Genomic DNA, 55,656 nt, shown 5'->3' with positions numbered 1-55,656 from the left:
GAGAGCAAAAGACGCTGGGCCCTCGCGTTCGCAAGGGTAGCGTTTGCAAGGGCGACGGGGTGGGAAACCGGGGTTAGTCTGAATCCGGCTTCAGCGGGTTGCCGTCACTGTCCATCTGCAGTTCATCGGGAATGGGCAGGGTGTTGGGCAGCGGCACCGGGCGGCCACTGCGGCCCTTCTGGAACTGTTTCAACTGGAACACGTAAGCCAGAATCTGTGCCACCGCGGTGAACAGACCATCGGGGATCTGCTTATTCAGTTTGGTGGAGTAGTACACCGCCCGCGCCAGTTGCGGCGAACTGATCACCGGCACCTCGTATTCGCGGGCAATCTCCCGAATCTTCAGGGCCACTTCGTCGGTGCCCTTGGCCACCACCAGCGGTGCCCGGGCCTTGGCCTTGTCGTACTTCAGTGCCACCGAGTAGTGGGTCGGGTTAACCACCACCACGTCGGCCTGGGGCACTTCGCTCATCATCCGCCGCTGGGACATCTCCCGCTGCAACTGGCGAATCCGGCCTTTGACCTCGGGTTTACCCTCGCTGTCTTTGTGTTCGTCCTTGATCTCCTGCTTGGTCATCTTCAGCTGCTTGGTGTGATTCCAGACCTGGTACGGTGCGTCGATGATCACAATCAGCATCAGCGAGCAACAGAGGATGATAAACAGCTTATTGAGCAGAGCCACCGATCCGGCAATGGCGCCAAAGGTGGTGCCGGTGGACAAGGCCATGATCTCGTCGAAATAGATGGTCAGCAGCATCCAGGCCACCACCGCCACCACCGCAAACTTGGCGACCGCCTTCACCAGTTCGACCACGGCCTGAACCCCGAACATCCGCTTAAAGCCGTTGATGGGGTTAAATTTGCTCATCTTGGGGGCCGCCGCTTTCCAGCTGAAGGTCATCCCCCCCAGCAGGGTGTTGCCCACAAACGCGGCCACGGTCAGAAACACCACGAACCCCAGGACCGGCAACCCTACAGCCATCACAATCTCGCCAAAGACCCGGGTCATCTCTGACACATCAAACACCTGGGCCCGATTGCGGCTGAACAGCGACGTTGCCAGCGAGATCATGCTCTGGGCGATGGCCTGACCGAAAATCATCATGGCGATGGCGGCGCCCATCAATACAAAGGCGGTGCCCATCTCCTTGGATCGGGGCACCTGGCCCTTCTCCCGGGCCTGCTGGAGTCGTTTGGGTGTGGGGTCTTCGGTTTTTTCCTGGTCGCTGCTGTTTTCGGCCATCAGCGCACCTCACACTGCAGCTTCAGAATGTCACACAGGGTGGTCTGGCCGTGCTGCCAGGCCGCTTCGAAGTGCGGCATGAACCCGGACAGGGACAGCCACAAAATCAGCAGTCCCGACAACATGGTAATGGGAAAACCGATGGCAAAGATGTTCAGCTGCGGCGCAGCCCGGGTCATCACCCCGAAGGAGAAGTTAATCAGCAGCAACGCGGTGGCCGCCGACAGGGCCAGAGTCAGGGCGCCGGCAAACATCAGGCCTCCCCAGTTGGCCAGATCGAGAAAGTTCTGCGGCACCATCCCTTCACCGATGGGCAGGGTTTCGAAGCTGGCCACCAGCATGCGAATCATCATCAGGTGGCCATCCACCAGGAAGAAGATCAGGGTCGACAGCAACAGAAACAGCTGACCGACCAGGGGCACCTGCTGACCGTTACTGGGATCCACCATGGAGGCGAAGCCCAGCGAGGTCTGCATGCCGATGATCTGGCCGGCAAGAATGAAGGTATTGAGTACCAGCATCGACACGAAACCGACACTGATGCCAATCAGCAGTTCCTGAGCGGTGATCAGAATCGCCTCGGCGGACAACAGGTCGATTCGGGGGGGCGTGGGCAGAATCGGCGCTACGGCGGCGGTGATCACCACCGCCAACGCCATTCGAATCCGGGCCGGTACCGAACTTCCGCCGATGGTAACCATCACCATCAGCATGGCGCTGATGCGAAACAGGGGCCATAACAACCCCCTGAGCCAGTCGAAGATCACCTCCAACGGCAACTCCATCAGCCGATCACCGCGGGTATCCGTTCCACCAGCTCAAAGGTGAACTCCATCAGGGTTCGAATCAGCCAGTGACCGAGAAACGCCAGAGTCAGCAGAGTGACCAGCAGGCGGGGAAGAAACGACAGTGTCTGTTCGTTAATGGAGGTGGCCGCCTGAAACACCGCCACCACCAGACCGATAAGCAGGCCGGGAACGATGATGGCCGACACCATGATCAAGATGGTGTACAGGGCGTGGCGGAACAGATCGACGTAGGCTTCTGGGGTCACGGCTACACCCCGAAACTGTTGGCCAGGGTGCCCATTACCAGGCTCCAGCCATCCACCAATACAAACAGCATGATCTTAAACGGCAGCGACACGATCATCGGTGACAACATCATCATCCCCATGGCCATCAGTACCGAGGCCACCACCAGGTCGATCACCAGGAACGGCAGGAACAGCATAAAGCCGATCTGGAAGGCGGTCTTGAGCTCAGAGGTCACAAAGGCCGGGATCAACACCCGCATCGGCGTCTGTTCCGGCGAGGTCAGGCCGGTAGTGCCGCTGATCTCGATAAAGGTGTTGAGGTCGGATACGCGAGTCTGGGACAGCATAAAGGCCTTGATGGGCACCGAGGCCCGATCCAGTGCGTCCCGGGCCGTCACCTGCTCCTCCATATAGGGCACCACGGCATCATCGTAGACCCGATCCATCACCGGCGTCATGATAAACAGTGACATAAACATCGCCATCCCCAGCAGTACCTGGTTTGACGGCGTCTGCTGCAGGCCCAGGGCCTGGCGCAGAATCGCCAGCACCACAATGATGCGGGTGAAGCTGGACATCAGCACCACCATGGCCGGCAGGAAGGTCAACAGGGTCATCAGGCCGAGAATCTGCAGAGAAACGGTGTAGTCCTGGCTGCCATCGGCATTGGTGGTCACGGTAACCGCAGGAATGCCCACCTCGGCCAGGGCCAGTGACGGCATCAACAGGGGCAGCAGCAGGGCCAGCCAGGGAAGCCAACGATTCACGATTTCTGCCCCTTGCTGACCTTGGCAAACACCTTGGCAAATTCCGGTGGCTGCGGCGACTCGATGGGCGTCTCCAATTTGTCCAGCAGCTGAATGCCGCCGGAGCTGACCCCGATCAGATACTGTTGCTCGCCCACTTCGATTACGGCGACCTTCTCCTTGGTGCCCAGCGACATACTGGCAATAAGACGGATTTTGCCCACCATTTTGGTGGGCAGATTCATTTTGCGGGCCATCAGGGCCAGCACCACGATCAGGGCTACCACCCCAAACAGGGTGGCGATGGTGGTCGCCAGCTGGTCACCGGCAGACACCGGCTCGGCGGCGGCAGAGAAGCTGGCCGCCGACAGCAACAGAAGAGTTCGCATGGTTATTTCAGCTTTTTGATTCGCTCAGTCTGGCTGATGACGTCGGTCAGACGGATACCAAACTTCTCGTTCACCACCACCACCTCGCCATGGGCGATCAAGGTGCCGTTGACCATCACGTCCAGCGGCTCACCCGCGACCCGATCCAGCTCCACCACCGAGCCCTGGTTCAGTTGCAGCAGGTTACGGATGCTGATGTTGCTGCGACCCACCTCCATGGAGATGGTCACCGGAATGTCGAGAATCGAATCCAGCTTCTTGCGTTCACTTTCGCTGAAGCTGCGCCCGGCTGGCTGGTCGAACGACTCCAGTTCTACCGGTTCAGGCTCGGCCTGCTCCGCCAGCGCCGACGCCCATTCGTCCGCCAGTCCGTCTTGGTTAAACAGGTCGTCGTCATTACTCATCTTTTGGGCTCTCTTTCAGCTGTTCTAACATGTTTTCAGTGACATCACCCACCCCCTGGAGGCGGCTCTGTACCATCTGCAATTCGGTCTTGAAGCTCTCGGGCCGAGGAATGCGTTCGGTGATCTGTATCGCCTTGCTGTCGCCGCTGCGACCGAGTCGACCGCGGAACGTCGGCAACTCCTCCACCCGCACCAACATATTTTCCGGCATCTCCACCGGAATGATGTCGCCACTCTTCATCTCCATGATGTCGTTCAGAGTCACCTGGGTCTCGAGCAGGGTGCCGGAGAACTCCACCGGCACATCCAGGATCTCCTCCTGCAGGGCGCGGGCCCAGCGCTGGTCGGTATCCTGCTTGTCCGACTGAACCCCGGCATCCAGCAGTTCACGGATCGGCTCAATCATGGAGTAAGGCAAGGTGATGTGGAAATCGCCGCCGCCGCCATCGAGCTCGATGTGGAACGACGACACCACCACCACTTCGGTGGGGCTGACGATGTTGGCCATGGCCGGGTTCACTTCGGAGTCGAGGTACTCGAACTCCACATCCATGACCGGTGACCAGGCTTCTTTGTAGTCTTCAAATACCGTCTTGAGCAGCAACTGAATGATGCGCCGCTCGGTGGGGGTAAACTCCCGGCCTTCAATCTTGGCCTGAAAGCGGCCATCGCCGCCAAAGAAGTTATCCACCAGAATAAACACCAACCGGGCTTCCATGGTGATAAGGCCGGTGCCTTTCAGCGGCCGGAACCGAACCATGTTGAGGCTGGTAGGAACAAACAGGGTATGGACGTATTCGCCAAACTTGATCATCTGCACGCCGTTGATGGAGATCTCGGCGGAGCGGCGCATCAAGTTAAACAAGCTGATCCGCAGGTGACGGGCAAAACGTTCATTGACCAGCTCCAGGGTCGGCATTCGCCCCCGGACAATGCGATCCTGAGACGAAAAATCATAGGTAGTGGCTGTGCCACTACTGTCATCTATGACCTCGTCTTCGACCTCATCCACACCGTGCAGGAGGGCATCAATTTCGTCTTGGCTAAGCAGATCGCTCATTCAGTGTCTCTTATTGCATTACAAATCCGGTGAACAACACACGTTCCACCAGAGGTTTGCCGGTAACCCCTTGCAGGGTCGTTTGTACGTTCATCAGCGCCTGGGTGCGCAACTCCTCTTTGCCTTCACGGCTGGCGAGTTGCTGGGCGTTGGAGCCGCTGAAAGTGGTCAGCAGCGAATCTTCAATCAACGGAATGTGCTTTTTCACCAGATCCTGAGCGGCACCGCCGCGAACCTGAATCTGCACCTTGATCTGCACCAGGTAGCTGCGCTTGTCACCGGGCAGATTAAACAGGAATGGTCTTGGCATGCCAACATAGAGCGCATCGCCCGGGGTCAATGGCGTATTCAGTTCTACCTGCTCACGCTCGCCATCCGAGCCATCGTCACTCATCACCATCACCACAATGGCCACCACCACCGCGAGCAGGACACCGGCTGCCGCAATCAGGGCAGGCATCATCCATTTGGGCCGCTTTCCAGCCGGTTTAACTTCCAATTGCAGCGACTCTTCCGCCATCGTTACCTTTCCATCCTTCGTCAATCCCCATCAGGGTAACACACCGCGCTTTACGCGTAATAATCGATACCGCCGTCGGCATTTCGGCCGGTCATTTGCTGCACAGTCGCCAGCGTGTCATCACTGGCCTCCACCATGCCCTCACCGAAGCCTTGCTGACCACCCTGGCCCTGGCCGTTTCCGGCCTCATTACCGGTCTGGCCGCCACCACCGTGGCTGATGTGCGTATCTGCCAGGGTGATGCCCTGTTGTGCCAGCATCTCCCGCAATCGAGGCAATGCCTGTTCGACCAGCTCCCGGGTTTGGGCCTGGGCCGCGTGCATCTGAACCTGGGCCTGATCGCCGTTCATCTGAATCTTAACCTGCAGGGCGCCGAGTTCCGGCGGGTCGAGACGAATCTCGGCCTGGCTGGTGCGGCTGTTGATCATCATCATCATCCGCTCGCGCAACTCCGGTGCCATTCGCTCGGCCGCGACCGGCTGGCGTAATGCCGCAGCGGGATCCTGCTGCAGCTGTTGATGAGCCTGAACCCGGGCCTCCGGGGTCCGCGCCTGGTGTAACCGGAGTTGGGGATCCAGCTCCAGTTCGGCCGCCTCGGCCGCTTCCACGGCGGCCGCCGAGTTTGCCAGCATCGACTCGGGCGTCGGCACCGCCGCCTCTGAGGTCAGGGTGGCGGCAGTACGTCCGCCAGACACGCTGCCATCGGTTTTGACCATCTCATTGACCCACTTCGACAACGGGTCGGCCTCGGCGTCAGTGGCGGTCGGTTGAGGCGGAGTTGCTGTGGAGGTCGTGCCGCCCTCGGCGGCAGGAGTTAAGGCGGTCATTCGGCCTTTGGGGGCCGAACTCAATTTATCCTGAGCCTGTTTCAGCCCCTGAAGCTGGGCCAGCAGTTCGCCGTTGGCCTTGTCGCCGCTGACCGGAGCCGGAGCCGGGGCATCGCCCTCGCCATGACCTGCGCTCTGCCCCTTGGCCTGTGGGGCGGCGGCACTGTCGACACCGGAGGCGGCCTGGGCCGATACTGCGGCGGCAGCCTTGGTGGCCTGGGCCGGGCGCCCCGTCAGGGGCTGCGCTGCCGTCGCGGTGCTGTGTGGCTCACCGGTTTTGGCAGTGCTCATCGCCGCCTGGAGTTGGGGCCCATCCCCGGCCTCCGCCTCCTGGGGTGAAGCTGGCTGGCCCGCAGGCTCTGCCTGGGCCAGCCCGGCAAACGGCGACGGGGTGCCCTTGGAATCGCCGCCGCTGCCGACGACTTGCGCCCCGGGTCCTGGTTGGCTTAGAACCACATCGACTTTGGTGGCAGAGGTGGAAGCGGTATCGGCCTCAGCCCCGGTCGCGCGGGCGGACGACTCGATTGCCACTGCGGCCACCGCCGCCGTCTCCTTAGCCCCCTGACCGCCGGTCGCGGTGGGCTGGGCCTCTGGCACTGACGGCTGGGCCGCCGCTTTGGCGGCCGGCGTCACCAGAACATCGACAGCACGAGCACCGTCACTGGCCGCGGTATTTTCGGCGGCGCCGTCGGCGCTTTTTGAGTCGGCGGCAGCCCGTTGTGAGGGCTGGCTTTGTCCGGACGCCGGCAGGTCGTCTTTACGGTCGTCGCCGCTGACATGGGTGTCTTTCGCCACGGCCGGCTCATCGTCATCAACCCTGGCGTGGATCTCCTTCGCCCCGGTCGAGGCAGGTTGTTGCCGCCCCGGTTGAAGCGGATTTGCCGCGATAAACGATTCCTTGCCGCTTTGGGTCGAGGCCTGCTCTTCTGCCACCTTAGCCAGGTTGCCGTTATCGCTGTCGTCCGATGCTTCCGGGGCGGTGTCGTCCGCCTTGGCCACAGAGGCATCGACAGGGGGTTGGGCTTTGGGTTCGCCGGGTTGTGACGGAGATTTGACGCCGGACTCAGTCGGCGAGGACTCAGTGACGACGGGGGCTTGGGATGGGGCTGCGCTGTCGCCGCTCTGCTGTTGAGAGGCCGAAGTCAGGGCGGCGCCAAACCCCTCCCCCTGCGCCTCACCAGCCGGCGTCGATGCCGGCCCGAGCACGGAGGGGGAGGTGTTTACATTCAGGCGTGCGTCCATAAGCGAAAAGGATCCATCGGGTAAGCCAAAATCATTGCTGAGTTAACTGCAAACTCTATGCCATTCGTTGGGCGCGACTTCGCAAATATTGCTGAATGGCAAACTCGTCCAACTCAGACTGCTCGCGCTTCTCGGCCCGAGCCGCGCGGCGCTGATGCTCTTTGTCGATAAGCAGCGCCAACGCCTTCTGCTTCTGCTGAATCAATTGCCAATGCTGCTGAAACTGCACCACCGCTTCATCGGCGGCATGAATCTGGGTGTGCTGATCGTTAATGGCACCGTCCAGCTTGGCGATGAAGTGGTAATACTGCTGATAGTGGTTGGCTGCCACCAGGTTGCCGGCCTTTTCATCGGCCTGCTTAACGTAATCAAACCGGTAGGCCTGCAGTTGCTTTAACTGCTCGCGCAGGGCGTCAGCCTGGGAGCGGGCACTGCGCAGCTGCAACTGTGCCTTTTCCAGCTCCTTGTCCGCCAGTTCCAGTACCTTGGCCAGCTGTTTAGGATCCGCCATCAGTTAACCTCAGACCTTGCAGTTGGCCGCCAGGCGGGCCAACTGCTCCAGGCTTTCGGTGTAGGACGCCGAACGCTTCATCTCCTGACGCAGGAAGGCGTTGAACGCCGGCTGCATGGCAATGGCCTTATCGACTTTCGGATCGGAGCCTTTGGAGTAGGCGCCGATGGCGATCAGATCCTGATTCTGCCGATAGGCCGACCACAACTGCTTCACCATCACCGCCGCGGTCTGGTGCAGCTGCTCGGTCACCATCGGCATCACCCGGCTGATGGAGGCTTCGATGTCGATGGCCGGGTAATGGCCGCTCTCCGCCAGTTGTCGTGACAGTACGATGTGGCCATCGAGAATCGCCCGGGAGGCATCGGCGATGGGATCCTGCTGGTCGTCCCCTTCGGTGAGCACGGTGTAGAAGGCGGTAATGCTGCCCTGACCCGGGCCGCCATTGCCGGCCCGCTCCACCAGCTTCGGCAGCTTGGCAAACACCGATGGCGGGTAGCCCTTGGTGGCCGGCGGCTCGCCGATGGCCAGGGCGATCTCACGCTGGGCCTGGGCATAGCGGGTCAGGGAGTCCATCAGCAGCAGCACATTTTTGCCACAATCGCGGAAGTACTCGGCGATACGGGTAGAGGTTTCGCAGGCCCGCAGCCGCATCATAGGGCTGTTATCCGCCGGTGCCGCCACCACCACCGAGCGGGCCCGCCCCTCCGGCCCCAGAATCTCTTCGATGAACTCTTTCACCTCCCGGCCCCGCTCCCCCACCAGGCCCACGACGATGACATCGGCATTGGTGCCCCGGGTCATCATCCCCAGCAGCACCGACTTACCGACACCGGAGCCGGCAAACAGGCCCATGCGCTGCCCCTGCCCCACGGTCAGCAGGGCGTTGATGGTGCGCACACCGGTATCGATAGGCTGAGAGATGGCACGGCGGGCCATAGGGTTGAGAATGGGTGAGCTGTGGGCGGCACGATGGCGGGTTTTCAGCGGCCCCAGGCCGTCAATGGGTTCGCCGTTGCCATCGATCACCCTTCCGAGCAGAGCATCGCCCACCGCCAGGCCGCGTCGGCCACCAATGGGCGTGACCCGGGCGCCGGGCAGCACCCCCTTCATCTCTTCGATGGGCATCAGGTACAGCAGTTGATCATCAAAGCCGACCACTTCGGCCAGAATCTCGCCACTGAGGGTATCGATGGCACACAGGGAGCCCACCGGAGCCCGGCATCCCACCGCTTCCAGGGTCAACCCCACCACTCGCAGCAACTGGCCACTGGCCACCGGTTTCTGACTGGCAACGTTGTGCTGCCAGGCACGAACCCGTTGCTGCAGACGGTCGCTACGCAGCGCCATGAGGGTCGCCTTGCGGCTCTGGGCTGGCTGGGACGGCTTCCGGCCCGGCGGCGCTCGGCGCCGTCTCGGTCGTTTCGGCCGTTACCGGCTCCGAAAGTTGGGGCGCGGAGTCAACACGGGGGTAGTCCGGCTCGTCCACGGGAGGCCGTGGCTGATTGATGAATTGATTGAGAATGGCGTCAATCCGCTCCGGCAGTGGCATCTCGACGCGGGAGCGCTTGGTATTCACCTGGACGCTGCCCTGGCTCAGGCTGGGTTCCAGTTCCAGCCGCCAGTCACGCCGGGCCAGTTCCTGCTCGCCGTAGCTGAGTTTGACCAATTCCAGATCCGCCGCCGATAACCGAATGGTGATCTGCTGTTCCTGGCTTGGCAGGGCTTCAACGGCCTGACGCAGGGCCAGCAACAGCGGCTCTGGCTGGGTTTTCACCTCGCAGCCGATCACCGCCCGGGCCAGTTGCTGAGTCAGCTCAATCAACTCCTGCTCGACCTGGCTGTCTACCGCCTGCAGCGGTGCAATCAGTTCATTGAGCAGGGCGTCCCATTGCTGCATCTGCAGGGCAATCTGCTTTTTGCCCTCCTCCAGCCCCTGCTCCAGGCCTTGGGCAAACCCCTGCTGGTGGCCCTCTTCCAACCCTTTAAGGCGGCCCTCTTCGATCCCTTTCTGGGTACCCTGCTCGATGCCGGCTTCAAAGCCTTCCTGCTGGGCATCGGTACGAATGGCTTCAATCTCAGCCAGTGTCGGCGGTGGCGGCACCTCTTCCGGTTCGGGATCCGGCTCGGCCGGGGTGGTATGCATGTTGACTGCATTAATCTGGGCGCGGTCGGAAGCCTGAGTCACGTCAGGCAGTTCCCACTGCTCCGCCTCCCCCTGTTGCAACTGCGACTGGAGGTGGCGGGTATAAGCGGCGCGGGTCTCGTTGCTCATGAATTACAAAAACTCTTCGCCACCGGCGCCGCCAAGGACAATCTCTCCGGAGTCGGCCAGTCGGCGGGCAATGGACAGCACCTCTTTCTGTGCCGATTCCACTTCCGACAGGCGCACCGGGCCCATGGCTTCGAGGTCGTCGCGCACCAGTTCCGCCTGGCGCTTGGACATGTTGCCGAGAATCTTCTCCTTGAGCTGGTCGTCCGCCCCTTTGAGGGCACGGATGAGCACCTCCTGCTGCAACTCCCGCAACAGCACCTGCATCGCCTTGTCGTCCATATCCGACAGGTTTTCGAACACAAACATCAGATCCTGAATCTGCTGACCCAACTCTTCGTCGGTGTCGCGAATCGACTCCATCAGCTGGCCTTCCATACCGGTATCCAGGTAGTTCATGATGTTGGCTGCAGCCTTCAGGCCGCCCATCTTGGCTGCCTGAGCCCCCGCCTGACCGGCGAACTGTTTCTCCATGATGTCGTTGAGTTCCTGCAACGCGGCTGGCTGCACCTCTTCCAGATTGGCGATTCGCAGCATCAGATCCAGTCGTACCCGCTCGGTAAACTGGCCCATGATCTGGGCCGCCTGATCCGGTTCCAGGTAGGACAGCACAATGGTCTGAATCTGCGGGTGCTCGTTCTGGATGATGTTGGCCACCTGGCGGGCGTCCATCCACTTGAGGGAATCCAGGCCGGTGGCGCCATGGCCCATCACAATCTGGTCAATCAGGTTGCCGGCTTTGTCTTCACCCAGGGCGTGGGTCAAGGCCTTGCGGACAAACTCCTGGCTATTGAGGCCGATGGAGGAGAACTTCTTAATCTGCTCCAGAAACAGGCGGTGCACGGCGGTGACCTTATCCTGGCTGAAGTTGGACATGCCCGCCATGGCCATGCCGACTTTCTGCACCTGCTTGGGCTCGAGGTTTTTCAGCACCTGGGCGGCATCCGATTCTGACAGGCTCAGCAGAAGAATCGCTGTCTTTTCAACGCCATTAAGGTTTTTTGGGTCAAACTCACCCGGTGCCACCGGGGACACGTCGGTCAAATCAGGCATCGTCTTCCAACCAATGTATAATTACCTGGGTCGACAGCTCAGGTTCATTGGCCACCAAGGCTCGAATGGCACGCAGCATGTCGTCTTCTTTGTGCAGATCCGGCAACAGAATCGAGCCGTCATCGGCATAACTGTAATCCCCTTCACTCTGGGCCAGCATGCCCAGGGTGTCGGCGGCGTATTGATCTTCAATCTCGGCCAGCTCTTCGCCAGGGGCCAGCGCCTTGGTCTTGTCACCCTGTGGATCCAGCAGGCGCTTCATCATCGGGCGAATCACCGCCAGGACGATAACGATGATCACCAGAGCGCCACTGCCAAACTTCACCAGACGCCAGAACAGTGGCTGTTCATACAGGGGCAGTTCAGGCGCTTCCAGAGACACTCCCTCAGCAAACGGAATGGTGATCACGTCGACCATGTCGCCACGGCGACCACTGAAACCGATGCTGCCCTCCAGCAACCGTTGCAGGTTGGCCAGCTCCTGTTCGCTGCGGGGTTGAGGCGTTGCCACCCCGCCTTCGGGCGCTGCACCCAGGGTGTAGTCCACCGCGACCGACACGGTAATGCGGCGCACCACGCCAACCTGTTGGCGCACATGGCTGACGGTAGAGTCCAGCTCGTAGTTGCGGGTGGCCTCGGAGCGGCGGCGGTTGCTGCCAATGACCGAGGTTTCGCCGTTGGTGTCCACCTGCTGGGGAATGTCGGAGTTCATGGGAGGCTGGTTGGTGAGGGCACCGGGAATGCCGATGGCATCTTTACCGTTCTGGTTATCGGTGACCACCATCTCACTGCGCAGTGACGGCAGATCCGGGTTGTAGCGCTTGGAGGTTTCCTCCACGGCGGAGAAATCCATGCTGACGTCCACCTGGGCGGTGTAGTTACCGATGCCCAGCACCGGAATCAGTATGGAGTCAATTTTACGCAGCAGCGCTTGCTCCTGCTGAGACTCCACTTCCAGCTCGCGACGGGCACGGCTGGAGACGGCATCCTGGCTGCCGGAGTTCAGCAGGCGGCCGTGCTGATCGGTCACGGTGACCCGTGACGGAGACAGCTTGTGCACCGCCGAAGCGACGATGTCGACGATGGCATCCACCTCGGTCTGACGCAGTTCAGTGTTACGGGCCAGCCCCACCACCACGGTCGCCGAAGGTTCGGCCTGCTGGCGGGCAAACACGTTGGTTTTCGGCAGGGCCAGAATCACTCGAGCACGGCTGACACTGCGTAGCTCTTGGATGGCGCGAGCCAGGGTCTGCTCCTGGGTGTGCTTAAGCCGGGCCGACTCCAGCCGCTGACTGACGCCGAAGCCGCTCTCCTGGTTAAGGTAGTCCTGTTCGGTGGCGTTCGCGTTCTCCAGGCCGGCTCGGGTCATGCTCAGGCGAATGTCGTTGTACTGGTCTTCCGGCACCGAGATAACGTTGCCCTCCACCTGGTACTCGATCTTCTGCTGATCCAGAAAGTCCAGGGTCTCCACCAGCTCGGCGGTTTCCATCTTGCCTAACGGCCGGTAGTCCGGCTCCTGAGCCCAGATGACAATAAAGACCACCAGCAACAGACACACGGTCAACGCCAGGATCAGAGACACCTGACGCAGTGTATCGGTCCCGGCCAATGATCCGAACGGGTTGGCTTTATTCTCTTCTACGGCCGCGGTATCACCGCCCTCTATGGGCAATGCCGCGTCGTTTCCCAGCGCCAACTGGGTTGACTGATTCGCCTCTGCCACGCTTTTACCTTAAGCCCATTAAACGGGCATACTCATTATCTCTTTATAGGCTTCAACAAGCTTGTTGCGAACCTGGATGGTCGCCTCAAAGGCCACACCGGCCTTCTCTTTGGCAATCATGGTGTCTGACAAGGTCACGCTGCTGTCTCCCAGCTCCAGCCGGGTCGACAGATCCGAGGCATTCTTCTGTAAACCATTTACGTGATCGATGGCATTACCCAGCAGCGCTTCGAAGTCGCCGCTTGGGCCAGCGGTGGGCTGCAACGCACCGGGCTGGGCTTCCAGCGTCAGTTGCTGCATCTCACTCAGCATTGGATTAGAGCCAATCTCCATCTCGAGCTACTCCTTACCGTTCTTCATCATCATTGTTGTTGTAATAAAACCTCGACCAGGGCACGCAGTGTACAGGCTTCACGCCGGCAATTCGATCCCCATGTCTCTCATCTTGGCCAATTTGTACCTTAGGGTGCGGGGGCTGATCCCCAGCTGCTCGGCCACCGCCTTGCGGCTGCCGCCGTGGTGGTTCAGGGCATCGACGATAATCTGATGCTCCTGCAGTTTCAGTTCGTCCCCGAGGCTGTCTGACTTGGCGTCGACCACCTGAGCCACGGGCATCACCGGCGCCGTGCCGGTATCGATAAACAGGTCATCCGCTTCAATGTTCTGGCCAATGCAGAGGATCAACGCCCGCTGCACCACGTTTTCCAGTTCACGCACGTTCCCGGGCCAGGCATGTTGCTTCAGCTTGAGTCTGGCGGCCTCGGTCAACCGGGGCATCGCGCCACCGCTGCGGCCACTGCAGTGACGGCCAATCAGGTGCTCGGCCAACGGCACGATGTCACCGGGGCGCTGACACAGGGGCAACCAGGTCAGCGGAAACACATTCAGGCGGTAGTACAGATCCTCGCGGAACTCACCGTCGGCCACCGCCTGCTTCAGATCCCGGTTGGAGGTAGCCAGCACCCGCACATCCAGGCTGAGGGTCTTGCGACTGCCCAGGCGCTCCACTTCCCGCTCCTGCAACACCCGCAGCAGTTTCGACTGCAGGCTGAGATCCATCTCGGTGATCTCATCCAGCAATATGGTGCCGCCCTGGGCTTGCTCAAACTTGCCGGCACAGGCGGTCACCGCACCGGTAAAGGCGCCTTTTTCATAACCGAACAGGGTGGCTTCCAGCATGTTTTCCGGAATGGCGGCGCAGTTGATCGCCACAAAGGGCGCACTGGCACGAGGCGACTGCTGGTGCAGATAGCGCGCCAACACCTCTTTGCCTGAACCACTGGGGCCGGCGATCATCACCGAGGCGTCGGACTGTGCCACCCTGCCAGCCAAGGCCAGCAGTTGCTGGCTGGCGGGGTCGGCGGCGATGGGTTGGGGCACCGGATCCGGCATCGGCATCAGATAGCGCTCCACCTGGTGCAACAGCACCTCCGGGGCAAACGGCTTGGCCAGGTAATCGCTGGCGCCGCAGCGCATCGCCTCCACGGCGGCATCGATGGTGCCATAAGCGGTCATCAACAGGACCGGTAACTGCAGATCTTTGGCCCGAATGGCTTTCAACAACGCCACCCCGTCCATACCGGCCATCTGAATGTCGGATATCACCATGTCCGGGCGCTGTCGCCCGATCTGAATCAGGGCTTCCTGGCCATCGCCGGCTTCCAGACACTGGTACCCCCCCAGCATCAGGGTGTCCACCAGAGCTTCTCTCAGGCCCAGATCATCTTCAACCACTAAGATGGTGTGCTTACTCATGCACGTTGTTCCTCTTGCTGTTCCAGGCATGGAAAGGTCAGGGTAAATTGGCTGCCCTGTCCGGGCAGGGATGCCAGGCTGATGGTGCCATCGTGAGCCCGGCAGATGGAGTGCAGCACCGCCAGACCAAGGCCGGTACCGTTGGCCTTGGTGGTGTAAAACGGCGTCATCGCCTGCTGTTGCTGTTCCTGGGTCATGCCGTTGCCGTTATCCGCCACCTGAATCACCGCCCGGCCCTTGAGCTCGGACACGGTGATACGAATGGCACTGGCATTGGCTTCCAGGGCGTTATTGATCAAGTTTTGCAGCGCGCCCTGCAGGGCCGTGACATTGGCCTCAATATAGGGTGAGGCCTGAAATGCCCAGCTGAGGTCGGCCTGACGCTGCTGCAGCACCGCTTCGCAGCTGGTGCCCAGATCCTGTATCAGGTTGACCACCGACAACGGCTCCAGCTTCTGGGTATGACCGCCGCGGGCAAACAGCAGCAGATCATTGACCCGCTGCTCAAGTTCCCCCAACCGTGCCATCAGCTTCTGCTGAAACCGTGCCCGGCCGGCGTCATCCAGCTTGGGGCTGGCCAGGTTGGCACCGTACAGCAGGGCGGCGGACAGGGGGGTGCGGATCTGGTGCGCCAGCGACGCCGCCATCTTGCCCAATGCCGACAAACGCTGCAGGTGGGAGACGTTATGTTGCATGCGGCGGGTTTCGGTCAAATCGGTGAGCATCACCAGCTGGCCGGATTCCGGTGTCAGGGAGCGGGTTTTCAGACTGATGCGTTTTCCATTCTTTAATGACACTTCATGACCGTCGTCCGCTCTCGGGGCGAAGGCCGAGTCAATAATCTGACGCCAGGCTTTTCCCTCCAATGGCTGCTCCAGCAGTTCGCAGGCGGCGGGATTGGCCTGTTCCACAATGCCCATCTCATTCAGCAGCAAAACCCCGGCCGGCAGACAATGCATCTGGTGATTCAGGCGGCTTTCGGCCTGGCTACCCGCCATGGGGGCATCAATGGAAGCAAGGGTGGATTGGCTGGCCGCCATGTAGTCATCCTGTCAAAAAAAAGTAAATCTGAACGCGATGAGCAAATAATGCATGAATTATGCCAGACACTGGCATTTAAAAGGGCAATAACAGGATAGGTAAAAAGTGACGCTCGGGCAGCCTTGATTCACTCAATGTGTGATCTTGGTTTAATTCAGAGGTATCAACAGCTTGAACATAAAACTCAAAACACCAATGTTGCGACACCGATCACAGTTTGCTGCAATTCCGCGTCGACAGCGGTCGCCGCAACGGAGGAAGAAGATGTTAACGAATAAGGAAAAAGCGGAAAAAAGGCGGCAATCCTGCCGCCGGTTTTCAGGCCTTGCTCAGACCGTACTTGCGCATCTTCTCCACCAGGGTGGTACGGCGCATGCCCAGCATCTCGGCGGCCTTCGCCACCACGTTGCTTTGTTGGTCCAGAGCCTGGCGAATCATCTCCACCTCCAACTCGGCCAGCATGTCCTTGAGGTTCAGGCCGTCTTCAGGCAGTTCAGACGAGAACTTCTGCTCCGGCAGTTCAATGCTCTCCTCACCGGAGAACAGCGCGGCCAGCGCATCACGCTCCTGCAACTCTTCCGGGTATTCCGGCGAGTACTGGGGCACGTCCACATGGCGGTACTTCAGCGGCAGGTCGTTCACGTCCACCAGACCGTTGGGATAGAGAATCACCATCCGCTCCACCAGGTTCGACAGTTCGCGAACGTTGCCGGACCAGGGGTGGGCCACCAGCGACTCCACCGCACGCAGAGTAAAGCGAACCGCGCCTTTGCCCTCGCCTTCCAGGCGGGTCACCAACTCCTGAAGCAGCAGAGGAATGTCCTCTTTTCGCTCACTCAGAGCCGGCATTTCGATGGGGAAGACATTGAGGCGATAGTAGAGATCCTCACGGAACTGATTCTTCTCTATCATCACCTCGAGATTTTGATGGGTGGCGGCCACGATTCGTACGTCCGCCTGCAGAGGCTTGGTGCCCCCGACCCGCTCAAAGGTCTTTTCCTGCAGCACCCGCAGCAACTTCACCTGCATGTGAGCCGGCATGTCGCCGATCTCATCCAGAAACAGGGTGCCGCCTTCGGCCATCTCGAACCGGCCTTTGCGGGTACCGATGGCACCGGTAAAGGCCCCTTTCTCATGTCCGAACAGCTCACTTTCCAGCAGTTCGGCCGGAATGGCACCGCAGTTTACCGGGATAAAGGGGCCGTTACGGCGCTTGGAGAGGTAATGAACATTACGCGCCACCACCTCTTTACCGGTGCCGGACTGACCCAGAACCAGCACGGTTGCCTCGGTCTCGGCTACCTGGGCCATCAGGTGACGCACCTCGGCGATGCTCTCACTTCGACCGACCAGGCTGCGGAACAGTTTAGTCTGGTTGGCACTGGTGGGGGCAAGCTCATGACGAGTACGGTTGTACACCTGGCAGTAATGCAGCATCTCGGTCAGCTGGGCATAACTGAAGGGCAGCGCGATTTCGCCAACCAGGTTGGCAATCTCCAAGGGACGCGTATCCAGACACAGAAATGGCTGGTGAGGAAAATCACGCAACAATTGAACTGCGGTTTCGCTATCGGTCTCATTATTTTGACCGAAGATCACACTTCTGTAGCGTTCTGAGTCATTCAGTCGCATCGGGAGTTCGGCCATTTTAACTGACTCGACCTGCTCTCCCAGGAAGTTAAGTAAAAAGCTTAGTTGTTGGAGCCGTTCCGGGTCCCAATCCACTAATAATATGCTTTGTTCTGTTTGCATTACTTATCTTCCGGCCATACCCGCACTAATTAGCAATTTAAGCGTAGCTAATTGAAAATCCGACTTAAAGCACTCACTAGAGGGTGCATTGACTGCCTGAGCAGCATTTCTTGTCCGGTTATTGTAATGAGAAAGTACATATTAGCAAGCGACCTGGGTTTCTGACGGTTAATAAGCGGCCAACAACCCAGTTTACTTAAAACAGATTATGCCGGCTGCTTAATATGGTGATGTTCTGCCGGGATGGCATCCCAGCCCTCTTTAACCGTCTTCAGCAGATCCACGACTTCATCCACGATGCCACTGTCGTTTCCGGCGTTGGCTTCGGCAATGCGGCGCAGAACGTACTCATACAAAGACGCAAGGTTAGCGGCAATCTCACCGCCCTGTTCACGATCCAGGGAGGCTTTCAGATGGGTGATGATCTCCATGCTGCGCCCCATCAATTCGCCTTTTTTAGCCACTTGATTGGTTTCGATGGCCAACTTCGACTGAATCAATTTGTCGATGCTGCCGCCCAGCAGAAGCTGCACGACCTTATGGGGGGAGGCTTCGGCCTTCTGGCTGTCTACGGAAACCTGACGGTAAGCTTTTAAAGAACCACGCATGTTACTTTCCTAATTCTATGTTCTGGTAGACGGAGACCTGCTTGCGGCCCTTTTTATAGCCGCCCAGCTGACCTCTTTGTTTTTCGAGCTGGCTCTTGCCCTGCTGGGCAAGGCCGCGGGAGATATCCAGCTGAACCTTCAGCCACTCTCGGTTTTGTGCCAATTCGGTATTCAATAGCTCCGCCAGGCAAACGCGGCGAGCCTCGATCTGCTCGTTAAGCCGGGGCAGCAGGTCATCCCGCCCCTCCACGTCCGCCGCCTCAATCTGGCTGAGCAGTTCGGAGATGGACTGACTGATCTGCTCCAGAGACTGTTGATTCATAATCAATCCCGGGTAAAGCCAGGCAAGGCATCAAAGCGGGCCTGCAGGTCGGAGCTTTGAGCGGTGAGCTGCGATACCGCTAGATCCATGGCGTTGAACTGGGCGTACAAGCGGTTCTCATAGGCCAGCATCCTGGTATCCAGGGCCTCGCGATCCTCTTCGATTCGCTTTAGCTGGTTATCCAGGGAGTCTTCCCGGCCATCAATAAGACCGCCGGTACCGGCATAAACTTCGACTGCGCTATCCAACCTGGCCGCCAGACCGGTTTCCTCTGCAGTAAACAGATCGTTCAGGCTGCCAATGTCATTTTCCACGGCCCCCTTCAACTTATCGGTATCGATCTCCATTTTTCCGTAACGGTCGATGGTGATACCGAACATTGATGTGGATTTCTGGCCATCGCGGGTGTCAAACAATCCCCCAAGGATGCCCCGCATCTGGCTTTGGATGCCACGGGGCAGGGAATCCCCCTGCAGGGTCGAGGACTTTTCAGTATCGGCGTTATAGGCGGTCAAGTCCGCCAGGGTGGTCATCAACTCGTTGTAGGATTCGACGAAGGACTCGATGTTATCGATGATCTTGTCGTCATCATTGGCGATGGTGACCTTGGTGGTTTCGCCGATGTCCGCCTTATTGAGATCCAGGGTCACCCCTTGGATGGCGCCGTCGACGCTGTTACTGGCCGAGGTCACCTTAAGGCCATCAATGTGGATGATGGAATCCTTTGCCGGTTGCAGCTCGGTGGTGGTACCGAAAACACCGGTCAGGGCAGCATCACCACTGGCGCCAAGGGTTATCTGGTTGTCGATGCCGGTTTCTTTGGAGCTGAGGATGAGACGGCTGCCGCTGTCATCGGTCACGATGGTGGCATTGACGCCAACGTTATCCTCGGCCTCATTGATCTTTTTCATGATCTCCTGCAGCGAATCCTCCGCTGCCACATCCACGGTAAAACTGTCGCCGTTGACGGTAAAGTCTAGAGCCCCGGCCCCGATGGCTGCCTGTGGATCGGCCACCACACCCGTGCCCAGCTTCTGGCTCTCCGCCAGTTGCTCCACCTGGATGTTGTAACTGCCGGCCACCGCCTCTTCGGTCGCGGTGGCGCTGAGGTAGCTCTTCTGATTCAGGGTGACACTGCGTGGAGCAAAGGTTGAGGCATCAGAGAGTGCTTCCAGGGCATCCTGAAAGGTGGTCAGTGAGCTTTTGATGCTGCCAAAGGCGGAGATCTCTCCCTGGATGTCGGCTTCCTTGGCATCCATGCTGGCCTGTTTAGGCACCTTCTCGGCATCGACCAAAACCTTGACGATATTATTAATATCCAAACCGGACCCCAGGCCCACTGCGGTTAAGCCCATACACTCACCTTTGCCTCAACGTCCGCGCCATGGCGCGGCAGATTATTAAATCTCGTCCTTTACCAGCAAACCGCTGGCTTCCGACATTCGGGCGGCAAGTTCCAGCACCTCTTCGGAAGGAATTTGCCGGATCACATCGCCGCTGTTGGCTTCTATCACCTTGACGACGCTGCGATCGGTGTCTTCATCAATATGAAAACGAATCTCTTTATTTATGGAGTCGAAAAACTCGTTCATGCCACGGGTGGCCTCGGCCACGCGCTCATCGAACGCTTCTTTCTTCTCTTCGGTACGGGCTGTTGCCGTCACCGCATCGGCCGCAACGGCTTCAACCTGTTCCGCCTTGTTGCGCTGCTGCTCGGTAGCCAGTTCTGGCTTTAAGACCGGTTTTGCAACATCTGTGCCAATCGTATTAATGAGTGTGCTATCCATGGTCCCTTTCCTTTTCCAGATAGCCAATTACCAAAGGGCGGCGCCCTTTGACACAATAACCACGGTGATTTTACCGCCGTCTTTCCTGTCATCGGCCACAGCCACAAAAACTTTAACGGTATCTGTGCGCTTTTTGACCTTTGGGCACAAAAAAGCCCGGCTAAGCCGGGCTTTTCTCCAATCGATGCTGGATTACAGCAGCGACAGGGCTGCGGAAGGCAGCTGGTTGGCCTGGGCCAGCATCGCGGAGGAGGACTGGGACAGCACCTGCTGCTTGGACAGCTCGGCGGTCTCCTTGGCGAAATCCACGTCCTGAATCCGGGAGCGGGCATCCGACACGTTGGTCTGAATGTTACCCAGGTTGTTGATGGTGTGACCCAGACGGTTTTGAATCGCACCCAGGTCGGCCCGCTGGTCATCGATCATGCCGATGGCGCTGTCGATCACGTCGATGGCGGACTGGGCACCGGTGGCGGTGGAGATATCCAGGGTTGATACATAAGAGTTGCCGGAATCGTCAGCACCAGTCATGGATGCAGGCATACCAGCAATCTCATCGTTACCTGCTTCGTCAGTCGCAGTAGTCACTTCAAAAGAGGCGCCGTTGGCAACCACACCCGCAATATCCACGCCAGTACCTGCAGTGTCAACTGCTGCGGTAATGCCTTCCACGCCATCGGCGGTCAATTGGTCGTTGATGGCAGTAGCAAAGCTTGCTGCATCAGTCACGGCCGCCAATGTAGCGTCATTCAGAGTCACAGTAGTAGTAGTCGCATCGGCGTTAGTCAGGGTGAACTCCAGGCTACGGCTGGTACCACCGGCGCCGGCTTCGGTCAGAGCGGTGATGTCCGCAGCGGCGAAGTTGCCAGTAACAGAGCGCTTCTCAGTGGTACCGATGGCGTCGGCGCCCATATCACCCAGGGTGATGCCGATGGTTTCGTTGGCGTTAGAACCCACCTGGAAGTCCTGGGTGCCGTAGCTGCCGTCCAGCAGGGACTGGCCACCGAAGTTGGTGGTGTCAGAGATACGGGTCAGCTCGGTCTGCAGGGCAGCAACCTCTTTCTGCATGGAAGCGCGGTCTTCGGCGGAGTTGGAGCCGTTGGCGGACTGCAGCGACAGGTCACGCATACGCTGCAGGATGTTGGTGGACTCCTGCAGGGCGCCTTCGGCGGTCTGCGCTACGGAGATACCGTCGTTGGCGTTACGCATCGCTACATCCAGGCCGTTGATCTGGCTGGTCATACGGTTGGAGATCTGCAGGCCGGCGGCGTCGTCCTTGGCAGAGTTGATGCGCAGACCGGACGCCAGACGCTCCATGGAGGTCTGGGTGGCGCTGTTGGCCTTGTTCAGGTTGCTCTGGGCCTGCATGGAGGTGACGTTGGTGTTTACACTTAAAGCCATGATCTGTTCCTCGTTAACTCGGGCGATATTGCCTGGTTTGTCGCGCCGAGCCGTGGGCGCGTCCTGGTTTCAATTAGGGTATCGGCTTCATTTGCGGCTGCTTTAGGCTTTTTTCAAAATTTTTTAACGCCGTAATATCGGTTTTGTATGAATTCAACTCAATGATCTTGCTCAGATAACCTGGGGCACACGTTATCGATGCTCCCAAAGGCGGTGCTGACCTTCGCGCCCCTGGTCAACGCTTAAGGCGCCCGCACTCCATCTTCGCCACCCTGTTGCGGTTACCCGGGTCAAAACCGATGGGCCCCCGCTTTCGCGGGGGAGACACAAAAAAGTGCGGGGGAGACACAAAAAAGTACAGAGGAAACACAAGAGAGTACGGAGGAAACACAAGAGAGTACGGAGGAAACACAAGAGAGTACGGAGGAAACACAAGAGAGTACGGAGGAAACACAAGAGAGTACAGAGGAAACACAAGAGAGTACGGAGGAAACACAAGAGAGTACGGAGGGGACACGAGAAAGTGCGGGGGAGGCACAAGTAAAGTACGGAGGAGACTCGGGACGGTGAGGTGAAGAACCGACAAGCGGGGGTCACCGAAGGTGAGGGGCGCCCCCGGTGACCTACCCAAACGATATAGGCTTAGACGAAATCAAACAGCGACGTATTCCCCATCTGACCGAAGGTTTTCGTCAGGGCGTTCATGGCCAGGGACTGGCGCTCGAACTCGGAGATGGCGGCGGCATAATCCAGATCTTCCAGGTTGGACTTGACGCTCTCGGACACCAGCTTCATGTCGCTGTGCTGGGCCTCAAAGGTATCCAGCGCCTTCATGCGGTTACCCACTTCGGCACGGACCCCCGTGGCGTGGTTAAAGGCTTCGTTGAAATCCGCCAGAATCTGGGCGTACTCCGCCTGGGCGGCCGGGCCTTGCAGGCCATTGGGGGTATTGAGCATGTCGATGGCCCGATTCATGATGCCAAACACATCCTGCTCGGTGCCTTCGTTCAGGGTCATTGAATCACCGATCTTGGGCTCGCCACTGATGACCACCTCGATGCCGTCGAAGGCGATGGCACTGCTGTTGTCAAATGCCGCCGGCCCGGCGACCCGGGTGCCGCCACCGTCGTAGACTTCGTAAGCCAGGTTCCCGGAACCATCATCAATAAAATCGAACTGGTAACTGCCGGACTGCGGCACCCCCGGGTTCACCACCCTGGCAGACTCGACAAAAAACTTGTCGGACATGGTGGCATTGGCGTAATCCGCCTGGTAGTCGCCACTGCCGATGGGGATCGACATGAACACCTCATCGCCGGGGTCATTGACCGGGACGCTGACCCCGTCACCGACCATCGCGGTGCGCTGACCACTGTTGCCCGCATAGGAGACGGTTCCGCCCTGGGACATGAACGGCGGCGTATCCGTCTTGGTGCCGGCAAAAATGTAGTTGCCGGACTCATCCTGGGTGTTGGCCAGGCTAAGCATCGCTTCCAGACTGGCCGCCAGGTCGCTGGCATGAACTTCACGGCTGTCCTGGGACAGGGCACCGTCGTTACCGGCCAGCATGATATCGCGGGTACTCATCAGCAGGTTCTCGTAGGAGGCCAGGTGGGGCTCCTCCTGACGCAGGCGGTTATTGGCCAGGTTGATGTTGGCTTCATACTGGCTCAACATCGCCGACTGCTGCTTGAGGTTCTCAATGGCGATGTTGGCCACCGGATCATCCGCTGCGGTATTGATCTGCTTGCCGCTGGACAGTTGCTGCAGCGTCCGGTTGTTCTGGGACTGCAGGTTGGTCAGGTTGTTGGTGTTCAGGTTATAGAACTGAAACGTTGAAACGCGCATCCGTTCCCCCTATCGCAACGAAGTAAACAAAGTATCAAAGGTTTCCTGGGCCACGGTCATGATTCGGGCCGAGGCCTGGTAGGCCTGTTGGAACCGCAGCAGGTTGGCCGCCTCTTCATCCAGGTTGACACCGGACTCCGACTCGACCCGGTTCTGGGCCTGGGCAAATACCGCCTGGGCCGAATTCATGCCCACCTCGGCGGCCGCTGCCTGGCTGCCGACCTCGGTGATCACCCCCTGGAAGGTATCGATCAGGGTCGACTTGCCACCATCAAGCAGCTTGATGTTAGGAATCTTGCCCATTTCGACCGCGTTGGCGTTGTCGCCGACGGCAAAGTCCAGGTTCATGCTAAAGCCGCTGCTGGCGGTGGTGTTATTGTCGATCTGCACCTCAAAGCCCATGGCATTGACGGTGTTGCCGGTATAAACGCCGTTGTCGAGCACATTGCCATCGGGATCGGTCACCTGATAGGTATTTTGTCCCGGCGGCACCGACAACGGGTCGTTGGGCGTCACCGACAGGCTAACCTCTCCCGACGGGAAGTTGGCGTGGGTCCGATCCACCGACAGCAGTGATGCTTGACCATCGCCGGTACTGGTCTCGATGCTGTACCCGGCCGCCGCCAGCAACTTGGGATCTTCAATCTTCAGATTCAGGCCTTTGGCGGCGTTGGCCGTAGGCATGATGGCCCATTTGTCACCGGCCACCGGAGCACCGCCACTGGTGTCCATCACCACGCTGAACCCTTCCGCCGAGCTGTAACGCGTCGGGTCGGAGGGGTCCTGCACCATGGTGGAGGTCGCCCCATGCTCGTCGGTCAACTGATAGTTGGCGCCATCAAAGCTCATGGTGTACTTGCCACCGGTGAGCTGGTCGATGTCATCGATGAAGACTCTGGTTTCGGTGCCGCCGGCATTATTACCGGAGCTGGCACTGCGGCCAATGGCCATCTCCGCCGAGTTGATATCGGCAAACAGGTTCTGACCCACATTACCGTTGAGGTCGAAACCGTTAGCCTGGGTGCGGTTCATGGAGTCGGCGATGCCGAGAGCCATCTTGCCCAGATCCCGCTCCGCAGGCAGCAAGACGTTGTCCCGGTAATCCGCCAGCGCCTGCAGCTGGCCTCCGACGTTGCGGCCGTCCAGGGTGATCTTCTGACTGCCGGTATCGATGGTGTAACGCAACTCATGGCGCACCGGGTCGCCGTCGGTGGTGCCCAGCTCGAGCTGGTTCGGCCCGGACACCAGCATAGCCGCGCCCCCCATCATCACACTTTTGACCCCCTGCTCCTGCTCGATGACGTTTACCTGAACATAATCACTGAGCTCGGTAATCAGCTGGTTCTGATAATCCAGCAACTGCAGATCCTTGCCCGCCACCTTCTGCATCTGACTGTTGATATCGGCCAGCTCCTTGGTGATGGCGTTCACCCTGTCCACCGTAGTGATCACCTGCTCGTTGGTCTGGCGCAGCTGGCTGGTCAGACTCTCCGCCATGGTATCAAAGGAGCCGGACAGCTGCCCCAGGGCCACTAGCACGTTATCGCGGGCGCTGAGGTCGCTGGGAATGTCGGCCATGTTGTTGATGGCATTGAAGGCGTTGTTTAACGACTCGGGAATGGCGTCACCGGAGACCGAAAACACCTGGTTCAGTTCATCCGCTTTGGCATAGCTGGTCTTGGCATTAGCCAGCTGGCTGACACTCAGATGCAGTTCCCGGGCCGAGTAGCTGTTGTACACCCGGGTGACATCGGCCACGTAGGAGCCGGTGCCGACAAATTTGCCTGCCAGAAACAACGACTGGGAGGTGCGCTGTTCCGCTACCTGGCGGGAGTACCCCTCGGTACCGGCATTGGCGATGTTGTTACTGGTGACCTGCAGTCGCTCCTGAGCCGCCAGGACTCCGGAGCGACCGATGTTCATTAAGTCAGCCATTAGTTACTCCCCTTTGGCACCAAACTGGTGTCGGTCATCAGACGCTTCATTACCTGTAAAACTTTGTCTGCGTAGGCAGGATCGGTGGCATAGCCGGCGTGCTGCAATCCTCGAATAAAGCCTTCGTCGTTACCGGCATCGAGGGCGTCACGGTATCTGGGCTTATTCACAAAATCGACAAAATCGGAGAAGCTATCGGCAATGTCGCCATAGACCCGGAACTCAGACCGCCGTTTCACCGGCATGCCCTGCTCCACTTCCAGCGCATTGATGGCCACCTTATCGCCCTGCCAGCTGCTGCCCGCCTTGATGTTAAACAGATTATTGCTGCTGCCCTGTCCGGCAGGCAGAACCTTGCGACCCCAGCCGGTTTCCAGTGCCGACTGGGCCACCAGCAGCTCGGGGCTGACCCCAAGCTTGTCGGCGGCGGCCCGGGCATGGGGCATCAGGCTGTCGACAAAGCTGCGGGGCTGGCTGAAATCCGGTTCGGGGTTCACCGCCGCCGCCAGTGGCGGTCGCGGCAACACCGGCTCCGGCTCAGCGGCCGGTTCGGTAACAGCAGAGGATGGAGTAACGGATGCCGCCATCGCCATGCCGGCCTGGCCCCGCAGCGCCGACGCCGGTGTCAGGGCGTCGTCGCCCCCCAGCTGGGCCACAATCAGATCCGCCAGACCCAGTGCGCCCTGGCTGGACAGTTCGGACACCAGTTGCTGATCCTGCATATCCTGATAGAACTTGCTGGTCTGGCTGTTGAAGGGGCTGTCGGACTCCAGCACGGCACTGGCACTGCGCATCTCTTTGAGCATCATTCCCAGGAAGATGCCCTCAAACTGCAGCGCGACCTCTTTGAGACTGGCATTGGGATCTGCCTGCGCCTTCTGACGCAGGTCGTCCATGGCTGCCAGGTCCATGTAATGATTTGGATTTTGCTTTAATGGATCCACCACTGTCCCCTAGATGATCACCAGCTCGCCGCGAAGCGCGCCAGCCTGAGACAACGCCTCCAGAATCGCCATCAGATCCGAGGGCGCCGCCCCTACCTGATTGACGGCCCGCACCAGTTCATCCAGGGTGACGCCGGGGTCGAACTTAAACATGCGACGATTGGACTGCTGGACACCGATGCTGCTGTTGGGGGTCACCGCGGTCTGACCCCGACCAAAGGGGTTAGGCTGGCTGGTCTGCAGATTCTCGGAGATGGTCACCGTCAGACCGCCATGGGTGATGGCCGCCGGCAGTAACCGGACATTCTTGCCCACCACGATGGTGCCGGTACGGGAGTTGACGATCACCTTGGCCGACTCATCGGCGGGTTCCACATTGAGGTTTTCCAGCGTCGCCAGGTAGGCCACCCGCTGTGATCGATCCCGGGGGGCCGATACCTGGATGGAGGTCGCATCCTGAGCCCGGGCCACACCGGGACCCAACAGGCCGTTGATGGTGTCAGCCACCCGCTTGGCGGTAGAGAAGTCCGGCCGCTGCAGGTTAAAGGTCAGGAAGTCACCATTGGCAAAGGGGCTGGGGACACTGCGCTCGACAATGGCACCGTTAGGAATGCGGCCAACGGTGGGGGTATTCTGAATCACACTGGAGCCATCGGCACCGGTGGCACTGAAGCCGGACACCACCAGGCTGCCCTGGGCCAGCGCATACACCTTGCCATCGGCCCCCTTGAGGAAAGTCTGCAACAGGGTGCCACCACGCAGGCTCTTGGCACTGCCGACGGAGGAGACGGTAATGTCAATCTGCTGGCCCGGTTTGGTAAACGGGGGCAGTTCGGCGTGCACGGCAACCGCCGCCACATTTTTCAGCTTGGGGCGGGCGCCGGGCGGCAGGTTGATGCCGAAGTTGGACAGCATGGTGGTAAAACTCTGCTCGGTGAAACGGCCCTTTTCACCGGTACCGGGCAAACCCACCACCAGTCCGTAGCCCACCAGTTGGTTACTGCGAACCCCTTGCACATCGGAGATGTCCTTAAGGCGCAGCGCCTGTGCCGCGGGGGAAGCCAGCACCAGGGCCAGGATGGCGACAAACAGTCTCATATCTCGCTCCCTAGAAAGGCCACAGAGGACCGCTGAAGAAGGCGGCTAGCCAGCCGGTCTTCTGCGATTCGGCAAAAGTGCCGGTACCACTGTATTGAATGCGGGCGTTGGCCACCCGGGTGGACTCGACGGTGTTGTCCGGCTTGATGTCGCGGGGGCGAATCAGGCCGGTCAGGCGGATGTACTCTTCGCCATCGTTAATGGTGATCCATTTCTCACCGCGAATCACCAGGTTGCCGTTGGACAGCACCTGCAACACGTTGACCGAGATGGAGCCATCGAGGCTGTTGCTCTGATCCGCATCCGCCTCCTTGGACAGATCCAGTTTCTCTTTGTAGTTCAGGTCGATGGTCTGGCCATTAATGGTGATGGGCGCGCCGCCAGCACTGATGGGATCCAGGCTCATGGAGTTGTCTTTGGACATCTCGTTGGTGGCACTTTTCTTGGCCTTGGTGGACTCCACCAAATTAACGGTGATCACATCACCGACCCGGTGGGCCTTGATGTCGGAATACAGCTCGTTGGAGAAGGTATCCTGGTAGATGGAGCCTGTGGTCACCACCTGCGTCGGCGGCAGGTCCGGATAGACCGGCGCATAATAGGGGTCATCGGGCAGCGGACCGCCCGGGGTGGTGCATCCGGCCAGCGCCAGCAGGCTGGCGGCCACAATCAGGACTCTCATCACGGCTCCTTACAGCTGCTGGTTGAGGTTGGCCAGCATCTGGTCAACGGTGGAGATCACTTTGGAGTTCATCTCGTACACCCGCTGGGCTTCGATCATGTTCACCAGCTCTTCGGTCACGTTGACGTTGGAGGTCTCCAGAGCGCCCTGACGGACAGAGCCCAGGCCGTCGAGGCTGGGAACCCCGGCAATGGGAGCCCCGCTGGCGCCGGTTTCCAGAAACAGGTTCTGACCGATGGGCTCGAGGCCGCTGGCATTGACGAAGTTACTGATCTCGATCTGTCCGACCACCACGTTCTCCGCCACACCCGGGGTGCGAACCGACACTTCACCTTCGGCCGACACACTGATGGACTGGGTGTCTTCGGGAATCACAATGCCCGGATCCAGCACGTAACCGGAACCCGGAGTCACCATCTGACCCTCTTCGTCCAGAGTGAACTGGCCATTACGGGAGTAGGCAATGGTGCCGTCTGGCATCTGAATCTGGAAAAAACCCGGGCCATCGATCATCAGATCCAGGCTGTTGTCTGTGGTCAGCATGTTGCCCTGGGAGAAGATTCGCTGGGTAGCCGCCACCTTGGTACCCGCCCCCAGGGTCAGGCCATTGGGCAGCTCGGTATTCTGGGCACTGATGCCGCCGGCCTGGTTGATGGTCTGGTACAGGAGATCTTCAAACACCGCCCGGCTTTTCTTGTAGCCGACGGTGCTGGCGTTGGCCAGATTGTTGGAGATGTTGGCGATTTCTGTTTGCTGGGCATCAAGGCCCGTCTTGCTAATCCAAAGTGCCGGTTGCATGTTGCTGTCCCTTTAATCTGGTTACACCCGCAAGAGTTTTGCGGCTGACCTGTCATTCTCTTCTGCGGTTTTCATCATCTTCAGTTGCATGTCGAACTGGCGCTGCATCTCAATCATGCCCACCAGTTCGTGCACTGGACTTACGTTACTGCCTTCCACCGCGCCGCTGAGTAGCTCTACCTCGACATCGGCCTGAAAAGCCGCGCCTTCCAGGTTGCGAAACAAGCCATCCTCGCCTTTAGTGAGTGAGGTCAATGGCGGGTTCACCAGTTGCAGCTGGGCCACCTCCTCCATGGCGTTGGCCGGGGCCCCCTGAGGGCGGACGGTGATAATGCCGTTGGAGGCAATCTCGACCTTCTCGATGGGCAGCGGCAACAGGATGGGGCCGCCTTCCCCCATAATGGGTTGCCCCTGGGAGTTCATCAGCAAGCCACTCTCATCAATCTTCAACGACCCGTTACGACTGAGCGCCTCTTTGCCTTCGGCATCCTCCACCACAAACCAGCCTTCGTTCTTGATGGCAACGTCGAGGTCGCGATTGGTGGTCTGAATGGAACCGGCATCAAAGTTGGTGGCCGGGCGCTCGGTCAAGGCAAACACCCGGGTGGGTAAGCCTTCGCCAAATGCCTGCATGCTGCGGGCCTGGTACAGGTCCGCCTTGAACGCATCGGTGCGTGCATTCGCCAGGTTATTGGCGTGCACCCCGAGGGCATTCATGTTCTGGCTGGCCCCGGTTGCGGCGATGTAGAGCATGTTATCCAAAAGTGACTCCAAAGATGGCGCTTGCTGTGGTTTGTCAGGATAAATGCAATTGCTATGCCAAGAAAAAATGGGCGATTTTGTGGCGGTTCAGGGGCAGTTAAGAAAAATCAAAGGCAGGAAGAGGAAAAGGGTTGCCGCCCCGGAGGCCGGGGCGGCAATCCGATATTATCGGATTTGCAGGATGTTCTGCTGCAACTGGTTGGCGATATCCAGGGCACGGGAGTTGGCCTGGAAGTTGCGCTGGGCACTGATGAGATCCACCAGTTCGGTGGTCAGGTCGGTGTTGGACTGCTCCAGTGCGGCGGAGTTGACGCTGCCGAAGGCACCGGTATTCGGCTCACCAATCAGCGCTTCACCGGAGGCCAGGCTCTGTTTCCAGGAGGTGTTTCCCTGCTGGGACAGTCCCTGCTCGTTGGCGAATCGGGCCAGTGCCACTTTACCCAAAGCCACTTCGGTACCGTTGGAATACGTAGCAGCAATCAGACCATCAGCAGCCACTTCCACGTTGGTCAGACGGCCCACGGTGGCCCCGTCCTGCTTCAACTGGGTCACTTCAAACGACGACGCGTACTGGGTCGGGTTATCAAAGCGCAACTCTACCCGCTGAGTGCCATCGGCGCCGGGGCCAATGACACCGGCACCGGTGTTACCCAAAGCAACACTTTGAATCATGGTGGGGTTTGAGCCGATATAGTTACCGGTGTCGTCAAAGCTCAGCACCGCGCCGGTGTGGCCGGACGCGTTGACGGCTGCCACGTTCTGCAGATCAGTACCCGCGGGAGGCGGCGTAATCACACCGTCACCATCAACGTCCTGATCCCAGGTACCGTTGGTGGCGGCGCCACCGGCATCACCAAGGTTGACCGGCTTGTCGTCCATGGTCATGAAGGTGATCCACTGGTTGTTGTTGTTCAGCGCGCCGCCCGGTGGTTTGACGAAGTACTGGGTCATGATGTGCGGCTCACCCAGGGAATCGTACACCGTTACCGAGGTGGCGTTGTTGTAGGTGGTCGGATCCGCAGCATCGAAGTTGGCCGGATCGTGGGTCACATCCGCCGCCGGCAGGTTCATGGACATATTGACCTGAGAAGTCTGTGTCGGCTGGCCGGCGGTTTGGGGAATCTGTACCGGTGTGGTGGTGGAGATACTCACCGACTGCACCGAGCCATCATCGTTCACCGGCAGCGCCATCAGGTAGTTGCCCAGGGAGTCCACCATGAAGTTCTGGTCATTCAGCTTAAAGGCACCGGCGCGGGTGAAGTTGTAATCCTGAGTACCAAACTCCGAGGTGGTCACAAACATGCCGTTGCCGTTGATGGCCAGATCCAGAGCGTTGTTGGTGAACTGCAGCGAGCCCTGGTGGAACTGCTGGGCCACCTCAGAGGTTGCCACACCACTGCCGACGTTGGTCTTGCTGTTGGTAAACAGTGAGTTGGAATAGACGTCAGCAAACTCCGCCCGGGATTCCTTAAAGCCAATGGTGTTGACGTTGGCAATGTTGTTAGAAGTGGTATCCAGATCCTTCTGGGCGGCGTTCAGGCCGCTGAGTGAGATATTAAAAGACATGCTTTTTCCTCTTGATTACCCTTCTGCGACTGCCAATACATCAGCAAGCTTGATGCCGCCAACACCGCGCAGATTAAGGACTGTATCGAAATTTGCTCCGCCCAGCGTGACACTGCTGACGTGGGCGTAGGTAAATACGGGCAGGGTCTCGGTCTTACCACCGACCAGAGCCTCTGCGGTAAAGCTGTAGTTGCCCGCTGGCAATTTGTTGCCATCGGCATTGTTGCCGTCCCAGTTGAAGTCGACGTTACCGCCGCTGCCGGCCGGCACCTCAAGGGTGCGCACAATCTGTCCGGCCGAATCCTTAACCTTGACGGTCATGGTGCCGGCCCCGGCAGGCGCGGCAACGACACCGGCAACCGGGTTAACACCGTCGCTGCTGCCGGTATCAGAGGGGATCAACACCTTCTGCCCCACCAGGCTGCTGGCTTCCAGCGCCTGGGAAGAGGTCATGGAGGCGTTCATGTTTTTGATCTCTTCATTGAGGGTGCCGATGCCATCGACAGTGGCAAACGACGACATCTGAGAGATCATCTGATCGTTATCCACCGGCTTAAAGGGATCCTGCATGGACAACTGCTGCGACAGCAGGGAGAAGAAATCTTCCTGAGTCAGCGCCTGGTTGTTATTACTCTCCGGCAGAGAGGACTTGTCCTCCCACTTCAGGGAGTTGAGGTAGTTATTGTCGATCGTGCTCATCGTTTACCTCCTACTGCCCCAGTTTCAGGGTTTGTTTAGCCAGGGTCTTGGCGGCGTCCGCGACTTCGACGTTGGCCTGATAGCTGCGGGATGCCGAGATCATGTTGGCCATCTCCTCCACCACATTGACGTTCGGCTTGTAGATGTAGCCGTCTTCATCTGCCAGCGGGTGGTTGGGGGAGAACTCGCGTACCAGAGGCTTATCGCTTTCAACGATGCCCTCGATTTTGACGCCGGACGCAGCCTGCTGCTGGGCGCTGAATTCATCCAACTGGGCGGCAAACACCGGCTGCCGGGCCCGGTAGGTGTCGCCGGCACTGCTGCTGACGCTGTTGGCGTTGGCGATGTTACTGGCGGTGGTGTTCAGTCGCACGTTCTGTGCCGACATTCCCGAACCTGCTACATCAAAAATGTTGAATAAGCTCATGGTTATTCGCCCCTGATGGCCTTGCGCATCCCCTGGAACTTGCCGCCGAGAAACTCAAGCGTCATCTGTTGCTCCAGGTTGTTTTGCATGAAATTGTTGCGTTCCACATTGAGATCGACGGTATTGCCGTCACCGGTATCGGGCTGCAGCGGCACCCGGTATGCCAGACCCGCGGTCGGCTCCAGGCCAAGATCAAAATGCTTGTCGTGGGTCTTGCTCATGGACAAGCCACCGCTCTGGCCACTCTTGGCCTGATTCAGTGCCTGCTCAAAGTCCACGTCCTGAGCCTTGTAGTTAGGGGTATCGGCGTTGGCGATATTGTTTGCCAGCACTTCGGCCCGCTTGGAGCGGACACCCAAGGTGTGCTGGTGAATGCCCAGGGCTTTGTCAAACGATATGGCCATTGTTGCCTCCTAAAAACAGTCTTGCCCTAGAAAAGCAAAAGGCGTGCCAATGGCACGCCTTTTAGTCAGGAGAGGAAGCGTTATCGCTTTCTATGTATGATTCCCTCTGGGAATCTGAGCATTTCGAACTGATCGCTTAACCCGGCCAGGGACTCGGATGCCCCCAGAACCAGATAGCCCCCCGGGTTCAAAGCGGCAGCAAATTGCCGCAGGATCTTGCCCTTGTCCTCCGCCGAAAAATAGATCAGCACATTGCGACAGAATATGATGTCAAATTTCCCCAGCAGCGCGTAGCTGTCGAGCAGGTTCAGCTGGCGGAAGTTCACCATGCGGCGAACCTCATCCTTCACTTTCATCCCTTTTGCCGATGGCTGGAAAAACTGTTTGCGCCGCTCGGGAGACAAGCCCCGGGTCAGTGCCAACTCATCGTACTCGGCGGCCTTGGCCTGGTCGAGGATCTGGGTGGACAGATCGGTGGCGACGATATCGATGCCGGACATCAGCATGCCGGGGCGTTTCTGGCGGGTCTCCTGGGCGATCATCGCCATGGAGTACGGCTCCTGCCCCGAAGAGCAGGCCGACGACCAGATACGAATAGGCCGCCCAAGCTTGGCCAGTTCCGGCAACAGCTGTTCAGACAACAGCTGATAGGGGTAGTTATCCCTAAACCAGAAGGTTTCGTTGGTGGTCATCGCTTCGATCACGGCCATGCGCAGCTTGCCTTGCTCAGGACGCATGGATTGCTTGACCAGTTCAGACAGGCTAGCAACCTGAAAGGACTTCATCAGCGGACTTAGGCGGCTACGTACCAGATACTGCTTGTTATCACCCAATACGATGCCGCACTGCTTCTGCAGGAAGGCGGCAAAGGTCTGGTACTCAGTAGGAGCTAAGGTTTTCGTCGGCACCGATTCAGGCCTCTTTCAAATAACGGTCAATGGCGCCAGCCAGCTCGTCGGGGTTAAATTTTGCGATGAAGTCATCTGCACCGACCTTTTGTACCATGGCCTGATTAAACACTCCGCTGAGGGAGGTGTGCAGAATCACTTTCAGAGAGGTCAATTTGGGGTTATCCCGAATCGACGCGGTCAATGTATAGCCATCCATCTCTGGCATCTCGATGTCGGAGATGATACCACCAAAGACCTCATTGATGTCCTCTTTGTCCTTCACTAGCTCTTCCAGCCGACGCAGCGCTTCGAGACCATCTTTAGCCAGTTCAATCTCCAGTCCCAGAGGCTCCAGGGCTCGCACAATCTGTTTACGGGCTACGGCGGAATCGTCCACCACCATGATGCGGCGCTTGCGCTCGGTGATCGGACTCAGGTTGGCAGCCACTTCGTCACTGATGTCGGTCTTCGCCGGGGTGATCTCATCAAGAATCTTCTCAACATCGAGAATTTCGACCAGCTCATTGTTCAGTTCGGTTACCGCGGTCAGGTAGTTACTCTTGCCACTTCCCTGGGGTGGTGGCAGGACGCTGTCCCAGTTGAGGTTCACGATGCGTTCCACACCGGCCACCAGGAATCCCTGAACCGAACGGTTGTATTCACTGATGATGATGAAGCTGTTTTCGGTATCCTGGACCGGGCGCCCACCAATGGCGGCAGAGAGGTCGATGACCGAGATGGTCTGACCTCGAATGTGAGCCACACCACGAATCAGGCTATTGAGCCTGGGCAGCAGGGTCAGTTTGGGGCATTGCAATACTTCACGAACCTTGAATACGTTGATCCCAAAGGTCTGCCGGCCATTTAGACGGAATAACAGGAGTTCAAGGCGGTTTTGACCAACCAGCTGGGTTCGCTGATTCACCGAATCTAAAATGCTAGCCATCGAAAGATGTCCTTATTAAAACTAGAAACAAAGGCACAGTTATTGCTGTAAACCCAACTGACAAATTGTTGGCGCGAAAACTTTTGCTATGATGCGACTGCGTTGTATCAATTTCCCCAATTGTGTTCAAGTGTAGGTTATCTCTAATCCGGTCAAATTACATGAAGCTCTGTTTGTTTTTGCTCTCTTTGCTGTGCACCTTTTCTGCAATGTGTGAGACCTCTCTCGCTCTGATTCAGGAGACCGCCGAAGGCTATGTTCAGAACAGCCTGGACTCCGATCCGGGCGCCCGAATTTCCGTCGAAGCCAACGAACTGGATTCACGCCGTCACTTCGACAGCTGTGAACAGCCATTGCAGGCCCAGGCCCCGAATGGCAAGAGCGGAGCCCGGTATGTAACGGTGAAAGTCAGCTGCCCCGGCCCCTCTCCCTGGCTGGTGTATGTGCCGGTTCAGGTAACCGTCGAATACCCGGTGGTGATCGCCACCACCACGCTGGGAGCCAATACGGTGATCGACAACACCATGCTGGAGGTTCGCTACGTGAATTCCAACAGTATTCGGGGCAACCACTTTAGCCATCCTGATGAGTTGAATGGTGCCCGGCTTAAGCGACGAACCGCTGCGGGCCAGGCCATTTCACAACACAATATCTGCCTGGTGTGTAAAGGGGATCCGGTGGTGATTGTGGTGAATAACGACAATCTGTCTATTCGCACCAGCGGTGTTGCACTCAGTGGCGGCAGCCTGGGAGAATCGGTACGGGTGCAAAACAGCAACTCCCGGCGAATGGTGGAGGCCTACGTCTCAGCCATTGGCCAAGTGGAAGTCAAAATGTAAAATAACCCTAAAGCTTTCTGTACAATGGCCGATAGGTCTTGTAGAACACCCGATTTTACCCCTAACCGACGGAGCCAATACGATGGCTATCGACATTAACAAGCTCAGCAGCGGCACCGCCAGCCTGCAGCCGGCAAAGCGCCAGGTGAGTGCGGATGCCCAGGCAAAGAGCACCGGTGCCAAGCCCTCTGCCAAAGGGGATGAGGTTATGCTGACCCAGGAAGCCCAGCAACTGCAGCGCGCTGAAAAAGTGATGCAGGAGACCCCGGAGGTCAACAGCGCCAAAGTTGAAGCACTGAAGCAACAGATCGCCGAAGGCCGCTACCACGTGGATCCGGACAAGCTTGCCAGCAATCTGTCCAAGTTTGAAAGTGAACTGACTGGCCGTGGTTAATCCAGAGCTTCTGCAGTTGATCGGTGCCCAGCAGGGGCGCTTACAACAACTGCAACAGCTGCTGCAGCAGGAACACCAGGCTCTGGTGGAGCGGGATGCGGATGCCATCGAGTCGCTGCTAAGGGAAAAACTGGCCCAGCTGGACGCCATCAACGCGGCGGACGCGGCCCTGGCCGGGCACCCGGATGTGGCGCAACTGACTAACGACACCGACGCCCGTCAGGGCATTGAGCAATGCCGTTCGGTACTGGCGCAATGCCAGATGTTCAATCAACAAAACAGCCAACTGGCAGATCAGACCCTGGCCAGCCTCAGCCGGCTACAACAGATCCTCAACAGCACCAAGAGTGCCAACTCGCTGACCTATAACCAGTCAGGAACCACCAGCAGCGGCAACCGCCTGGGCAAGGCCATCAAAGCCTGACCAAGCCGTCTTGCTCACTGCCCCTTCATTGGATTGACCGTTACCGACTCTGCCCCTGGGCCCGAACCAGATCCTGAGGTTGCCAGGCGGTGTAACTGGCGCCGGGCTGCAATCGGCCAATGGCCTGCTCCCGCTGAACCTGCTCCACCACCAAACGATCTTTGATGCCATTTTGCTGAGGCCACCAACTCTGCTGGTCCTGCTGACGACTCTGCAGAGCCAACCGGTCCCCGACCCGAACGCCGTGGCGACTGCCCAGATTGATGGTAACCCGCTCGCCATTAACCGCCAGCACCCGTCCATTGAGGGGGCGGCAATGCAGAGTGGCATCCAGATCCTGGGCCATCTGAGTCACGGTCTGACGAATCTGTTGACCGTATTCGCTGTTCCAGAACTGACTGCTGGCGATGTTGACGGCATCGGTGCGCTCATAGGGCCAGTCGCCCTGGGCCCGGTAGCGATTTTGCCACACCAGCTGGCCACTGAGGCCATCGTAGACCGACAGGTCGGCACCGAAATAGCGATTGCGATCGTAGGCGAACCAGCCCAGCAGCGGCTTATGGGGATCCACCGTCAAATCATCGATTCGTACCACCGCGATGTATTGACTGTTGTCCCTGATGGTCAACTCTTGCGCCCAGGCCCCCTGATACTGTTGATTGAGCTGATTCGAATCAAAACTGATGTCCGGGCGCGAATGGGCAAACAGGGATCGCGCTTCGCCATTCAGGGTGTTGGACAACAACCGGCTGATGGCGGCGTCGAGCTCATACAGGCTGCCCGGAACCAGTTGCTCACGGTGCACCACCTGGGCCCGGGGCACGGTAATCGCCTGGCGGAATCCGGCGCCGTCGCATTGGCTGCCGATGCTGCGAACGTCGGCCTGTAGCGTCACTTCCAGGACGTCGTCACGAACGTGTTCGGAAATCACCTGATACTGGCCCACCTGGCTCAGAGGTTCACTGCCCTGGCTCAGTACCCCGTTATTGAGGGTTTCTACCACCATGGTGTCGCCACTGGCCTGGCTCAGGGCGTTGTTGATCGCCTGCTGACGGGCCTGATCCATCCCCTGCCCGGCAACGGGCGCGGTGCCGGTCAGTGTTGTCCATTGTCCCCAGGCGGGCATACCCAGACAGCCGGCCAGGAGCAGGGCGGTGGTTCTCCAATTGATCATCTGTCATGTTCCTCGATGCAGTTGGCGTAAATAATGCAATGCCCGTGCCGACAATGGCAATTAAAGCCCTGGAGTTTTAAGCCGATAACCCATTAAGAAACGATGCGCCTGACGGGCGCCCTTTTATGGAGACAGTGATGAAAGCGGCTATTGGTGTTCTGTTCCTGCTACTGACGGCCTGTGCCGCCCCACCGGAGACTCCATTGCCGGACTACTCCGACAGCGGCAAAGGTTTGCCGCACAGCAGTGCCCTGATTCACCTGTCTGCGCGCATTGCCGAAGATCTGGAGCGCAACCACGACCTGCTGAACAAGCGACAGCTGATCGCCGTCACCACCCCGGTATGGCTGAACAACATCAACGCCAGCGGCCGGTTGCCCCGACAGCTGGGTGAAGGCTTGTTGTCTGCCCTGCATCAGCGAGGATTCAACCTGGTGGAGCTCAACAGCAGCAAACAGATTCGAGTATCGGAGCAGGGCAACCTGATTCTCAGCCGGGATTATCAGCGCCTGGAAGCCAACCTGCCGGTGAATCAGGTTCTGGTCGCCACCCTGAGCCAGGACAGCGACGGCGTGATCATCAACTCTCGTCTGGTGGACATCGCCAACAATCGAGTGGTGTCGACTTCCCAGGCGTTTCTGTCGTGGCAGGAGTCCGCCGGTTATCTGGAGCCCAGCTACAGCGTAACCGAACAGCAGGGAATGTTGATTCGCGATGAACAACCGGGGCGCACGCCGGTAAGAGAGGTTACCCCATGAGAGTCTGGATTCTTGCCATCGCCCTGGTCATTGCGGGCTGCCAGAACAACGCCTACGTCGAATATGAGAATGTGGCACCGACCTCATTCCCGGTACTGACGGCCAAAGGCATGGCCCCAATTTCGTCGCAGCAGGGTGACACCCAGGCCCTTCGTCAACAGCAGGCGATGCGAGCCGCCAAACTGGACGCCTACCGGGAACTGGCGGAGCAGATCTACGGTGTCCGGGTATCCGGTACCAGCGCCATCGATCAGCAACTGTTGCAGGGGGATAGGTTTGAAACCCAGATCGACGGTTTAGTGCGTGGTGCCGAAGTGGTACGCATCTACCCGGTCGGAGACAATTATGTGGCCGAGCTAAAGCTGGATTATGAGAAGGTCTGGCAGTTGTTCCAGCAGGCACCGAAGCAGAGAATCAAAAGCGTGGTGTACTACTGACACCATAATCGAACACAAAACCCCAAAAAAACCACAAAATCCATACAACAAAGGAGGCTATCGCCTCCTTTTTGTGACCTGGGTTCGGGTTCGTTCAGTTGTTAATCAAACCTCTGCCACTCTCCACGCTCGATTTTTGTAAACACCCGCCGCAGCAGTTTGGCCATATTCAGGTATCGTGCCGATGCACCCAGAGGGGCAATCTGCTCACCTGCCGCCACCATTTTAGAGCGCAAATCATCGCACCACACCAGCAGAGGCTTAGGCAACGGCTGCTGGGATCGCCACCCCAACCAGAACAGCCCCTGCAGAGGTAAACTCAATAAAAACAACCCACTGGCTATTGCCTGAGGCAAGCTAGTGGCCCCCATGGACTGGTACTGGAGCCAGAAGCAAAACACCGCGATCGGAGGCATGACCCGGATCGCCAGTTCGGTGGCGCGGATAACCCGGTGCTCCGGAAACAGTGGCGCCAGCTGGGCGGCTTTCGGCCACTCCCTCATATAATCACTGCCACATCGCAATGTTTCAAAAAAGGTCATGCTTCACTCTCCTATGGACAACGCGAGACTGATCACAGATTTGTTAAGTGTAACACGTCCTGATTCTGCTTCTTGAGAAAAGTTCGGGTAAAATGGTCATACCTTTTTTACGGGGGTGGCTGCAATTCAGTCTAATAACCGCCGATTCCAGTGGCCAAGCTCACGTTTTCAGCGGTCTATACTGTATTGGCTCACCCTCTTCAGTCGCTATCGACTTATACGCCCAGAGTGCGTGGTCGGTTGTTCGCATGTATATCACTTAGGTGTTTGAATAATGAGCAAACTTGTTCTGGTTCTTAACTGCGGTAGCTCCTCTCTGAAGTTCGCTGTAATCGATGCAACTTCAGGTGACGAGTATCTGTCCGGATTGGCTGAATGCTTCAACCTGGAAGACGCGCGTATCAAATGGAAGCTGGACGGCAACAAGGGCGAAGCCGCTCTGGGTGCTGGCGCAGCCCACACCGAAGCACTGGACTACATCGTAAACACCATTCTGGCCAGCAAGCCAGAACTGGCTGAACAGCTGGTTGCCATCGGCCACCGCATCGTTCACGGCGGTGAGAAATACACCAAATCCATGCTGGTTACCGACGAAGTGGTTAAAGGCATTGAAGAGTGTTCTTCTCTGGCACCGCTGCACAACCCTGCTCACCTGATCGGTATCCGCGCAGCTCAGGCCGCGTTCGGCAGTCTGCCTCAGGTTGTGGTATTCGATACCGCGTTCCACCAGACCATGCCAAAAACCGCTTACGCGTACGCCATTCCTCAGAAACTGTACCGCGACCACGGCATCCGTCGTTACGGTATGCACGGTACCAGCCACCTGTTCGTTTCCCAGGAAGCGGCCAAGGCACTGGGCAAAGAGGTGTCTGACACCAACGTCATCACCTGCCACCTAGGTAACGGCGGCTCCGTAGCCGCAGTTCGCAACGGCGAGTGTGTTGATACCTCCATGGGCCTGACCCCGCTGGAAGGTCTGGTTATGGGTACTCGCTCCGGCGACCTGGACCCTGCCGTGATCTTCTACCTGGTTGACTCTCTGGGCTACTCTCTGGAGGATGTGCACAACATCCTGCACAAAGAATCCGGCCTGCTGGGTCTGTCTGAAAAAACCAACGACTGCCGTGGCATCGAAGAAGGCCACGCGGCCGGCGACGAAGCCTGTACCCTGGCCCTGGAAGTATTCTGCTACCGTCTGGCCAAGTACGTGGCTTCCTACACCGTGCCTCTGAAGCGCGTTGACGCCATCATCTTTACCGGCGGCATTGGTGAAAACTCCATGCTGATTCGTGAGAAAGTACTGGAGCACCTGGCCATCTTCGGTTACGAAGTCGACGCCGACAAGAACGCCGCGGCGCGCTTCGGCAACGAAGGTGTTATCACCAAAGACGGTACTCCGGTTGCCATGGTTATCCCAACCAACGAAGAGTTTGTCATTGCCAGCGACGCTCTGGCGCTGATCTAAATGCTGTACACTGAGCCACGGAAGTGGCTCAGTTTCTTTTAAGAGGTATATTATGTCTCGCTCTATCATGTTGATCCCGGTGGGTACTGGTGTCGGCTTGACCTCCATCAGCCTGGGTATGGTTCGTGCACTCGAACGCCAGGGTGTTAAGGTTAACTTCTTCAAGCCTGTTGCCCAGCAACGTCCTGGCGATACTGGCCCGGAACGCTCCTCCACCATCCTGTCCACTTCCCCAACCATCAATCCACCAGAACCTTTTGCCATGGAACACGCGCAGCAGCGCATCAGTTCCGGCGATACCGATGTGCTTCTGGAAGAGATTGTGGCCCGGGTGAAGTCCGGTGATGAGGAAACTGAAGTGCTGATCGTGGAAGGCCTGGTTCCTACCCGCAGCCATCCGTTCGCCAATACCCTGAATGCCAAGACTGCCAAGACCCTGGATGCCGATATCGTATTCGTTATCAATCCGGGTGCCGACGGTGCCAACCAGGTGCAGAAGCGCCTGGAGATCATCGTTGATGAGTTTGGTGGTAAAAAGAACAAACGCATTCTGGGCGCCATCATCAACAAGATCGGTGCACCGGTCGATGAGCGAGGCCGTGCCCGCCCCGATCTGTCTGAAGTGTTTGAGCACGATCAGGTGGTTCGCGGTGATCACGCCGACATCTTCCAGCTGTCCGCCAACTCTCCGGTGGCGATTCTGGGTGCGGTTCCTTACAACCTGGACCTGGTTTCCCCACGGGCGTCCGACCTGGCTAAGCACCTGGGTGCCCGCCTGATCAACGCCGGTGAGATGCACAGCCGTCGCCTGCGTCGCGTCAGCTTCTGTACCCGCGCCATCCCCAACATGGTTAACCACCTGCAGGCGGACACCCTGCTGGTTACCTCCGGTGACCGCTCCGACATCATCGTCTCTGCCTGTCTGGCCGCCATGAACGGTACCAAGATTGGCGCGCTGATGCTGACCGGTGGTTACGAGCTGGAACAGCAAGTGCAAGACCTGTGTGCACAAGCCTTTGATACCGGCCTGCCGGTAATGATGGTCGATACCAACACCTGGCAGACCGCACTGAATATCCAGAACTTCAACCACGAAGTGCCTGTGGATGACTCAGCCCGCATCGAACTGCTGCAGGATTACGTTGCCGGCCACATCGACCGCAAGTTCATCGAAAGCGTCGCCGGTGACTCCAAGCGTGAAAACCGCCTGTCTCCAGCCGCTTTCCGCTACCAGCTGACCGAGTTTGCCCGCCGAGCCGGCAAGCGTGTTGTGCTGCCAGAGGGTGACGAGCCACGTACCGTGAAAGCTGCCGCCATCTGTGCCGAGCGTGGCATTGCCAACTGTGTGCTGATCGGTAACCCGGAAGAGATTCGTCGCGTTGCCGGCCAACAGGGTGTCACCCTGGGCGAAGGCATCGAGATTGTGGATCCGGATCTGGCCCGCGATCGCTTCGTTGCACCGATGTGCGAACTGCGTAAGAGCAAAGGCCTGACAGAAGTGGTTGCCCGTGAGCAACTGCAGGACAACGTGGTACTGGGTACCATGATGCTGGCCGAAGACCAGGTTGATGGCCTGGTATCCGGCGCGGTTCATACCACCGCTAACACCATTCGTCCGCCGCTGCAGTTGATCAAGACCGCACCGAATGCGTCTCTGGTGTCGTCCATCTTCTTTATGCTGCTGCCTGATCAGGTTCTGGTTTACGGTGACTGTGCCATTAACCCGGATCCAAATGCCGAGCAACTGGCCGAGATTGCGATTCAGTCTGCCGACTCTGCCAAGGCCTTCGGCATTGAGCCTCGCGTGGCGATGATCTCCTACTCCACCGGTAGCTCCGGCCAGGGTGCAGACGTAGAGAAAGTGCGTGAAGCCACTCGCATTGCTCAGGAAAAACGTCCTGACCTGGTGATTGACGGCCCTCTGCAGTACGACGCCGCCATCATGCCGAACGTTGCTGCCTCCAAGGCACCGGACAGCCCGGTTGCCGGCCAGGCCACCGTGTTCGTATTCCCGGATCTGAACACCGGTAACACCACCTACAAAGCGGTACAACGTTCCGCCGACCTGATCTCCATCGGTCCTATGCTGCAAGGCATGCGCAAGCCGGTGAACGATCTGTCCCGTGGTGCCCTGGTTGAAGACATCGTCTACACCATCGCCCTGACGGCTATTCAGGCTAACGCCTGATAGTATCCTGGTCTGAAATAAGCCGCCCTTCGGCAACGAAGGGCGGCTTTTTTGTTTTTGCGTGATCCCAATCGCCTTCGCCATTCCGTTTTCCATCGTTGACGACGTTTCAGACAAATACGTGATCACCTCTCACATTTGTCACGAGCCTAGGTAAAGTTGTTCATTTATCAGTCCGATATCGATATATTGAGAATATCGCGTTATACATTTGGCAATACCGTTTTGGTCCAGATTTCTGAACCAGCTTCAAAAAGTTGGCTAAAGTTTCTGAATACCATTGAATTACTCTACAAATATAAATTAAGGATTCGAGATGTCTGACAACAATCGCTCTGGATGGCGCCGGTTATGGCAACAACCTAAGTCAAAGTGGTTACTTGGCATTCCTTTAGGCGCCTTCCTGGCACTGGTTCTGGGCGGCATCGGTGTCTACGGCACCCAGGTTGTCCTGCACGCCACCAGCACCGACGATTTCTGTATGACCTGTCACTCCAACCACTCCCTGCGGGATGAGGTTCTGGCTTCCAGCCACGGCAACAACAGCGTGGGTATCACCGTGACCTGTGCCCAGTGTCACCTGCCCCCTGGTGGTTTCGAGTACCTGGTTAAGAAGATCATCGTATCCAAGGACATCATCGGTTACATGACCATTGATGGCTTTAACACCCAGGAATGGCTGGAAGCGAACCGCAAAGAGCAGGCGGATCTGGCTCGTGATTACCTGCGGTCCATCGATTCACGTACCTGTACCAGCTGCCACTCCAACATCTATGAGAATCAGCCTGAATCCATGAAGAAAGTCGCCAAGCGGATGCACGCCATGAACTTCAAGAAAACTGAAGACAAGCGCAAAACCTGCATCGACTGTCACAAAGGGGTGGCTCACCCTTACCCGAAAGGCTAACTGCGGTCTGGTCAGCATTCGCAGCGATATTTCGATGCGAATGCTCAATCACCAGCCACAAAAAAAGCCCGTCAGATTATGGCGGGCTTTTTTTTTGACCAAAGTAAAAACAAAGATCAAATAATCTTTTACAACAGTGACTTACGAACTAGTCACCGATCTAATAACAGGCTTGTCCACAGGTTTTGTGGATAACCCGCGGTTGTGCACCCAAAACGGGTGGCTCGGATCAGTCGATGCTGATGGCCACCGGTACTTTGGGTTCTATTTTTTCAGACTCTGCTGAAGAACCATCTCTGTATAGGAGATTAATCCAATTACCTGGTGGTTATCAATCACCGGGGCCTGATTTATGCCAAATTGTTCAAACAGGCGTGCACAATAGCGGATGTCCATGTCCGGATGAACCGGCAGCACCGGTTTGGACATGATCTCATAGAGGTTAACCCGATCGGCGGCCTTATCGCGGGCCATGACCTTCTTGCCGATGTCCGACAGCAATACCAATCCATATTCATCATGTTCATGACGTTTATCGATGATCAGGGCTTCTGCATGCTGCTCCCGCAGCGCCGCCAGTCCTTCGGAAACGGTTTTCAAACCATCGAGCATGATCCATTTCTGGGCCATGACGTCTTTCACTCTAATCAGCTGGGTATTCATAGTTCCTCTCCAACCCGCTCAGACAGGCTTTCAATCTGGTGAGCGACACCCACCACGTCTTCAATGTCCAGTTGCAACGCAATGCCGGTTCCCGGTGAGCTGTCAAATTCGCCGACCTTGGCGATGCACTCCAGAATGTTTCGGGCCAGATGCTCCTCGACCACAAACAGCAACACATCCCGCTGCACTTCCAGGTGCAGCCCGAAAAAGGTTTTCTTTGGCTTCAGGCCTTCGCCACGGGCATGGTTGATCAGGGTGACACCGGTTGCTCCGGCTGCACGGGCCGCATCCACCAATTGGTCACTCTTGTCCTCTTCCACAAAAGCGATAATGAGTTTAAAACGCATGGTTTACCTCGTTTGAATTCGTTGCAGCAGCGCGGTTATCTGGGCATACCCCATCACGCTGATAATAGGAAACAGGCTGGCAAAAGCAATGAGGCCAAATCCATCGATCATCGGGCTGCGCCCGGGGATGGTGCTGGCCAGACCCAGGCCCAGGGCTGCCACCAAAGGGACGGTCACGGTTGAGGTGGTGACGCCACCGGAATCGTAGGCCAGCGGAATGACATTCTTGGGCGCAAACGCGGTTTGCACCACCACCACCAGGTAACCGGCCAGAATATACCAGTGGATGGGATCACCTACGACGATGCGATAGCTACCCAACGCGATCCCCACTGCCACACCCAGGGCCACAGACAGCCTCAGCCCCATGGGCCTAATGGTGCCGCCGGAGACCTCCTCGGCTTTAATGGCCACTGCCAGCAGCGAAGGCTCGGCAATGGTGGTGGCAAAACCGATGGCAAAGGCAAAGGTGTACACCCAGTAATAGTCCTGCCAATGGCTCTGGCCGCTAACCCCCAGGAATTCAGGAGCGGTCAGCTGGGTAGCCATCATCTCCCCAAGGGGAAACAGTGCCCGCTCCAGCCCGACCAGAAACAGCGCCAGACCGAGAATCACGGCAACAAAGCCAGCCAGCACCTGCTTCAGGTGCGGAACCGGACGGCGTAATACCAGATACTGGAACCCGAACAGCACCGCCACGATGGGCACCACGTCCCCCAGGGTATCGATAAGGGTGTCAAAAATGGCCGTTAACCAATCCATGCGCGCACCACCCCGAACAACAACACAAACTGCACCGGCAACAGGGAGGCAAAGGCGATCAAACCAAAACCATCCAGCATCGGGTTCCTGCCCTTAATGGAGCTCGCCAACCCCACTCCCAGCGCCGTCACCAACGGCACCGTGATGGTGGAAGTGGTCACGCCACCGGAGTCGTAAGCGATGCCGATGATCTCCTTCGGGGCGATCATGGTCAGCGCCATGACAATGACATAACCGCTGATGATCAGTCTGTGCAATGGCCAGCCTTTGAGGATACGCACTACGCCAAGCAGAATGGCACAGCCCACCGACAGTGCCACGACCAATCGCAGTTGAGTGGCGTAAGACTCCTGAGCCTCGGCGGTGTTATCCAGCATACCGCCCAGCGCCGCCACCTCGGCCGCCTCATCGGCAACGGCGATGAGCGCCGGTTCCGCGACCGTGGTACCAAACCCCAGCAGGAAAGCAAACAGCAGCAAGGGGATCAATGCCCCCTTGCGGGCAAAGGCCTGGGCCAGGGTTTCACCGATGGGAAACAAGCCCATCTCCAGCCCGAAAACAAACAGGGTCAGCCCAATCACCACCAGCCCCATACCGAGTATGATGGTCAGTACATCCGGCAGCGGCTGCTGCAATACCGCCAACTGAAACAACGCCACCACCAACACTATGGGTAACAGATCCCGACAACTCCCCAACAACGACATTAACGCTCGATACACATACTCTCCTGCAATTCCTATGCTTCTGAGATCATTAGTACATTTTTACAACATTTCCCTTGATGGGTAAGCTTGAATTTGCTGGGAAGTGGAAAAAGTTGATCGAGATCGCGGTTTTCCCGAGGTTTGGTCAAAAAGCCTCCATGCGGACACTGTCAGTAATACTGATTGATGAATGGCAGCCCGGTCATGTTGATTTTTGGGCCACTTTTATACTGTGATAACCAATTGGAAGTTGTTGCCACGTTTACATGGCGACTTCTAGAACCCTCAGGGGGACGCTGTTATGATGTTGCGTCTTTACTTATGGTTACACAGGACTCTGCGTGTATGACAATAAGAACGTTATGGGCGCTTCTGTTCATCATGGTGCTACAGGGCTGCAGCGAAGCCCCCGGCCCGAAGCGTTTGCCCGAGCACGTCGCCCTGGATCTGTTTACCGCCATTTACGTGGAGCAGGACACCAATAAGGCCCTGCCGTTGATCGATGGGGATCTGCTGCCGCTGTTTCACCATTATCGCCTGGCCAGCCAGATTCAGCGACAGCTGTTCGGGCTGCGGCTGGAACAGGTTGAAGTAGAGCTGTCCAGTACCGACGCCGACTTCTTTCGACGCCGTCACCAGGATATGAAGGTCACCATCAAATTGAGTGGCATTAAAGGCGACAGCGTCTGGCAGGATTTACGTCAGGTTCAGGTTGAGGTCATTGATAACCGATGGAAGGTCACCAAGTTGATAAACGACCCCTGGCTAAGTAACGGTTAACCCCCGAGTCGCCATAAAAAAACCAACGCCAAGGCGTTGGTTTTTTCGTTCAGGTCGCAGCCGGGATTAATCCAGGTAAGCGTCCTCATCCAGATCGACAGGAAGCTCACCGGCTACTTCATCCTGAATCTGATAATACGCTTCTTCGTACTCTTGCATTTCCATAAACCCGCCTTACTGCTGAATCCCAACGGCACCACAATTCTGTGATGTGTGTAGGATAAGTGTACCACGCAGGTGGGCCTGGCTCGAATAAAACGCCACTTTTGCGACCTTGAAGAAAACTTTCAACCAAAGGCGGCAACCACGGCTAAAATCAGCCGATTTACCGCCAAAAGCGAAGTTTTATTTCATCAGTTTAGACGGTAGCGAAATACCTTCAGGCCTTTATCGGGCTCGCTTTCAGGAAAGCTGGATGGGTTGGGCAACTGCTCAACAAAACTCAGTTGAGGTGCTGACTCGCTGATCTGCTGTTGCAGATGAGCACGACTCAACTCGGGCGCATTCAGACAAAGCAGGGCTTCCCCCTGCTCCGTCAACAGCTCCGGCAGCCGCCTCAGCACTTTGGGGTAATCCTTGGTGGCAATGAAACTGCCGTGCTGGAAGCTCGGCGGATCCACCACAATCAGGTCGAAAGGACCGAGTTTTTTCAGTTTGCCAAAGGTCTTAAACAGGTCATGGGCCAGGTAGCGCACTCCGGCTTCCAGGCCATTGCGGGCATGGTTGCGCTTACCCACGTTCAGGGCTCCACCACTCATATCCAGATTCACGACTTCTTCGGCCCCACCCTGGCGGGCGGCAACGGAAAAACCACAGGTATAGGCAAACAGGTTCAGTACCTTCTTGCCGCTGGCATGGGCCTGGACCCAACGGCGCCCTGCGGCCATGTCCAGAAACAGACCGTGATTCTGTCCCCGCATCAACTCAATACGGTACTCAAGGCTGCCTTCGTGAACCCAGTGAGGATCGGGTACCTCTCCCTGCAGCAGTTGAGTCTGGGCCGGAGAGGTGCCGCGGTTTTGCCACACCATATTCACCGGGGTAGCGTCCCCCTGCTGTTGCCACCATAGGGTTAACTGTTGTTGATACTGCGCCACCGTCTCTGCCGGCAACGCTCTGAAGGTGGTCAGCAGCAGCACCGGTGGAAACCAGTCCACGGTAACGGCTTCCAAACCGGGATAACACTGCCCTCTTCCATGAAACAGCCGCTGCGCCTGATCCAGTTGTGGGTGATCAGGCAGATGAGGCAAAAGTGAGGTCATGGGGTTTTACTCTTAATTGCTGAGGTTCTGATCGGAGGACCGGTCAGAGTAACGTTAATGGCTACGCTGCTGGTTTGCGGCTCGCCTTCAAGCAAGGCTGCCAACCAGCGTCCGCCGTGGGAGGACTCGAGGCCGATCTTAACGATCATGGTCAGCGGCACCGACAGCAGCATGCCGACCGAACCGAGCAACCAGCCCCAGAAAATCAATGACAGGAACACCACCAAGGTGGATAACCCCAGACCGCGGCCCATCATTCTGGGCTCAATGACGTTGCCCATGAACATATTGACGCCAACATACAGCCCCGCCACCGTGGCGGCGGCACCCGGGCCCAGCTGAATCAAAGCCAACCCCAGAGGCGGTACGGCGGCGATGATCGAGCCGATGTTAGGGATGTAGTTGAACAGGAAAGCAACCACGCCCCACAAAATGAAATAGTCGACGCCCAGCAGGTACAGACCCAGGCCACAAATGAAACCGGTTCCAAGGCTGATGAGTGTTTTGATGGCCAGATAGCGATTCACCGACTCCAGGAAACGATCAATCTGCTGCATGCGCATCTGGGGGTCGTCCAGAGCATAGTGCAGCTTTCTGGGCAAGCTGGAAGCTTCAAAGAGCATGAACACCACGGTCAGGACGATCAACAGCAGGTTGGCCATCACCGCTCCCAGCCCAGACAACATGTCGGTAGCCAGACTCATGACCCGGCCGGGATCAAACTGCTCCTTGAGTACCTCAACGGACACCGGCACATTGAATCGGGCCGCCAGATCCACCAGAGTCAGAAACTGGCCGGTCAACTGTTGCCGGTAGTGAGGCAATTGAGCAGTAAAATCATTGATTGAGCTGCCCAGCAGCGCCCCCAACCAGGTACCCAGTAACACCACCAGCAACATCACCATGAAGATGGCCAGGGCCTTGGGCAGGCGAAAGCGGGTCATCAGGCGAACCAGCGGACTGCAAACGATGGCAATGAAGATTGCCAGCAAAAACGGCACGACGATGGCGCTGGAGAGTTTGATGCCAGCCAGCACCACCACCAGGGAGGCACACACCAGCAAACTACGTTGAAATGAACTCATAGACACTATCTAATAGGGTACAGAGATCACAGTATATCCTGTTATCTGAAATAGATAAGCCTCTTAATCAAGCAGTGACGCATCAACAGGGAGAGACGATGCCAGAGCAACGCTATTACTGCAGTTTCGGTGCTAACCTCAACCCCGAGGCGAATGCAGTATTGGCCCTGACCGCACTGAGTCGGCGGTTCTCACCGATTGTCTTGAGTAGCATCATCAAGACCGCTCCCGCCGCCATGGAGAGCGAACATCAATTTCTGAACTTCGCATTCTGGTTTGACAGCACTCTGAGTGCTGGTGAAGTTAAATCCGTGTTCAATCAGCTGGAGATTGCTCAAGGCCGCGATCGCAGCGACCCTGATTGCAGCATTAAAGACCGGCCACTGGACCTGGACATCCTGTCGGTAAATCAGGCTCCGAGCCCGGCACAGCATCCCGAATACCTTACCCCTCTGCTCGATCAACTGACCGGCAGCTCCCGACCTGTGACCGGCATCTGCCTGGCGAAGCACGGGCTAGAGCTTGGCCACCGAGCGACCACCATCCACCGGGATTCGGGCTCCGGTCATATACGGGTTGTTGATCAGCATCCATAACGCCTGCCATATGGGTTCCAGTCCCCCTTCGACCTGAAGCAGGGTTCGGGCGAGGATCTGTTGCCGGTACTCAGCAGAATGCTCGTCGAGAAACAGAATGGGGCCGGGCTCGATGCTGTTGACTCTGACCGCCGGTGCCAGAGAGCGGGCCCAGGACTGGGTCAGGCTGTCCAGTCCCGCCTTGGTGGCACAGTAGAGGCTGTAATCCTCGTTCGGGTGATGGATGTAGATGTCGGTCAAGTTAACGATCTGGCCCTGGGCATGCTGCAGACGCCCGTTCAGATGCATCATCAACAGATAGGGAGCCTGCAGGTGGATCTGGTGACACTGAGTCAACTGAACCATTCCGTCGGCAGCGGTATCGGCATCAGGTTGATATAAAGAGGCGTTGTTGATGAGCAGATCTACCCTGTCGGTCAACGCCAGAATCTGCTGACACCAGCGCTCCAATGCCTGCGAATCACGAAAATCGACCTGAGTCAGGTGCAGGGACGACTCCCCGGATGCACTAACGCGACTGGTGTGATACTGGCCAAAGACTCGATAACCTTGATCCAGAAGTTGATCAGTCAGGTACCGGCCCAAACGTCGTCCGACCCCGGTCACCACGGCTACTGGCTGCATCTCTTTGAACTCCCTTTATAAATCATGCGTATACTTATACTACAACGGAGTCACCTCTGGCGTGGCTATTTGTGACCTGACGACGGGGCGGGGAGGCGAAGATGAAGATAGTGATCAGTGGTGGCAGTGGCTTTGTGGGCAAACAGTTACTTAAACAGCTGCAACCCAATCATCAACTGGTGGTCATCAGCCGCAACCCGGACGCGACCAAGCAAAGGCTGCGCCAGCAAGGCATCGAAGCTGAGTGCATCGATATTGATGGTCTGGTGTGGCAGACGGGCATCGATGCCGTGATTAACCTGGCTGGAGAACCGATTGCCGACAAGCGCTGGAGCAGCGCCCAGAAACACCGCATCTGCGACAGCCGCTGGCGAATTACCCAGGCTCTGAGCGACTGGATTCTGGCCCAGGCCTCGCCGCCGTCAGTGTTTATCAGCGCCTCAGCCATTGGCATCTATGGTAACGACAGTCAGGCCGTGGATGAGAACACTCCACTGATGGTCAACGACGCCGATTTTGCACAAAAGGTGTGCCACACCTGGGAAACCCTGGCACTGCAGGCCCAGGGCCACACTCGAGTCTGCCTGCTGCGCATTGGCCTGGTATTGGGCGAAGGCGGCGCCCTGAAAAAGATGCTTCCGGCTTTTCGAGCGGGGTTGGGTGGCCCGATCGGCTCGGGAGAGCAGATGATGTCCTGGATTCACATTGACGATCTGGTGGCCGCCATCGGCTTTCTGCTGATCAACCCGGAGTCGAGAGGTGTGTACAACGGCACTGCGCCACTGCCAGTAAGTAACCGCTTATTCACCAGAACCTTAGGTAAGGTTCTGCATCGTCCCGCGGTGATACCTGTCCCGGCTATCGCTTTAAAAATAGGCCTGGGAGAGATGTCTCAGCTGCTGCTGGAGGGGCAGCGGGTATTGCCAAGCCGATTGCAGCATGACGGGTTTGAGTTTCACTACCCGGGGCTCGAGGGGGCACTGACGCATCTGCTTCAGTAACCCCACCGGCCGCGGGTCGAGGATTAGCCTTTCAGGAGCTCGGCACATTGGTTGGCCAGCAAACGACGACAGGCGATCATGCCCAGCGCCCCTATCAACACAGCTCCAAGCAGCGGAATGACCAACCACCACAGGGTGTGGCCATTGACCACCAGATTGAACACCTGGCTTTTCAGCAGGGCCAGTGTCAGCTCGGTGACCACCACGGCCAGAACTCCGGAAACCGCCCCCATCAGCAAAAACTCCCAGGCAACCGCCCTTCTCAGCAGGCTGCCCGGGGCGCCCAGGGTCCGCATAATCGCTAACTCCTGCTTGCGGGAGGACATCCCCGCCTCGGTCTGGGCAATCAGCACCATGGCACTGGCAACAATGACCACCAGCAGCACCAGGGTCAAGGCCAGGGAGACCTGGTCGATGACGTCCCTGAGTTGCTCGATAATGGCACCGACATCGATCACCGACACCGTCGGAAAACGCTGTATCAACTCGGGTACCAGGGTCGGGTCATTGACCGGGTGTTTGAAACTGGCGATGTAGGTCGCGGGGAAGCGGCTGAGGTCCTCAGGGGGAAAAATCATAAAGAAGTTCGGCTGCATGGTCTCCCAGTTGACCTTACGCAAACTGGTTACCCGCACCTCGATCTGCTGGCCATCGATGGCGAACGCTAACGAATCTCCGAGTTTAATCCCAAGCCTGTCGGCAACCTGGGACTCGACCGAGACCTCGCCAGCGGCGTCGGCGCGAAACCAATCCCCTTGTTCGATGGGGTTGTTCGGCGGCAGTTGAGTGCGGAAGGTCAGATTCAGTTCACGACCAATGCCCTGAGGGCCGCGTTGATTACCCTGCTGTTGCTCCCCTTGAGGCTGATCTTCCTTGGTCACCGGCCGCCGCACTTGGTCACCATTGATGGCTGAGAGGCGCCCCCGAATGACGGGATAAAAATCGGTGGCATCCACATTGCGACTGGCCAGGAATTCACCCATGGGAGTCAGATTATCCGGGCTGATGTTGACCAAAAAGTGATCCGGCGTGCCCTGGGGCAGCTGTTTCTGCCAATCGGCCAGCAGATCCTGCCTGAGTGCCAGAATGGTCAGCAACAGCACCAGGGAAACCGAAAAGCCCACCAGTTGAACGGCATTTTCCCTGGCACGGCGACGCAATCCGGCCACCGCCAGTTGCAACGGGGTTCCCGTGCGCATGCCCAGTTGCCGGCCCCAGTGCAGCAACAGCCAGGCAACGGCCAGCAGCATCACGGCAAGTACGGCGCCTCCCAGCAACAACACTCCGGTCATTACTGCGTTGTCACTGTACAGGTAAGCCAGCAAGGCCAGTGCTGCGACCGATACCACAGCATTCAGCCATCCCTGCCAGCGAACCGGGCCCAAGTCCTTTCTGAGTACCCGCAACGGTGGAATCGCCAATAACCGAAGTAAGGGATAGAGCGTAAAGCCAAATCCGGCGATGATGCCGGTGGCCGCCCCCAACAGCAGCGCTCTGCTCATCTGCGGCGTGGCCTGCACCAGTTCGGAGGGCAGCAGTTGTACCATGAAGGTCGCCGCCATCACGCCCATCAGCAGCCCCAGTCCAATCCCCATCAGGGTCACCAACGCCAAGTGCATGACAAAGATGCTGCGAACCTGATTGTGACTGGCCCCCAGGGTCTTAAGCATGGCGACCGCATCATAGTGCCTTTGGCAATAACGCTGAGTCGCCACCGAGATGGCAGCGCAGGCCAGGGCGATGCCCAGCAAGGCGGTTAACAGCAGAAACTGCTCGGCGCGAGCAATGGCCCTGGATACCGGGGACTCATCACTGCGAACGTCCACCAACCTCTGGCTGGAGGTCATGCGGGATTTTAGCCAGCCAGCGTAGGCCTGGATGCTGTCGGGCTGCCCAACGAACTGATACCGCCAACTGAGACGACTGCCAGGCTGCACCACCCCGGTCGCTGCGACATCGGCCAGGTTCATCAGAACCACAGGCGCGGACGCAAACAGGTTGAATCCACCATCGGGCAAGCGGGAGATGGCCCGGTCGAGCGTAAAGCGGCTGACGCCGATCTCCCCCTGTTTGGTGTCTGTCAACCAGCCGGCTAAGCGGCTGTCTAACCACAGGCTACCGGAAGCCGGCAGTGCGGTGGAAGCTTCTGTGACCAGTTCTACTCGACCACGCAGTGGGTAATTGTCCGATACGGCTTTCACCGTAACCAGCTGCAGCCTGTCACCGGCAAACAGCATGGACTGAAACTCCAGAGTCGTCGCCACCTCCAGCCCCTGCTGCTGCGCCTGAACCAGCCATTGAGGATCCACTTCCTGGGGACTGGTTAATACCCGGTCTGCAGCAAGGAAGGTGCTGGCCTGCTTAACGATGGATGCCTGAAGCTGGCTGGAGATCAGGGCCAAAGCGGTAACGGCTCCGACGGCGAGGATCAGGGCGGCGGCAATCAGCCGCAGTTGCCCATGGGTCAGTTCACGCCGAAACAAACGCCAGGCCAAAGGAAACATGCTCATATTGCCTCCAGTTGGCCACCGTTCATTTGCGCTCTCCTCTGGCAGCGCTGTGCCAACTGCAGATCGTGGGTCACCAGCACCAGGGTTGAGTGGTGCTCCTGATTCAATTCAAACAGCAGATCTTCGATACGGCTGCTGTTGGCCTGATCCAGGTTGCCGGTGGGCTCATCCGCAAACAAGATGTCTGGCTGGCTGACGAAAGCCCTGGCGATAGCAACCCGCTGCTGCTCGCCTCCGGAGAGCTGATTGGGAAAATGGTCGAGGCGATGGGAGAGCCCGACTCGCTGTAACATGGTTTCCGCCACACTTCGGGCGTCTTTCGCTCCGGTCAACTCGATAGGCAGCATGACATTTTCCAATGCCGTCAGACTCTCAACCAACATAAAAGATTGAAAGATAAAACCTACTTTCCGGCCTCTGAGCTCGGCCCGCTGCTCCTCATCCATCTGGTGCAAAGGCTCACCCGCCAGCCATACCTCACCCGCAGTGGCGTTGTCCAATCCGGCCAGGAGTGCCAGAAGGGTCGATTTCCCTGCTCCGGAGGGGCCGGTGACGGCGATGGACTCGCCTGACTTGACATCCAGGCTCACCCCTTTGAGGATCTGTAGTTCACCATCTAAGGTGGGCACTCGCTGCTCCAGGTTGGACACCTGGATAGCATAGGTTTTGTTTGATTCAGGCATGGCTATGACTTTTCGTTCCTTATTTATTGTATTTATACTGCTTTTTCCATCCATTGGTCGCGCTAACAGTGTAACCATTCTTATCTTAGGTGACAGCCTAAGTGCAAGTTATGGCATGGACGAGCTGGATGGTTGGGTGCACAAAATGAATACGGAACAGGATGACTTTCGGCTCATCAATGCCTCCGTGAGCGGCGAGACCAGTGGCGGTGCCCTCAGGCGTCTACCAGGGTTACTGAATGAACATCGACCGGATTGGGTGTTCGTTGAGTTGGGGGGGAATGATGGTCTACGGGGTTTCCCGACTCCAATGCTAAAAGATAACCTGGGTAAGATTATCGATGCCTCAATCCTGGCGGGCAGCGCAGTGATGCTGTCTGAAGTTATGGTCCCGCCCAACTACGGGCCTCGCTATGCATCGATGTTTAGCCGAGTTTACCGGGATCTCAGCAGTGAATATGATGTTCCACTCATCCCGTTTTTTATGACCGAAATTGCTCCTAAGCCCGAATTAATGCAGCGAGACGGCATTCATCCAAACCGGGCGGCGCAAGAGGGCATTGTGGATTTTCTCAGGCCGTATTTTGAAACCCATACTTTGCCCTAGCGAAAAAATGGCAAAAAAAAACCACCCGACGGGTGGTTTTTTTCTCTCTCAGAGAGAGCTTGCTACAGCCTTGGTTTAGATTATTGAATCACACCTAGACCGACAAAGGTTGCAACAATAATAAGTGGCGTCCCCTAGGGGATTTGAACCCCTGTTACCGCCGTGAAAGGGCGGTGTCCTAGGCCTCTAGACGAAGGGGACCCTGGACTT

At 57.9% G+C, this 55,656-nt stretch carries 59 protein-coding genes and 1 tRNA gene; 12 read left to right on the top strand and 48 right to left on the bottom strand.

All coding sequences use genetic code 11. The features are described from left to right. Positions 1-73: 73 nt before the first annotated feature. The 36 genes from flhB to BLT77_RS16520 form a co-directional block, all read right to left on the bottom strand. Positions 74-1,243, bottom strand: a complete 1,170-nt coding sequence (gene flhB, locus BLT77_RS16695; RefSeq protein WP_090367520.1) for a flagellar biosynthesis protein FlhB — start codon at positions 1,241-1,243, stop codon at positions 74-76. Then, positions 1,243-2,028 (bottom strand): flagellar biosynthetic protein FliR, encoded by a 786-nt coding sequence (gene fliR, locus BLT77_RS16690; RefSeq protein ID WP_090367518.1) that lies wholly within the window; start codon positions 2,026-2,028, stop codon positions 1,243-1,245. The genes flhB and fliR overlap by 1 nt, the downstream gene beginning before the upstream one ends. Beyond that, on the bottom strand, positions 2,028-2,297 hold the full coding sequence (fliQ, locus tag BLT77_RS16685; protein ID WP_028113109.1) for a flagellar biosynthesis protein FliQ: 270 nt from the start codon (positions 2,295-2,297) through the stop codon (positions 2,028-2,030). Before fliQ ends, fliR begins: the two co-directional genes overlap by 1 nt. A 2-nt stretch (positions 2,298-2,299) precedes the next feature. Next, a complete protein-coding gene (fliP, locus tag BLT77_RS16680; protein WP_090367578.1) occupies positions 2,300-3,001 on the bottom strand; it encodes a flagellar type III secretion system pore protein FliP in 702 nt (233 codons plus the stop codon). A 41-nt stretch (positions 3,002-3,042) separates the two neighbouring features. Further along, positions 3,043-3,414, bottom strand: a complete 372-nt coding sequence (gene fliO, locus BLT77_RS16675; RefSeq protein ID WP_090367516.1) for a flagellar biosynthetic protein FliO — start codon at positions 3,412-3,414, stop codon at positions 3,043-3,045. A gap of 2 nt (positions 3,415-3,416) precedes the next feature. Then, entirely contained in the window at positions 3,417-3,818 is a 402-nt protein-coding gene (fliN, locus tag BLT77_RS16670; RefSeq protein ID WP_090367514.1) for a flagellar motor switch protein FliN, read from the bottom strand. Further along, positions 3,811-4,878: a flagellar motor switch protein FliM gene (gene fliM, locus BLT77_RS16665; RefSeq protein ID WP_090367512.1), complete on the bottom strand. Its 1,068-nt coding sequence runs from the start codon at positions 4,876-4,878 to the stop codon at positions 3,811-3,813. The genes fliN and fliM overlap by 8 nt, the downstream gene beginning before the upstream one ends. A gap of 10 nt (positions 4,879-4,888) precedes the next feature. Then, a complete protein-coding gene (locus BLT77_RS16660) occupies positions 4,889-5,398 on the bottom strand; it encodes a flagellar basal body-associated FliL family protein (RefSeq protein ID WP_090367508.1) in 510 nt (169 codons plus the stop codon). Between the two features lie 50 nt (positions 5,399-5,448). Further along, the gene (locus BLT77_RS16655; protein WP_090367506.1) at positions 5,449-7,467 is read right to left on the bottom strand and encodes a flagellar hook-length control protein FliK; all 2,019 of its coding nucleotides are present in this window, start codon (positions 7,465-7,467) and stop codon (positions 5,449-5,451) included. A 55-nt stretch (positions 7,468-7,522) separates the two neighbouring features. Further along, positions 7,523-7,978 carry a flagellar export protein FliJ gene (fliJ, locus tag BLT77_RS16650; RefSeq protein WP_090367504.1) on the bottom strand — a complete coding sequence of 152 codons (456 nt, stop codon included), beginning with the start codon at positions 7,976-7,978 and terminating at the stop codon, positions 7,523-7,525. Positions 7,979-7,987: 9 nt separating this feature from the next. Further along, positions 7,988-9,328, bottom strand: coding sequence for a flagellar protein export ATPase FliI (gene fliI / locus BLT77_RS16645; protein WP_090367502.1), 1,341 nt, complete (start codon positions 9,326-9,328; stop codon positions 7,988-7,990). Further along, positions 9,315-10,253: a flagellar assembly protein FliH gene (fliH, locus tag BLT77_RS16640; protein WP_090367500.1), complete on the bottom strand. Its 939-nt coding sequence runs from the start codon at positions 10,251-10,253 to the stop codon at positions 9,315-9,317. The genes fliI and fliH overlap by 14 nt, the downstream gene beginning before the upstream one ends. A 3-nt stretch (positions 10,254-10,256) precedes the next feature. Further along, positions 10,257-11,303 (bottom strand): flagellar motor switch protein FliG, encoded by a 1,047-nt coding sequence (gene fliG / locus BLT77_RS16635; protein WP_090367498.1) that lies wholly within the window; start codon positions 11,301-11,303, stop codon positions 10,257-10,259. Next, positions 11,296-12,999: a flagellar basal-body MS-ring/collar protein FliF gene (fliF, locus tag BLT77_RS16630; RefSeq protein WP_425431743.1), complete on the bottom strand. Its 1,704-nt coding sequence runs from the start codon at positions 12,997-12,999 to the stop codon at positions 11,296-11,298. Before fliF ends, fliG begins: the two co-directional genes overlap by 8 nt. 45 nt (positions 13,000-13,044) lie before the next feature. Continuing rightward, positions 13,045-13,359: a flagellar hook-basal body complex protein FliE gene (fliE, locus tag BLT77_RS16625; protein WP_090367494.1), complete on the bottom strand. Its 315-nt coding sequence runs from the start codon at positions 13,357-13,359 to the stop codon at positions 13,045-13,047. A 78-nt stretch (positions 13,360-13,437) separates the two neighbouring features. After that, positions 13,438-14,781: a sigma-54-dependent transcriptional regulator gene (locus tag BLT77_RS16620; RefSeq protein WP_090367492.1), complete on the bottom strand. Its 1,344-nt coding sequence runs from the start codon at positions 14,779-14,781 to the stop codon at positions 13,438-13,440. After that, positions 14,778-15,821: a sensor histidine kinase gene (locus BLT77_RS16615; RefSeq protein WP_245709980.1), complete on the bottom strand. Its 1,044-nt coding sequence runs from the start codon at positions 15,819-15,821 to the stop codon at positions 14,778-14,780. Before BLT77_RS16615 ends, BLT77_RS16620 begins: the two co-directional genes overlap by 4 nt. Before the next feature lie 319 nt (positions 15,822-16,140). After that, positions 16,141-17,574 carry a sigma-54 dependent transcriptional regulator gene (locus BLT77_RS16610; RefSeq protein ID WP_090367490.1) on the bottom strand — a complete coding sequence of 478 codons (1,434 nt, stop codon included), beginning with the start codon at positions 17,572-17,574 and terminating at the stop codon, positions 16,141-16,143. 206 nt (positions 17,575-17,780) lie between these two features. After that, the gene (fliS, locus tag BLT77_RS16605) at positions 17,781-18,182 is read right to left on the bottom strand and encodes a flagellar export chaperone FliS (RefSeq protein WP_090367488.1); all 402 of its coding nucleotides are present in this window, start codon (positions 18,180-18,182) and stop codon (positions 17,781-17,783) included. 1 nt (position 18,183) lies between these two features. Then, the gene (locus tag BLT77_RS16600) at positions 18,184-18,504 is read right to left on the bottom strand and encodes a hypothetical protein (protein ID WP_090367487.1); all 321 of its coding nucleotides are present in this window, start codon (positions 18,502-18,504) and stop codon (positions 18,184-18,186) included. A 2-nt stretch (positions 18,505-18,506) separates the two neighbouring features. Further along, positions 18,507-19,826, bottom strand: a complete 1,320-nt coding sequence (gene fliD / locus BLT77_RS16595; protein ID WP_245709979.1) for a flagellar filament capping protein FliD — start codon at positions 19,824-19,826, stop codon at positions 18,507-18,509. A gap of 78 nt (positions 19,827-19,904) precedes the next feature. Continuing rightward, positions 19,905-20,291 (bottom strand): flagellar protein FlaG, encoded by a 387-nt coding sequence (locus tag BLT77_RS16590; RefSeq protein ID WP_090367484.1) that lies wholly within the window; start codon positions 20,289-20,291, stop codon positions 19,905-19,907. Positions 20,292-20,483: 192 nt separating this feature from the next. Continuing rightward, a complete protein-coding gene (locus BLT77_RS16585) occupies positions 20,484-21,692 on the bottom strand; it encodes a flagellin (RefSeq protein WP_090367483.1) in 1,209 nt (402 codons plus the stop codon). Positions 21,693-22,334: 642 nt separating this feature from the next. After that, positions 22,335-23,540 carry a flagellar hook-associated protein FlgL gene (gene flgL / locus BLT77_RS16580; protein ID WP_090367481.1) on the bottom strand — a complete coding sequence of 402 codons (1,206 nt, stop codon included), beginning with the start codon at positions 23,538-23,540 and terminating at the stop codon, positions 22,335-22,337. A gap of 9 nt (positions 23,541-23,549) precedes the next feature. Next, the gene (flgK, locus tag BLT77_RS16575) at positions 23,550-25,475 is read right to left on the bottom strand and encodes a flagellar hook-associated protein FlgK (protein WP_090367480.1); all 1,926 of its coding nucleotides are present in this window, start codon (positions 25,473-25,475) and stop codon (positions 23,550-23,552) included. Continuing rightward, positions 25,475-26,419, bottom strand: coding sequence for a flagellar assembly peptidoglycan hydrolase FlgJ (gene flgJ / locus BLT77_RS16570; RefSeq protein WP_090367478.1), 945 nt, complete (start codon positions 26,417-26,419; stop codon positions 25,475-25,477). The genes flgK and flgJ overlap by 1 nt, the downstream gene beginning before the upstream one ends. A gap of 9 nt (positions 26,420-26,428) precedes the next feature. After that, complete coding sequence (locus BLT77_RS16565) at positions 26,429-27,517, bottom strand: flagellar basal body P-ring protein FlgI (protein ID WP_090367476.1); 1,089 nt, start codon at positions 27,515-27,517, stop codon at positions 26,429-26,431. Between the two features lie 10 nt (positions 27,518-27,527). Continuing rightward, positions 27,528-28,202, bottom strand: a complete 675-nt coding sequence (gene flgH, locus BLT77_RS16560; RefSeq protein ID WP_176819358.1) for a flagellar basal body L-ring protein FlgH — start codon at positions 28,200-28,202, stop codon at positions 27,528-27,530. A 6-nt stretch (positions 28,203-28,208) separates the two neighbouring features. After that, complete coding sequence (gene flgG / locus BLT77_RS16555; protein WP_090367472.1) at positions 28,209-28,997, bottom strand: flagellar basal-body rod protein FlgG; 789 nt, start codon at positions 28,995-28,997, stop codon at positions 28,209-28,211. Between the two features lie 21 nt (positions 28,998-29,018). Then, positions 29,019-29,759: a flagellar basal body rod protein FlgF gene (locus tag BLT77_RS16550; RefSeq protein ID WP_090367470.1), complete on the bottom strand. Its 741-nt coding sequence runs from the start codon at positions 29,757-29,759 to the stop codon at positions 29,019-29,021. Between the two features lie 165 nt (positions 29,760-29,924). Further along, the gene (gene flgE / locus BLT77_RS16545; protein ID WP_090367468.1) at positions 29,925-31,325 is read right to left on the bottom strand and encodes a flagellar hook protein FlgE; all 1,401 of its coding nucleotides are present in this window, start codon (positions 31,323-31,325) and stop codon (positions 29,925-29,927) included. A gap of 15 nt (positions 31,326-31,340) precedes the next feature. After that, complete coding sequence (locus BLT77_RS16540) at positions 31,341-32,024, bottom strand: flagellar hook assembly protein FlgD (RefSeq protein ID WP_090367466.1); 684 nt, start codon at positions 32,022-32,024, stop codon at positions 31,341-31,343. 10 nt (positions 32,025-32,034) lie between these two features. Next, on the bottom strand, positions 32,035-32,451 hold the full coding sequence (gene flgC / locus BLT77_RS16535) for a flagellar basal body rod protein FlgC (RefSeq protein ID WP_090367464.1): 417 nt from the start codon (positions 32,449-32,451) through the stop codon (positions 32,035-32,037). Positions 32,452-32,453: 2 nt separating this feature from the next. Beyond that, on the bottom strand, positions 32,454-32,855 hold the full coding sequence (gene flgB, locus BLT77_RS16530; protein ID WP_028113136.1) for a flagellar basal body rod protein FlgB: 402 nt from the start codon (positions 32,853-32,855) through the stop codon (positions 32,454-32,456). A gap of 80 nt (positions 32,856-32,935) precedes the next feature. After that, positions 32,936-33,763 (bottom strand): CheR family methyltransferase, encoded by an 828-nt coding sequence (locus BLT77_RS16525; protein WP_090367462.1) that lies wholly within the window; start codon positions 33,761-33,763, stop codon positions 32,936-32,938. A 4-nt stretch (positions 33,764-33,767) separates the two neighbouring features. Beyond that, positions 33,768-34,691, bottom strand: a complete 924-nt coding sequence (locus BLT77_RS16520) for a chemotaxis protein CheV (protein ID WP_090367460.1) — start codon at positions 34,689-34,691, stop codon at positions 33,768-33,770. A 209-nt stretch (positions 34,692-34,900) separates the two neighbouring features. On the opposite strand from BLT77_RS16520, the gene flgA reads away from it, so the two are divergent. The 3 genes from flgA to flgN all read left to right on the top strand — a co-directional run bounded on the left by flgA (position 34,901) and on the right by flgN (position 36,348). Then, positions 34,901-35,530 (top strand): flagellar basal body P-ring formation chaperone FlgA, encoded by a 630-nt coding sequence (gene flgA, locus BLT77_RS16515; protein ID WP_245709978.1) that lies wholly within the window; start codon positions 34,901-34,903, stop codon positions 35,528-35,530. Positions 35,531-35,612: 82 nt separating this feature from the next. Then, positions 35,613-35,924, top strand: coding sequence for a flagellar biosynthesis anti-sigma factor FlgM (gene flgM / locus BLT77_RS16510; RefSeq protein WP_090367456.1), 312 nt, complete (start codon positions 35,613-35,615; stop codon positions 35,922-35,924). Further along, the gene (flgN, locus tag BLT77_RS16505; RefSeq protein WP_176819357.1) at positions 35,917-36,348 is read left to right on the top strand and encodes a flagellar export chaperone FlgN; all 432 of its coding nucleotides are present in this window, start codon (positions 35,917-35,919) and stop codon (positions 36,346-36,348) included. Before flgM ends, flgN begins: the two co-directional genes overlap by 8 nt. Before the next feature lie 40 nt (positions 36,349-36,388). Here the strand turns inward: flgN and BLT77_RS16500 are convergent, their stop codons facing one another. Beyond that, entirely contained in the window at positions 36,389-37,522 is a 1,134-nt protein-coding gene (locus BLT77_RS16500) for a flagellar assembly protein T N-terminal domain-containing protein (protein WP_090367453.1), read from the bottom strand. A gap of 137 nt (positions 37,523-37,659) precedes the next feature. Between BLT77_RS16500 and BLT77_RS16495 the strand changes: the two genes are divergently transcribed. Together BLT77_RS16495 and BLT77_RS16490 are read left to right on the top strand one after the other, a co-directional pair. Next, positions 37,660-38,280: a FlgO family outer membrane protein gene (locus tag BLT77_RS16495; RefSeq protein WP_090367451.1), complete on the top strand. Its 621-nt coding sequence runs from the start codon at positions 37,660-37,662 to the stop codon at positions 38,278-38,280. Continuing rightward, positions 38,277-38,717: an LPP20 family lipoprotein gene (locus BLT77_RS16490; protein WP_090367449.1), complete on the top strand. Its 441-nt coding sequence runs from the start codon at positions 38,277-38,279 to the stop codon at positions 38,715-38,717. Before BLT77_RS16495 ends, BLT77_RS16490 begins: the two co-directional genes overlap by 4 nt. Before the next feature lie 101 nt (positions 38,718-38,818). Here the strand turns inward: BLT77_RS16490 and yfbV are convergent, their stop codons facing one another. Continuing rightward, entirely contained in the window at positions 38,819-39,259 is a 441-nt protein-coding gene (yfbV, locus tag BLT77_RS16485) for a terminus macrodomain insulation protein YfbV (RefSeq protein WP_090367447.1), read from the bottom strand. A 271-nt stretch (positions 39,260-39,530) separates the two neighbouring features. On the opposite strand from yfbV, the gene BLT77_RS16480 reads away from it, so the two are divergent. The 3 genes from BLT77_RS16480 (at position 39,531) to BLT77_RS16470 (ending at position 43,819) form a co-directional block, all read left to right on the top strand. After that, positions 39,531-40,724, top strand: coding sequence for an acetate kinase (locus tag BLT77_RS16480; RefSeq protein WP_090367445.1), 1,194 nt, complete (start codon positions 39,531-39,533; stop codon positions 40,722-40,724). 52 nt (positions 40,725-40,776) lie between these two features. Further along, on the top strand, positions 40,777-42,912 hold the full coding sequence (gene pta, locus BLT77_RS16475) for a phosphate acetyltransferase (RefSeq protein ID WP_090367443.1): 2,136 nt from the start codon (positions 40,777-40,779) through the stop codon (positions 42,910-42,912). A 316-nt stretch (positions 42,913-43,228) separates the two neighbouring features. Further along, positions 43,229-43,819, top strand: a complete 591-nt coding sequence (locus tag BLT77_RS16470; RefSeq protein WP_090367441.1) for a NapC/NirT family cytochrome c — start codon at positions 43,229-43,231, stop codon at positions 43,817-43,819. 264 nt (positions 43,820-44,083) lie between these two features. Here the strand turns inward: BLT77_RS16470 and BLT77_RS16465 are convergent, their stop codons facing one another. Genes BLT77_RS16465 through BLT77_RS16450 form a run of 4 tightly spaced genes read right to left on the bottom strand, consistent with a single transcriptional unit; the run spans position 44,084 to position 46,298 of the window. Further along, positions 44,084-44,482 carry a CBS domain-containing protein gene (locus BLT77_RS16465; protein ID WP_090367439.1) on the bottom strand — a complete coding sequence of 133 codons (399 nt, stop codon included), beginning with the start codon at positions 44,480-44,482 and terminating at the stop codon, positions 44,084-44,086. Continuing rightward, positions 44,479-44,829, bottom strand: a complete 351-nt coding sequence (locus BLT77_RS16460) for a P-II family nitrogen regulator (protein WP_090367437.1) — start codon at positions 44,827-44,829, stop codon at positions 44,479-44,481. Before BLT77_RS16460 ends, BLT77_RS16465 begins: the two co-directional genes overlap by 4 nt. Before the next feature lie 3 nt (positions 44,830-44,832). Further along, positions 44,833-45,591 (bottom strand): DUF1538 domain-containing protein, encoded by a 759-nt coding sequence (locus BLT77_RS16455; RefSeq protein ID WP_090367435.1) that lies wholly within the window; start codon positions 45,589-45,591, stop codon positions 44,833-44,835. Then, complete coding sequence (locus BLT77_RS16450; protein ID WP_090367433.1) at positions 45,579-46,298, bottom strand: DUF1538 domain-containing protein; 720 nt, start codon at positions 46,296-46,298, stop codon at positions 45,579-45,581. Before BLT77_RS16450 ends, BLT77_RS16455 begins: the two co-directional genes overlap by 13 nt. A 345-nt stretch (positions 46,299-46,643) precedes the next feature. Between BLT77_RS16450 and BLT77_RS16445 the strand changes: the two genes are divergently transcribed. Then, positions 46,644-47,078, top strand: coding sequence for a hypothetical protein (locus BLT77_RS16445; RefSeq protein ID WP_143026663.1), 435 nt, complete (start codon positions 46,644-46,646; stop codon positions 47,076-47,078). Between the two features lie 353 nt (positions 47,079-47,431). On the opposite strand, the gene BLT77_RS16440 is transcribed toward BLT77_RS16445, so the two are convergent. Both BLT77_RS16440 and BLT77_RS16435 read right to left on the bottom strand, forming a co-directional pair. After that, complete coding sequence (locus tag BLT77_RS16440) at positions 47,432-48,340, bottom strand: class I SAM-dependent methyltransferase (RefSeq protein WP_090367429.1); 909 nt, start codon at positions 48,338-48,340, stop codon at positions 47,432-47,434. After that, positions 48,337-49,425 (bottom strand): AI-2E family transporter, encoded by a 1,089-nt coding sequence (locus tag BLT77_RS16435; protein ID WP_090367427.1) that lies wholly within the window; start codon positions 49,423-49,425, stop codon positions 48,337-48,339. The genes BLT77_RS16440 and BLT77_RS16435 overlap by 4 nt, the downstream gene beginning before the upstream one ends. 98 nt (positions 49,426-49,523) lie before the next feature. Here BLT77_RS16435 and BLT77_RS16430 point away from each other — a divergent pair, with 98 nt between their 5' ends. After that, the gene (locus BLT77_RS16430; protein ID WP_090367425.1) at positions 49,524-50,021 is read left to right on the top strand and encodes a 2-amino-4-hydroxy-6-hydroxymethyldihydropteridine diphosphokinase; all 498 of its coding nucleotides are present in this window, start codon (positions 49,524-49,526) and stop codon (positions 50,019-50,021) included. Here BLT77_RS16430 and BLT77_RS16425 read toward each other — a convergent pair. Continuing rightward, a complete protein-coding gene (locus BLT77_RS16425; RefSeq protein ID WP_090367423.1) occupies positions 49,941-50,645 on the bottom strand; it encodes an SDR family oxidoreductase in 705 nt (234 codons plus the stop codon). The genes BLT77_RS16430 and BLT77_RS16425 overlap by 81 nt on opposite strands. A gap of 101 nt (positions 50,646-50,746) precedes the next feature. Between BLT77_RS16425 and BLT77_RS16420 the strand changes: the two genes are divergently transcribed. Next, the gene (locus BLT77_RS16420) at positions 50,747-51,646 is read left to right on the top strand and encodes a TIGR01777 family oxidoreductase (RefSeq protein WP_090367421.1); all 900 of its coding nucleotides are present in this window, start codon (positions 50,747-50,749) and stop codon (positions 51,644-51,646) included. Positions 51,647-51,669: 23 nt separating this feature from the next. On the opposite strand, the gene BLT77_RS16415 is transcribed toward BLT77_RS16420, so the two are convergent. Together BLT77_RS16415 and BLT77_RS16410 are read right to left on the bottom strand one after the other, a co-directional pair. Continuing rightward, on the bottom strand, positions 51,670-54,156 hold the full coding sequence (locus BLT77_RS16415) for an ABC transporter permease (protein WP_090367419.1): 2,487 nt from the start codon (positions 54,154-54,156) through the stop codon (positions 51,670-51,672). Then, a complete protein-coding gene (locus tag BLT77_RS16410; RefSeq protein ID WP_090367417.1) occupies positions 54,153-54,839 on the bottom strand; it encodes an ABC transporter ATP-binding protein in 687 nt (228 codons plus the stop codon). The genes BLT77_RS16415 and BLT77_RS16410 overlap by 4 nt, the downstream gene beginning before the upstream one ends. 4 nt (positions 54,840-54,843) lie before the next feature. Between BLT77_RS16410 and BLT77_RS16405 the strand changes: the two genes are divergently transcribed. Continuing rightward, positions 54,844-55,446 (top strand): arylesterase, encoded by a 603-nt coding sequence (locus BLT77_RS16405; RefSeq protein ID WP_245709977.1) that lies wholly within the window; start codon positions 54,844-54,846, stop codon positions 55,444-55,446. A 125-nt stretch (positions 55,447-55,571) separates the two neighbouring features. Here the strand turns inward: BLT77_RS16405 and BLT77_RS16400 are convergent. Continuing rightward, a tRNA-Glu gene (locus BLT77_RS16400) sits at positions 55,572-55,647 on the bottom strand. Between the last annotated feature and the right edge of the window lie 9 nt (positions 55,648-55,656).

It is taken from the genome of Ferrimonas sediminum (genome assembly GCF_900100175.1).
GTDB classification, from domain to species: domain Bacteria; phylum Pseudomonadota; class Gammaproteobacteria; order Enterobacterales; family Shewanellaceae; genus Ferrimonas; species Ferrimonas sediminum.
Note: the sequence above shows the minus strand (reverse complement) of the source record. Positions and strands in the feature narration are given on the sequence as shown.

Coding starts and splice junctions, on each gene's coding strand:
- BLT77_RS16420 (WP_090367421.1), top strand. CDS start 50,747: ATGAAGATAGTGATCAGTGGTGGCAGTGGCTTTGTGGGCAAACAGTTA.
- BLT77_RS16615 (WP_245709980.1), bottom strand. CDS start 15,821: ATGGCGGCCAGCCAATCCACCCTTGCTTCCATTGATGCCCCCATGGCG.
- BLT77_RS16590 (WP_090367484.1), bottom strand. CDS start 20,291: ATGGATAGCACACTCATTAATACGATTGGCACAGATGTTGCAAAACCG.
- BLT77_RS16470 (WP_090367441.1), top strand. CDS start 43,229: ATGTCTGACAACAATCGCTCTGGATGGCGCCGGTTATGGCAACAACCT.
- fliS (WP_090367488.1), bottom strand. CDS start 18,182: ATGCGTGGTTCTTTAAAAGCTTACCGTCAGGTTTCCGTAGACAGCCAG.
- BLT77_RS16600 (WP_090367487.1), bottom strand. CDS start 18,504: ATGAATCAACAGTCTCTGGAGCAGATCAGTCAGTCCATCTCCGAACTG.
- BLT77_RS16410 (WP_090367417.1), bottom strand. CDS start 54,839: ATGCCTGAATCAAACAAAACCTATGCTATCCAGGTGTCCAACCTGGAG.
- BLT77_RS16450 (WP_090367433.1), bottom strand. CDS start 46,298: ATGTCGTTGTTGGGGAGTTGTCGGGATCTGTTACCCATAGTGTTGGTG.
- pta (WP_090367443.1), top strand. CDS start 40,777: ATGTCTCGCTCTATCATGTTGATCCCGGTGGGTACTGGTGTCGGCTTG.
- BLT77_RS16520 (WP_090367460.1), bottom strand. CDS start 34,691: ATGGCTAGCATTTTAGATTCGGTGAATCAGCGAACCCAGCTGGTTGGT.
- BLT77_RS16500 (WP_090367453.1), bottom strand. CDS start 37,522: ATGATCAATTGGAGAACCACCGCCCTGCTCCTGGCCGGCTGTCTGGGT.
- flgE (WP_090367468.1), bottom strand. CDS start 31,325: ATGTCTTTTAATATCTCACTCAGCGGCCTGAACGCCGCCCAGAAGGAT.
- flgA (WP_245709978.1), top strand. CDS start 34,901: ATGTGTGAGACCTCTCTCGCTCTGATTCAGGAGACCGCCGAAGGCTAT.
- BLT77_RS16620 (WP_090367492.1), bottom strand. CDS start 14,781: ATGAGTAAGCACACCATCTTAGTGGTTGAAGATGATCTGGGCCTGAGA.
- flgG (WP_090367472.1), bottom strand. CDS start 28,997: ATGCAACCGGCACTTTGGATTAGCAAGACGGGCCTTGATGCCCAGCAA.
- BLT77_RS16490 (WP_090367449.1), top strand. CDS start 38,277: ATGAGAGTCTGGATTCTTGCCATCGCCCTGGTCATTGCGGGCTGCCAG.
- fliJ (WP_090367504.1), bottom strand. CDS start 7,978: ATGGCGGATCCTAAACAGCTGGCCAAGGTACTGGAACTGGCGGACAAG.
- flgK (WP_090367480.1), bottom strand. CDS start 25,475: ATGGCTGACTTAATGAACATCGGTCGCTCCGGAGTCCTGGCGGCTCAG.
- BLT77_RS16655 (WP_090367506.1), bottom strand. CDS start 7,467: ATGGACGCACGCCTGAATGTAAACACCTCCCCCTCCGTGCTCGGGCCG.
- BLT77_RS16445 (WP_143026663.1), top strand. CDS start 46,644: ATGACAATAAGAACGTTATGGGCGCTTCTGTTCATCATGGTGCTACAG.
- BLT77_RS16425 (WP_090367423.1), bottom strand. CDS start 50,645: ATGCAGCCAGTAGCCGTGGTGACCGGGGTCGGACGACGTTTGGGCCGG.
- BLT77_RS16415 (WP_090367419.1), bottom strand. CDS start 54,156: ATGAGCATGTTTCCTTTGGCCTGGCGTTTGTTTCGGCGTGAACTGACC.
- BLT77_RS16610 (WP_090367490.1), bottom strand. CDS start 17,574: ATGCAAACAGAACAAAGCATATTATTAGTGGATTGGGACCCGGAACGG.
- fliO (WP_090367516.1), bottom strand. CDS start 3,414: ATGCGAACTCTTCTGTTGCTGTCGGCGGCCAGCTTCTCTGCCGCCGCC.
- BLT77_RS16565 (WP_090367476.1), bottom strand. CDS start 27,517: ATGAGACTGTTTGTCGCCATCCTGGCCCTGGTGCTGGCTTCCCCCGCG.
- flhB (WP_090367520.1), bottom strand. CDS start 1,243: ATGGCCGAAAACAGCAGCGACCAGGAAAAAACCGAAGACCCCACACCC.
- fliE (WP_090367494.1), bottom strand. CDS start 13,359: ATGGAGATTGGCTCTAATCCAATGCTGAGTGAGATGCAGCAACTGACG.
- fliN (WP_090367514.1), bottom strand. CDS start 3,818: ATGAGTAATGACGACGACCTGTTTAACCAAGACGGACTGGCGGACGAA.
- BLT77_RS16465 (WP_090367439.1), bottom strand. CDS start 44,482: ATGAATACCCAGCTGATTAGAGTGAAAGACGTCATGGCCCAGAAATGG.
- fliH (WP_090367500.1), bottom strand. CDS start 10,253: ATGAGCAACGAGACCCGCGCCGCTTATACCCGCCACCTCCAGTCGCAG.
- BLT77_RS16455 (WP_090367435.1), bottom strand. CDS start 45,591: ATGGATTGGTTAACGGCCATTTTTGACACCCTTATCGATACCCTGGGG.
- flgB (WP_028113136.1), bottom strand. CDS start 32,855: ATGGCCATATCGTTTGACAAAGCCCTGGGCATTCACCAGCACACCTTG.
- flgC (WP_090367464.1), bottom strand. CDS start 32,451: ATGAGCTTATTCAACATTTTTGATGTAGCAGGTTCGGGAATGTCGGCA.
- BLT77_RS16460 (WP_090367437.1), bottom strand. CDS start 44,829: ATGCGTTTTAAACTCATTATCGCTTTTGTGGAAGAGGACAAGAGTGAC.
- fliP (WP_090367578.1), bottom strand. CDS start 3,001: ATGCCGTCACTGGCCCTGGCCGAGGTGGGCATTCCTGCGGTTACCGTG.
- yfbV (WP_090367447.1), bottom strand. CDS start 39,259: ATGACCTTTTTTGAAACATTGCGATGTGGCAGTGATTATATGAGGGAG.
- BLT77_RS16405 (WP_245709977.1), top strand. CDS start 54,844: ATGACTTTTCGTTCCTTATTTATTGTATTTATACTGCTTTTTCCATCC.
- fliM (WP_090367512.1), bottom strand. CDS start 4,878: ATGAGCGATCTGCTTAGCCAAGACGAAATTGATGCCCTCCTGCACGGT.
- BLT77_RS16540 (WP_090367466.1), bottom strand. CDS start 32,024: ATGAGCACGATCGACAATAACTACCTCAACTCCCTGAAGTGGGAGGAC.
- BLT77_RS16435 (WP_090367427.1), bottom strand. CDS start 49,425: ATGAGTTCATTTCAACGTAGTTTGCTGGTGTGTGCCTCCCTGGTGGTG.
- fliR (WP_090367518.1), bottom strand. CDS start 2,028: ATGGAGTTGCCGTTGGAGGTGATCTTCGACTGGCTCAGGGGGTTGTTA.
- fliI (WP_090367502.1), bottom strand. CDS start 9,328: ATGGCGCTGCGTAGCGACCGTCTGCAGCAACGGGTTCGTGCCTGGCAG.
- BLT77_RS16585 (WP_090367483.1), bottom strand. CDS start 21,692: ATGGCTTTAAGTGTAAACACCAACGTCACCTCCATGCAGGCCCAGAGC.
- BLT77_RS16440 (WP_090367429.1), bottom strand. CDS start 48,340: ATGACCTCACTTTTGCCTCATCTGCCTGATCACCCACAACTGGATCAG.
- BLT77_RS16660 (WP_090367508.1), bottom strand. CDS start 5,398: ATGGCGGAAGAGTCGCTGCAATTGGAAGTTAAACCGGCTGGAAAGCGG.
- BLT77_RS16430 (WP_090367425.1), top strand. CDS start 49,524: ATGCCAGAGCAACGCTATTACTGCAGTTTCGGTGCTAACCTCAACCCC.
- fliG (WP_090367498.1), bottom strand. CDS start 11,303: ATGCCTGATTTGACCGACGTGTCCCCGGTGGCACCGGGTGAGTTTGAC.
- flgM (WP_090367456.1), top strand. CDS start 35,613: ATGGCTATCGACATTAACAAGCTCAGCAGCGGCACCGCCAGCCTGCAG.
- flgL (WP_090367481.1), bottom strand. CDS start 23,540: ATGCGCGTTTCAACGTTTCAGTTCTATAACCTGAACACCAACAACCTG.
- BLT77_RS16495 (WP_090367451.1), top strand. CDS start 37,660: ATGAAAGCGGCTATTGGTGTTCTGTTCCTGCTACTGACGGCCTGTGCC.